General features: G+C 52.0%; 50 protein-coding genes, 1 tRNA gene, 3 rRNA genes and 1 other annotated feature (2 of these 55 running past the window's edge). Of the genes, 21 read left to right on the top strand and 33 right to left on the bottom strand.

What is annotated here, in order from left to right; genetic code table 11:
• The 5 genes in view from ACMYSL_RS07685 to ACMYSL_RS07665 are tightly spaced (at most 42 nt apart) and all read left to right on the top strand, a layout consistent with a single transcriptional unit that may run on beyond the window.
• Positions 1-196, top strand: partial view of an ureidoglycolate lyase gene (locus tag ACMYSL_RS07685; RefSeq protein WP_434662060.1) — the final stretch only. The gene continues 311 nt to the left of window position 1, outside the view; the window shows 196 of its 507 coding nt (coding positions 312-507); its start codon lies off the left edge, out of view; the stop codon is at positions 194-196.
• Entirely contained in the window at positions 183-1,094 is a 912-nt protein-coding gene (locus ACMYSL_RS07680) for a PfkB family carbohydrate kinase (protein WP_434662059.1), read from the top strand. Before ACMYSL_RS07685 ends, ACMYSL_RS07680 begins: the two co-directional genes overlap by 14 nt.
• Positions 1,094-2,410 (top strand): MFS transporter, encoded by a 1,317-nt coding sequence (locus ACMYSL_RS07675; protein WP_182207667.1) that lies wholly within the window; start codon positions 1,094-1,096, stop codon positions 2,408-2,410. The genes ACMYSL_RS07680 and ACMYSL_RS07675 overlap by 1 nt, the downstream gene beginning before the upstream one ends.
• A 42-nt stretch (positions 2,411-2,452) precedes the next feature.
• Positions 2,453-3,118 (top strand): transaldolase family protein, encoded by a 666-nt coding sequence (locus ACMYSL_RS07670; protein ID WP_181485309.1) that lies wholly within the window; start codon positions 2,453-2,455, stop codon positions 3,116-3,118.
• Positions 3,119-3,144: 26 nt separating this feature from the next.
• A complete protein-coding gene (locus ACMYSL_RS07665) occupies positions 3,145-4,251 on the top strand; it encodes a glycerol dehydrogenase (protein ID WP_434662057.1) in 1,107 nt (368 codons plus the stop codon).
• A 77-nt stretch (positions 4,252-4,328) separates the two neighbouring features.
• On the opposite strand, the gene glnB is transcribed toward ACMYSL_RS07665, so the two are convergent.
• The 5 genes from glnB to purL form a co-directional block, all read right to left on the bottom strand.
• Positions 4,329-4,667, bottom strand: a complete 339-nt coding sequence (gene glnB, locus ACMYSL_RS07660; RefSeq protein ID WP_041146740.1) for a nitrogen regulatory protein P-II — start codon at positions 4,665-4,667, stop codon at positions 4,329-4,331.
• Positions 4,668-4,732: 65 nt separating this feature from the next.
• Complete coding sequence (gene glrR / locus ACMYSL_RS07655) at positions 4,733-6,070, bottom strand: two-component system response regulator GlrR (protein WP_181485307.1); 1,338 nt, start codon at positions 6,068-6,070, stop codon at positions 4,733-4,735.
• Positions 6,057-6,761: a two-component system QseEF-associated lipoprotein QseG gene (qseG, locus tag ACMYSL_RS07650; protein ID WP_182207569.1), complete on the bottom strand. Its 705-nt coding sequence runs from the start codon at positions 6,759-6,761 to the stop codon at positions 6,057-6,059. The genes glrR and qseG overlap by 14 nt, the downstream gene beginning before the upstream one ends.
• A 17-nt stretch (positions 6,762-6,778) precedes the next feature.
• Entirely contained in the window at positions 6,779-8,215 is a 1,437-nt protein-coding gene (locus ACMYSL_RS07645) for a sensor histidine kinase (protein WP_434662055.1), read from the bottom strand.
• A gap of 563 nt (positions 8,216-8,778) precedes the next feature.
• Positions 8,779-12,666 (bottom strand): phosphoribosylformylglycinamidine synthase, encoded by a 3,888-nt coding sequence (purL, locus tag ACMYSL_RS07640; RefSeq protein ID WP_434662053.1) that lies wholly within the window; start codon positions 12,664-12,666, stop codon positions 8,779-8,781.
• Positions 12,667-12,838: 172 nt separating this feature from the next.
• Here purL and mltF point away from each other — a divergent pair, with 172 nt between their 5' ends.
• Positions 12,839-14,455: a membrane-bound lytic murein transglycosylase MltF gene (mltF, locus tag ACMYSL_RS07635; RefSeq protein WP_182240887.1), complete on the top strand. Its 1,617-nt coding sequence runs from the start codon at positions 12,839-12,841 to the stop codon at positions 14,453-14,455.
• Here mltF and tadA read toward each other — a convergent pair.
• The gene (gene tadA / locus ACMYSL_RS07630; RefSeq protein ID WP_434662051.1) at positions 14,452-14,958 is read right to left on the bottom strand and encodes a tRNA adenosine(34) deaminase TadA; all 507 of its coding nucleotides are present in this window, start codon (positions 14,956-14,958) and stop codon (positions 14,452-14,454) included. The two genes, mltF and tadA, sit on opposite strands and share 4 nt — an antisense overlap.
• Positions 14,959-15,017: 59 nt before the next feature.
• A complete protein-coding gene (gene yfhb / locus ACMYSL_RS07625) occupies positions 15,018-15,641 on the bottom strand; it encodes a phosphatidylglycerophosphatase C (RefSeq protein ID WP_167492856.1) in 624 nt (207 codons plus the stop codon).
• Positions 15,642-15,866: 225 nt separating this feature from the next.
• Between yfhb and ACMYSL_RS07620 the strand changes: the two genes are divergently transcribed.
• On the top strand, positions 15,867-16,715 hold the full coding sequence (locus ACMYSL_RS07620; protein WP_304252848.1) for a MurR/RpiR family transcriptional regulator: 849 nt from the start codon (positions 15,867-15,869) through the stop codon (positions 16,713-16,715).
• 39 nt (positions 16,716-16,754) lie between these two features.
• Here ACMYSL_RS07620 and ACMYSL_RS07615 read toward each other — a convergent pair whose 3' ends face one another.
• Both ACMYSL_RS07615 and ACMYSL_RS07610 read right to left on the bottom strand, forming a co-directional pair.
• Positions 16,755-17,672, bottom strand: a complete 918-nt coding sequence (locus ACMYSL_RS07615; protein WP_182207575.1) for an oxidoreductase — start codon at positions 17,670-17,672, stop codon at positions 16,755-16,757.
• 21 nt (positions 17,673-17,693) lie between these two features.
• Positions 17,694-18,890 carry an L-lactate MFS transporter gene (locus tag ACMYSL_RS07610; RefSeq protein ID WP_434662049.1) on the bottom strand — a complete coding sequence of 399 codons (1,197 nt, stop codon included), beginning with the start codon at positions 18,888-18,890 and terminating at the stop codon, positions 17,694-17,696.
• 116 nt (positions 18,891-19,006) lie between these two features.
• Between ACMYSL_RS07610 and ACMYSL_RS07605 the strand changes: the two genes are divergently transcribed.
• Entirely contained in the window at positions 19,007-19,933 is a 927-nt protein-coding gene (locus ACMYSL_RS07605) for a LysR family transcriptional regulator (protein ID WP_434662047.1), read from the top strand.
• A gap of 37 nt (positions 19,934-19,970) precedes the next feature.
• Positions 19,971-20,231, top strand: a complete 261-nt coding sequence (locus tag ACMYSL_RS07600) for a YfhL family 4Fe-4S dicluster ferredoxin (RefSeq protein WP_110272062.1) — start codon at positions 19,971-19,973, stop codon at positions 20,229-20,231.
• Here ACMYSL_RS07600 and acpS read toward each other — a convergent pair.
• The 12 genes from acpS to rseD form a co-directional block, all read right to left on the bottom strand.
• Positions 20,228-20,608 (bottom strand): holo-ACP synthase, encoded by a 381-nt coding sequence (acpS, locus tag ACMYSL_RS07595; RefSeq protein WP_182207578.1) that lies wholly within the window; start codon positions 20,606-20,608, stop codon positions 20,228-20,230. The genes ACMYSL_RS07600 and acpS overlap by 4 nt on opposite strands.
• A complete protein-coding gene (gene pdxJ, locus ACMYSL_RS07590) occupies positions 20,608-21,339 on the bottom strand; it encodes a pyridoxine 5'-phosphate synthase (RefSeq protein ID WP_434662045.1) in 732 nt (243 codons plus the stop codon). The genes acpS and pdxJ overlap by 1 nt, the downstream gene beginning before the upstream one ends.
• An 11-nt stretch (positions 21,340-21,350) precedes the next feature.
• Positions 21,351-22,088, bottom strand: a complete 738-nt coding sequence (recO, locus tag ACMYSL_RS07585) for a DNA repair protein RecO (RefSeq protein ID WP_434663978.1) — start codon at positions 22,086-22,088, stop codon at positions 21,351-21,353.
• Between the two features lie 131 nt (positions 22,089-22,219).
• Complete coding sequence (era, locus tag ACMYSL_RS07580; protein WP_112215426.1) at positions 22,220-23,125, bottom strand: GTPase Era; 906 nt, start codon at positions 23,123-23,125, stop codon at positions 22,220-22,222.
• The gene (gene rnc / locus ACMYSL_RS07575; protein WP_110272057.1) at positions 23,122-23,802 is read right to left on the bottom strand and encodes a ribonuclease III; all 681 of its coding nucleotides are present in this window, start codon (positions 23,800-23,802) and stop codon (positions 23,122-23,124) included. Before rnc ends, era begins: the two co-directional genes overlap by 4 nt.
• A gap of 225 nt (positions 23,803-24,027) precedes the next feature.
• Entirely contained in the window at positions 24,028-25,002 is a 975-nt protein-coding gene (gene lepB, locus ACMYSL_RS07570; protein WP_434662042.1) for a signal peptidase I, read from the bottom strand.
• Between the two features lie 15 nt (positions 25,003-25,017).
• The gene (lepA, locus tag ACMYSL_RS07565) at positions 25,018-26,817 is read right to left on the bottom strand and encodes a translation elongation factor 4 (protein ID WP_110272054.1); all 1,800 of its coding nucleotides are present in this window, start codon (positions 26,815-26,817) and stop codon (positions 25,018-25,020) included.
• A gap of 186 nt (positions 26,818-27,003) precedes the next feature.
• Entirely contained in the window at positions 27,004-27,483 is a 480-nt protein-coding gene (gene rseC, locus ACMYSL_RS07560) for a SoxR-reducing system protein RseC (RefSeq protein WP_182240453.1), read from the bottom strand.
• The gene (gene rseB, locus ACMYSL_RS07555) at positions 27,480-28,436 is read right to left on the bottom strand and encodes a sigma-E factor regulatory protein RseB (RefSeq protein WP_182207624.1); all 957 of its coding nucleotides are present in this window, start codon (positions 28,434-28,436) and stop codon (positions 27,480-27,482) included. Before rseB ends, rseC begins: the two co-directional genes overlap by 4 nt.
• Complete coding sequence (rseA, locus tag ACMYSL_RS07550; protein ID WP_434662039.1) at positions 28,436-29,086, bottom strand: anti-sigma-E factor RseA; 651 nt, start codon at positions 29,084-29,086, stop codon at positions 28,436-28,438. Before rseA ends, rseB begins: the two co-directional genes overlap by 1 nt.
• Positions 29,087-29,118: 32 nt before the next feature.
• Positions 29,119-29,694 (bottom strand): RNA polymerase sigma factor RpoE, encoded by a 576-nt coding sequence (gene rpoE, locus ACMYSL_RS07545; RefSeq protein WP_110272050.1) that lies wholly within the window; start codon positions 29,692-29,694, stop codon positions 29,119-29,121.
• Positions 29,691-29,831, bottom strand: a complete 141-nt coding sequence (rseD, locus tag ACMYSL_RS07540) for a rpoE leader peptide RseD (protein WP_434662037.1) — start codon at positions 29,829-29,831, stop codon at positions 29,691-29,693. The genes rpoE and rseD overlap by 4 nt, the downstream gene beginning before the upstream one ends.
• Positions 29,832-30,116: 285 nt before the next feature.
• Here rseD and nadB point away from each other — a divergent pair, with 285 nt between their 5' ends.
• Positions 30,117-31,736: an L-aspartate oxidase gene (gene nadB / locus ACMYSL_RS07535; RefSeq protein WP_434662036.1), complete on the top strand. Its 1,620-nt coding sequence runs from the start codon at positions 30,117-30,119 to the stop codon at positions 31,734-31,736.
• Here the strand turns inward: nadB and trmN are convergent.
• The gene (gene trmN, locus ACMYSL_RS07530; protein ID WP_434662034.1) at positions 31,721-32,458 is read right to left on the bottom strand and encodes a tRNA(1)(Val) (adenine(37)-N(6))-methyltransferase TrmN; all 738 of its coding nucleotides are present in this window, start codon (positions 32,456-32,458) and stop codon (positions 31,721-31,723) included. The genes nadB and trmN overlap by 16 nt on opposite strands.
• A 132-nt stretch (positions 32,459-32,590) precedes the next feature.
• Here trmN and srmB point away from each other — a divergent pair, with 132 nt between their 5' ends.
• The gene (gene srmB / locus ACMYSL_RS07525; protein ID WP_181485286.1) at positions 32,591-33,922 is read left to right on the top strand and encodes an ATP-dependent RNA helicase SrmB; all 1,332 of its coding nucleotides are present in this window, start codon (positions 32,591-32,593) and stop codon (positions 33,920-33,922) included.
• A gap of 45 nt (positions 33,923-33,967) precedes the next feature.
• On the opposite strand, the gene grcA is transcribed toward srmB, so the two are convergent.
• Positions 33,968-34,351, bottom strand: a complete 384-nt coding sequence (grcA, locus tag ACMYSL_RS07520) for an autonomous glycyl radical cofactor GrcA (RefSeq protein WP_110272046.1) — start codon at positions 34,349-34,351, stop codon at positions 33,968-33,970.
• Between the two features lie 311 nt (positions 34,352-34,662).
• Between grcA and ung the strand changes: the two genes are divergently transcribed.
• On the top strand, positions 34,663-35,352 hold the full coding sequence (gene ung / locus ACMYSL_RS07515) for a uracil-DNA glycosylase (protein ID WP_182207627.1): 690 nt from the start codon (positions 34,663-34,665) through the stop codon (positions 35,350-35,352).
• Between the two features lie 109 nt (positions 35,353-35,461).
• Here ung and ACMYSL_RS07510 read toward each other — a convergent pair whose 3' ends face one another.
• Positions 35,462-36,532, bottom strand: coding sequence for a tRNA/rRNA methyltransferase (locus ACMYSL_RS07510; protein ID WP_434662031.1), 1,071 nt, complete (start codon positions 36,530-36,532; stop codon positions 35,462-35,464).
• A gap of 203 nt (positions 36,533-36,735) precedes the next feature.
• On the opposite strand from ACMYSL_RS07510, the gene trxC reads away from it, so the two are divergent.
• The 5 genes from trxC (at position 36,736) to ACMYSL_RS07485 (ending at position 42,460) form a co-directional block, all read left to right on the top strand.
• Positions 36,736-37,161 (top strand): thioredoxin TrxC, encoded by a 426-nt coding sequence (gene trxC, locus ACMYSL_RS07505; RefSeq protein ID WP_004104599.1) that lies wholly within the window; start codon positions 36,736-36,738, stop codon positions 37,159-37,161.
• A 69-nt stretch (positions 37,162-37,230) separates the two neighbouring features.
• Positions 37,231-37,929: a tRNA-uridine aminocarboxypropyltransferase gene (locus tag ACMYSL_RS07500; protein ID WP_182207629.1), complete on the top strand. Its 699-nt coding sequence runs from the start codon at positions 37,231-37,233 to the stop codon at positions 37,927-37,929.
• 35 nt (positions 37,930-37,964) lie between these two features.
• Positions 37,965-40,622: a bifunctional acetate--CoA ligase family protein/GNAT family N-acetyltransferase gene (locus tag ACMYSL_RS07495; protein ID WP_434662028.1), complete on the top strand. Its 2,658-nt coding sequence runs from the start codon at positions 37,965-37,967 to the stop codon at positions 40,620-40,622.
• A gap of 114 nt (positions 40,623-40,736) precedes the next feature.
• Complete coding sequence (gene pssA / locus ACMYSL_RS07490; protein WP_304261093.1) at positions 40,737-42,092, top strand: CDP-diacylglycerol--serine O-phosphatidyltransferase; 1,356 nt, start codon at positions 40,737-40,739, stop codon at positions 42,090-42,092.
• 41 nt (positions 42,093-42,133) lie between these two features.
• Positions 42,134-42,460, top strand: coding sequence for a YfiM family lipoprotein (locus tag ACMYSL_RS07485; RefSeq protein ID WP_181485281.1), 327 nt, complete (start codon positions 42,134-42,136; stop codon positions 42,458-42,460).
• Position 42,461: 1 nt separating this feature from the next.
• Here ACMYSL_RS07485 and ACMYSL_RS07480 read toward each other — a convergent pair whose 3' ends face one another.
• From ACMYSL_RS07480 to rluD, 8 genes are all read right to left on the bottom strand, one after another.
• Positions 42,462-43,760, bottom strand: coding sequence for an MFS transporter (locus tag ACMYSL_RS07480; RefSeq protein WP_182240469.1), 1,299 nt, complete (start codon positions 43,758-43,760; stop codon positions 42,462-42,464).
• A 318-nt stretch (positions 43,761-44,078) separates the two neighbouring features.
• A 5S ribosomal RNA gene (rrf, locus tag ACMYSL_RS07475) occupies positions 44,079-44,194 on the bottom strand.
• Between the two features lie 66 nt (positions 44,195-44,260).
• Positions 44,261-47,166 (bottom strand): 23S ribosomal RNA (locus ACMYSL_RS07470).
• Between the two features lie 218 nt (positions 47,167-47,384).
• Positions 47,385-47,460, bottom strand: a tRNA-Glu gene (locus ACMYSL_RS07465).
• Between the two features lie 85 nt (positions 47,461-47,545).
• Positions 47,546-49,085, bottom strand: a 16S ribosomal RNA gene (locus tag ACMYSL_RS07460).
• The 16S, 23S and 5S rRNA genes sit together here with 1 tRNA gene alongside, the layout of an rRNA operon.
• A gap of 441 nt (positions 49,086-49,526) precedes the next feature.
• Positions 49,527-52,100, bottom strand: coding sequence for an ATP-dependent chaperone ClpB (clpB, locus tag ACMYSL_RS07455; RefSeq protein WP_434662026.1), 2,574 nt, complete (start codon positions 52,098-52,100; stop codon positions 49,527-49,529).
• A gap of 128 nt (positions 52,101-52,228) precedes the next feature.
• On the bottom strand, positions 52,229-52,960 hold the full coding sequence (gene yfiH, locus ACMYSL_RS07450; protein WP_304252880.1) for a purine nucleoside phosphorylase YfiH: 732 nt from the start codon (positions 52,958-52,960) through the stop codon (positions 52,229-52,231).
• Positions 52,957-53,937 carry a 23S rRNA pseudouridine(1911/1915/1917) synthase RluD gene (rluD, locus tag ACMYSL_RS07445; protein WP_110277470.1) on the bottom strand — a complete coding sequence of 327 codons (981 nt, stop codon included), beginning with the start codon at positions 53,935-53,937 and terminating at the stop codon, positions 52,957-52,959. Before rluD ends, yfiH begins: the two co-directional genes overlap by 4 nt.
• A 131-nt stretch (positions 53,938-54,068) precedes the next feature.
• Here rluD and bamD point away from each other — a divergent pair, with 131 nt between their 5' ends.
• The 4 genes from bamD (at position 54,069) to pheA (ending at position 56,837) form a co-directional block, all read left to right on the top strand.
• The gene (bamD, locus tag ACMYSL_RS07440) at positions 54,069-54,806 is read left to right on the top strand and encodes an outer membrane protein assembly factor BamD (RefSeq protein WP_112217082.1); all 738 of its coding nucleotides are present in this window, start codon (positions 54,069-54,071) and stop codon (positions 54,804-54,806) included.
• A 273-nt stretch (positions 54,807-55,079) separates the two neighbouring features.
• Entirely contained in the window at positions 55,080-55,415 is a 336-nt protein-coding gene (raiA, locus tag ACMYSL_RS07435) for a ribosome-associated translation inhibitor RaiA (protein ID WP_110277468.1), read from the top strand.
• A 106-nt stretch (positions 55,416-55,521) separates the two neighbouring features.
• Positions 55,522-55,646 (top strand) — a sequence feature (Phe leader region).
• The gene (gene pheL, locus ACMYSL_RS07430) at positions 55,523-55,570 is read left to right on the top strand and encodes a pheA operon leader peptide PheL (RefSeq protein WP_101706155.1); all 48 of its coding nucleotides are present in this window, start codon (positions 55,523-55,525) and stop codon (positions 55,568-55,570) included. (Overlaps the previous feature by 48 nt.)
• 30 nt (positions 55,647-55,676) lie before the next feature.
• Positions 55,677-56,837, top strand: a complete 1,161-nt coding sequence (gene pheA / locus ACMYSL_RS07425; RefSeq protein ID WP_182240475.1) for a bifunctional chorismate mutase/prephenate dehydratase — start codon at positions 55,677-55,679, stop codon at positions 56,835-56,837.
• Here pheA and ACMYSL_RS07420 read toward each other — a convergent pair.
• A protein-coding gene (locus ACMYSL_RS07420; RefSeq protein WP_434662022.1) for an SMP-30/gluconolactonase/LRE family protein crosses the window boundary here: on the bottom strand, positions 56,834-57,671 show its 3' portion. Its footprint extends 35 nt past the window's final position; only the last 838 of its 873 coding nucleotides appear in the window; its start codon lies beyond the right edge, outside the window; its stop codon occupies positions 56,834-56,836. The two genes, pheA and ACMYSL_RS07420, sit on opposite strands and share 4 nt — an antisense overlap.

The following is a 57,671-nucleotide window of genomic DNA, read 5'->3' as shown; positions in this document are numbered from 1 at the left end:
CCACCTTGATGGCTCTTACGGCATTATCATGCGCCGCAACGCCTGGCACTTTGCCCCGTATCCCCTACATGGAGAAAACGCTACTTATATGCTGCTGTCCGGCCGCCACACGCCTGACGATATCGAAGTGCTGGATATTGAGACGGTGATTGTGCCCGAGGTGAAAAAGGGGGAGTACACCAATGCTCCATGCTAAACCTTCATGCCTGTTAGCCTGTGAAATCCTCTGGGACTGCGTTGAAGGCCACCCTCCTCAACAGGGTGGAGCAACCCTTAACGTGGCTTATCATCTGCAAAAATTAGGCTGCAGAACGGTCCCTGTATCCAGCGTGGGTAGCGACAAGCTCGGCAACCAGTCGCTCAGCATCATTAAAAATGACTGGCGCTGCGACGTCAGCGAAATCAAGGTCCTTAAGGATGTGGGAACGGGGATTGTGGATGTCAAAATTGATGCAGCAGGCGATGCCTCCTATGACATTCATACTCCCGCCGCCTGGGACTACATTAGCATCAGCCACAATGCGGAAAACCTCGCCAGCAGCGCCTTTGTTTACGGGTCTGTCGCTTTGCGTAGCACGTTCAACCAGAAATCCTTTGCTGATTTTCTGCAAATATATCAGGGACTAAAGTGTTTTGACGTTAACTTACGCGAAGGACAAAACGATATTCAGATTGTCGGTGAGTTTTTACAGCGAGCGGATTTCATTAAGTTAAACGAAAGTGAACTGGACAAGATTGCCCGCCATTTCAATATTGTGGCTGAAAAAATCGAAGAGCTGATATACGCGCTGGTGGACATTATTGGCGACAAAATTATCTGTATCACCCGAGGGGATAAACACCCAGTTCTCTACCGGGAAGGACATATTTATTCAGGACAAGCTATCCGGGTAAACGTTAAAAACACTATCGGTGCCGGCGACGCATTCTTCGCAGCGATGATCAATGCCTTAATTAATCCGCAATTTGAACCCATCGCGGCGCTATATAAGGCATCAGCATTGGGATCATGGGTTGCCACTAAAGAAGGCGCGCAGCCGGAATATGATAACGACATTATAGAAAAACTTTTTAACGACCAGGCGGTGCTGTGATGAAAAAAACAGGATTGTTCGTTTCTCCAGATGGTAATAACCAATTCAAGATATTTTGCATCATCTCTATGCTGTTTCTTGTTCTTGGATTCAGCACCGGCATGATCGATATCCTTAATAAACACTTTCAAAACACGCTAGAGATCACCAAAGCGAAGTCGGCGCTTATTCAGTTCGCGAACTATATTAGCTATTTCTTCGTCGCTATTCCTGCGGGGATCCTGGCACAGCGCTATGGGTATAAATCCGGCATTATTATCGGACTCGTGCTGATTATGTGCGGTACCAGTACGTTTATGCTGGCGACAGTGCATGGTGAGTATATGTTCTTTCTTACCGGTATTTTCATCCTCGCGGCTGGGCTGACCTTTATCGAAACCATTGCCAACCCTTACGTCATTGTCCTCGGGAATAAAGACGGCGGAGCGGCAAGGCTGAACATATCGCAATCCATCGCCGGTCTGGGCCTAATCTTTGGCCCACTGATTGGCGGCCATTTTGTCCTTTCCGCGACCGGGGAAGTTTCTAAGACTAACGACGGGTTATTCATACCCTATCTGGGGATTTTCCTCGCGGTGACCCTGATTCTATTGGTCTTCTTCAGAACCAAAGTCCCCGAAGTTGTACCTGAAGCAGATGAGCGAATCAACGCGAGCGAGAAACCCTTTTGGCAGCTACCGCATTTTATTTTCGCCGTCATCGCCCAGTTCTTATATGTCGCGGGGCAGACGGGCATCTTCAGTTTCTTTATCAACTACGTTGTCGAACACTCACCGGCCATGACGCTGAGTCTCGCTAGCATGCTGCCTTCGACATGGACCTGGAACGCGGGAAGTTTCTACCAAATAACCGAACGCGGCGCGTCGCAGATCCTGGCCTTCGGCGGATTCGGGCTCTTTATGATTGGTCGCCTGACCGGAGGAATGCTGCTGAGTAAAATTAAAACTCAGGTTGTTCTTTCAACGTTTGCCCTAATCAACTCCGTGCTGATGGTCATTATCATTTACTCAGATGGTTATCTGGCGACCATTTCTTTAGTACTTAGTTTTTATTTTATGTCGATCATGTTCCCGGCTATTTTCTCACTCGGCATTGCGGGCCTTGGCGGACAAACCAAAAAAGCCTCTTCAATTATTGTTATGTCTATCGTAGGTGGTGCCGTTATGCCGATGATCATGGGGGCTATTGCCGACCATTACGATATGGCTACCGGATTTATTATGCCGCTAATCTGCTTTGTGTTCATTTTATTTTATGCCTTAACCTGGACCAGGTTATATCGTGGACAACATGTTGAAATCGCGACCACTCACTAATTAGTAAAATAAAATTCATTTTAATTAATCAGGAATAACTCTATGAAAATCTATATTGATACTGCCGATCTTAATGAAATAAAGCTGCTTGAGGAGAATTTACCGCTGGCTGGCGTAACCATGAATCCCAGCATCACGGCGAAATCAGGTATTGCGCTATCGGTGCTTATTCCGCAAATTCGCGCCGTACTGGGTAAGGACAGAATGATATTCGCCCAGGTTATTGCCTCCGATTGCGCAGGTATGGTGGAAGAAGCTCGCCGCCTGAGCGCAATGGATGAGAATATTGTCATCAAAATTCCCGTCACATCTGAAGGTTTGAAAGCGATAAAAAAACTGAAAGCCCATCAGGTCAGAACGCTGGGAACCGCCGTCTATACCACCACCCAGGGATTGTTAGCCGCGCTGGCTGGTGCAGAATATGTCGCACCCTATTTCAACCGCATTGAAGCGCTATCTGGCAACGGCATTGAAATTGTCAGCGCTCTGGTTAAGGCGCTTGCCTTACATGCCCCGCACTGCAAAGTGTTCGGTGCCAGCTACAAAAACAATCAACAGTTCCTTGATTGCCTGCTGGCAGGCTGCGAGTGCATCACGCTGCCCACTGATCTTGCAAAAAATCTCCTGCAAAACCCGGCTGTCGATGCTGCCGTCGCCCAGTTTCAGCATGACTGGCAATCCGCTTACGGAAGCCTTGCCATTAAATAGTCAGCGTTTCAATCAAGGAGAAGATCATGAGCGCAAAAATCATTCAGTCGCCGGGTAAATATATTCAGGGGGCCGGGCTTTTAAGTTCGGTTGCAACTTATGTAAAACACCTTAACGCTAAATTTTTAATTCTTGGCGATGCTTTCGTATTGGGATTAACGCAAGACCGGCTTAGCACCAGTTTTGAAGAGGCAAAGATCGCCTGCCAATTTTCGACGTTTAACGGTGAGTGTTCGCGCAATGCCATCACAGCCATTCAGTCTGAAGCCGAAGAAAATCAGTGCACGGCGATTATCGGTATTGGCGGTGGGAAAACGATCGATGCGGCAAAAGCAGTAGCGTACTACCTGAATTTGCCGCTGGTCATTATCCCGACGATTGCTTCTACCGATGCGCCGTGCAGTTCCTGGTCCGTGCTCTATACCGATGATGGTGAATTCGACGCTTACCTCGACCTGCCTTTCAACCCAACGCTGGTACTGGTGGATACGCAGGTAGTCGCCAATGCGCCTGCACGGCTACTGGCAGCAGGTATCGGGGATGCGCTGGCGACCTGGTTCGAAGCCCGCGCCTGTTTGCAAAGCTCGGCCACAACGATGGCTGGCGGACACCCCACCGTCGCCGCAACGGGTATTGCCAGACAGTGTTATGAGACGCTGCTTGCTGATGCCAAAAAAGCCTTGCTCGCCGTCGAGCGCAACGTGGTAACCGAAGCCGTAGAGCACATTGTCGAAGCGAATACTTATTTAAGCGGCGTAGGTTTTGAGAGCGGCGGCCTGGCGGCAGCCCACGCTATCCACAATGGTTTTACCGTATTAGAAGAAACGCATGCGATGTATCACGGTGAAAAAGTGGCGTTCGGCACGTTAACCCAGCTGATCCTGGAAAATGCGCCGACTGAAGAACTCAATACCGTTCTACAGCTGTGCATTGATGTCGGTCTGCCGGTAACGCTCAGGCAGTTGAACGTCACTGAAGATGTCGAAAATAAGATGCGTAAAGTTGCCGAGCTGGCCTGCGTGAAAGGAGAGACGATTCACAATATGCCGTTTAAAATCACTGAGGATAGCGTTTATGCGGCCCTGCTCGCCGCTGACAGCTATGGATCTGCGTTTATCAAAGCAAAAGCATAACTGAACGCCATTGACAGAGACAAACAGCCCCGGTCGCATGATACGACCGGGGCTGTTTGATAACTTAGTTTGAAAACTCAAATCGCTTCGTCGTCTTCTTCACCGGTACGAATACGAATCACGCGCGCAACGTCGAAGACAAAGATTTTGCCATCGCCAATTTTGCCCGTCTGTGCCGTGCGGATAATAGTATCGACGCAGGTATCGACGATGTCATCAGTAACGACAATTTCGATTTTCACTTTCGGCAGAAAATCCACCATGTACTCCGCGCCGCGATACAGCTCGGTGTGCCCCTTCTGACGGCCAAAGCCTTTCACTTCCGTTACCGTCATCCCGGTGATGCCGACTTCGGCCAGCGCTTCACGCACGTCATCCAGTTTGAATGGTTTAATAATCGCATCAATCTTTTTCATGGTGTTCCTGTCTTAGTCGCGTAACCGGTTGCTAACCGTATCATAACTTGCGTCATCTTGCGGAGCTACTCTTTAAAGTCGTTGGCTTCAAGCTCGTGGCGCGACAGCAGCTTATAAAACTCCGTGCGGTTACGCCCTGCCATCCGCGCCGCATGCGTGACATTACCCTTGGTAATTTGCAGCAGCTTACGCAGGTAATTCAGCTCAAACTGATTACGCGCCTCAACAAACGTCGGCAGAGCGGTATTTTCCCCCTCCAGCGCCTGCTCCACCAGCGCATCGCTGATCACCGGCGAGGAAGTCAGCGCCACGCACTGCTCAATCACGTTCACCAGTTGGCGTACGTTCCCCGGCCATTTGGCGGCCATCAGCCGCTTCATTGCATCCGTGGAGAAAGCGCGAACAAACGGTTTATGGCGATCGGCGGACTGGCGCAGCAGATGGTTAGCCAGTAGCGGGATATCTTCTGTGCGATCGGCCAGCGGGGGAATTTTCAGATTCACCACGTTCAGGCGATAAAACAGATCTTCACGAAACTCACCGCGGGCCATCGCTTTCGGCAGATCGCGGTGGGTAGCGGAGATAATCCGCACGTCAATATCAATATCGCGATTGCTGCCCAGCGGGCGTACTTTGCGCTCCTGCAGGACGCGCAACAGTTTCACCTGTAGCGCCACCGGCATATCGCCTATCTCATCAAGAAACAGCGTGCCGCCTTCGGCTGCCTGAAACAATCCTTCACGGCTGCTGACCGCGCCGGTAAAAGCACCGCGCGCGTGACCAAATAGTTCCGATTCCAGCAGTTGTTCGGGTAGCGCTCCACAGTTAATAGCGATAAAAGGTTTATCGTGGCGCGGGCTGGCGTTATGAATGGCCTGGGCGACAATCTCTTTGCCGGTGCCGCTTTGGCCGTTAATCAGCACGCTCACGTCCGATTGCGCCACCATCCCGGCCTGCTCAAGCAAGCGCTGCATCAGCGGGCTGCGGGTGACAATCGCCTGACGCCAGCGCTCGTCGGTGGTCGGCGCGCTCTGCTCCAGCGCATCGTCGATAGCTTTATACAGCGCGTCTTTGTCCACCGGCTTGGTCAGGAAACTGAATACTCCCTGCTGAGTCGCTGCGACGGCATCAGGAATGGAACCGTGCGCGGTCAGGATAATCACCGGCATCCCCGGCTGGACCTTCTGAATTTCACTGAACAGCTGTAGGCCGTCCATCTCGTCCATCCGCAGGTCGCTGACGACCAGATCCACTTTCTCGCGACCCAAAATACGCAACGCCTCCGGGCCGCTTTCGGCAGTGACCACACGATATCCTTCGCTGATAAGACGCATCCCCAGCAGCTTCAACAAGCCCGGATCGTCGTCTACGAGCAGCAGATGGGCGGGTTTACGGATCGTCATGAATCACCTCCGGGACTTTCTCGCTGCCGTGCCCGGCATCAGAACTGAAATTGCCTCCAGGCTTACGGCTGGAGAGCTGGCGCTCAATATCGGTGAGGTTTTCCAGCTTACGGGTGGTGAGCTCAAGCTGGCTGCGTAACTCCAGCTCCTGCTGGCGCAGCGCCTCAAGCTCGGCATCGCTGGATTGCTGCAATTTGGCGTAGCGCGAACGCTCATCAACCAATTGAAGTTGTCGGCCCTGCCCTTCGCGCCAGAGCTGGTAAAGCGGGCGTACCTGCGCGGCGATTTGCGGGCTGAAAGTATCCAGACGATTCACCAGCGCCCGGCGTTCATCTGGCGTAATTTTGGCATCCGCCAGCAAAATACCGCGCTTAAAAGCATCCTGCCAGCTGTCATCATTATGCAGCTTAGCTTCCGCACGCGCCTGCGCCGGGGCCAGACGATCTGCGCAATCGATCCCCCGCAACCAGTAGAGCGGGTTTTTATCGCTGGCCTCATTTTTCAGATTCCAGATGTCGGCGCACTCTACCGAGAGAAAATCGGCGACCTGATGCTGCGGCAGCGCGGAGAGCGTTTTACCATCCGCGGCCTGTGGTGATGTGGAGGCGGAACATCCCGCCAGCGCCAGGCAAGAAATACCTGACAGCAGCCATCCCCTAAGAGGACGGACAAATGCGAAGAAGTGGGACATATTCACCCAATATTAATTTATGCGTTGTTTTTTCCAGGCTCAGCGGCGGGCAGCGTGATACGAAAACAGATAAGCCCGGATTTATCATCCACCAGGCTCAGCTCGCCCTGCATTTGCCGTACACAGTCACGAGCGATGCTTAGCCCCAGACCGCTGCCTTTTACCGCCCCTTTACGCTGGTGGCTTCCCTGATAAAAAGGCTCGAAAATCATCTGTTTTTCCGCAGGCGGGATCGGCTCGCCATTATTGATAACGTCAATGCGCACTTGCTCGCCGTGCCGGTAGCTATGAATACGGATGTTACCGGATTCAGCACCATAGTGCACCGCATTGGAATAGAGATTATCCAGTACGCTCACCAGAAGTTCGGGCTCCGCCAGGCAGAAGCGCTCGGTGAGCGTCAATTCGGTTTGCATCATTTTAGCTCTTGCCGGCAGGCTATGGGCGGAAACCACATTGTCCACCAGCTCAGCGAGATTGACCGTCTCACGTGCAACCGGGCCATCGGCCTGCTGCCGGTTGTAATCCAGCAGTTGTTCGATCAGCTTTTGTAGATTGCGGCTGCTACTATCCAGAATCTCCACGATCTCCTGCTGTTCGGGCGTGAGCGGCCCGGCCACGCGGTCAGCGAGCAGTTCCGTCCCTTCACGCATGCTGGCCAGCGGCGTTTTCAGCTCATGGGAAAGATGGCGCAAAAACTGATGACGCTGGGATTCCAGCCAGGCAAGACGTTCGCTCAGCCAAATAATGCGTTTGCCGACGGATCTCAGCTCTCGCGGGCCGGTAAACATCGCGGCATCATCCAGCGATTTTCCTTCACCCAGCCGATTAATCATTCTCTGAATACCTTTCACCGGGCCGATAATCATGCGGGTGAAAAGCAGCACCAGGGCCAGGCTGAGCAGAAACAGAACCAGCGCCTGCCAGCCGAAAAACTGGCCGCGTTCGGCAATCTCCTGTTGTAGCTGCTGCCCGCGAGAGTAGATCACCGTTCGGGTCGCCTGGACCATATCGCTGTTGGCAGCGGCAAAAGCTTCCAGGCTGGCGGCAGATTTCGCCGTCGGACCGCTATTTTTGCACTGGAGCTCCGCCAGATCGTCGAGCTCCTGACGTAGCGCCTGCCAGATTTTTTCATCCGGCAGGACACCCGCGTGAGCATCAAGCATTTCATTGTAGCGCTTACGCTGATTTTGATAGACCCGCGCCAGGGTTGGATCATCCAGCACGCAATACTGCCGGTAGCTGCGCTCCATCTCCAGCGCAGCATTGATCATCGCCTCGCTGCGCCGGGCGTCGATAAGAGTAGTGCGATTGATATGCGCCGCCTGCGCGCTCAGCGCGTTAAGGCTTTGCCACGCCTGCCAGGCCAGAACCAATAGCGGGAGCAGGATCAGCACAAAGGAGAGCGTGACCAGTTGGCGCAGTGAACGGGGGAACAGGGAGAGTCGCTTCAAGGATATCGTCTCAATCATTAGCTCACTACGATGCTAACTGAGGACGCAATAAACATCTACGCCAGAAATAATAAAGCCAGGCTACAAGAGCCTGGCTTTATTAAGCAATGAGGCGGTGCCTTACTCGACGTTTCGCCCGATGACTGATAAAGCAGAGCTGTTATCAGGAGTTGGACGGCAGGCACCTGTTTGTGCGTCATTCGAGGTTTATGTAGCGCTTCCCGAGGGGGCTGACATAAGAAGGTGAATGAGCCACTGGTTATAATTATGCACGAACTATGCCACATCACAAAACATTTTATTAACACAATGAAAAATAATGTCTTTTTACTACTTTATCACTGTAATGATGATGGTTGCTATTTGTGCAAAGTGTCGCTAATTAGCAACACCGAATAAGTGATTTATTAACACCATTTTAAATCAATGAGTTAAGTGTCACCTTTTGACGACACGGCTATTACACGTTTGTCGGCGATCCCCGACACCTTTTTCCCACGCTCATCACAAACAAAAAAGCCCCCTGCGATTACAGGAGGCTTAATGAGGTGTGCGAAGAAGACTTAGCCCAGCTGTTTACGCGCGTTGCGGAAAATACGCATCCACGGGCTGTCCTCGCCCCAGTTTTCCGGATGCCAGGAGTTCGACACGGTACGGAATACGCGCTCCGGGTGCGGCATCATGATAGTCGCGCGTCCACTTTCGCTGGTTACGGCGGTGATGCCGTTCGCCGAGCCGTTCGGGTTGGCCGGATAGTTTTCCGTCACCTTACCGAAGTTATCAACGAAGCGCAGCGCTACCAGGCCTTTGCTCTCCAGCTGCGCCAGATGCGCGCCATCGCGGACTTCAACCTGCCCTTCACCGTGAGATACGGCAATTGGCATCATTGAACCGACCATCCCCTGCAACAGCAGCGACGGGCTTTGGGTCACTTCAACCAGGCTGAAACGAGCTTCAAAACGGTCAGAGTGGTTGCGCACAAAGCGCGGCCACAGGTCGCTGCCGGGGATGAGCTCACGCAGGTTTGACATCATCTGACAGCCGTTGCACACACCCAGCGCCAATGTCTGTGGGCGATGGAAGAAAGTGGCAAACTCGTCGCGTACGCGGTCATTGAACAGAATAGATTTCGCCCAGCCTTCACCCGCGCCTAAAACATCACCGTAGGAGAAACCGCCGCAGGCGACCAGCGCCTGGAAATCAGCAAGACCGGTACGGCCCGCCAGCAGGTCGCTCATATGCACGTCGATAGCATCAAAGCCCGCACGATGGAACGCTGCCGCCATTTCTACATGGGAGTTCACGCCCTGCTCGCGCAGCACAGCGACCTTCGGACGCGCGCCGCTAGCGATATAAGGTGCCGCGATGTCCTCGTTGATATCGAAGGAAAGCTTCACGTTGAGGCCTGGATCGTTGTCGTTAGCCTTCGCGTCATGTTCCTGGTCGGCACATTCCGGGTTATCGCGCAGACGCTGCATTTGCCAGGTCGTCTCAGCCCACCACATACGCAGCGTGGTGCGGCTTTCGCTAAATACCGGATGACTATCGGCGGCGATAACAAAGCGGTCGCCCGCCGTCGCCTGTCCGAGGTAGTGAACGCAATCTGCCAGGCCATTCGCCGCCAGCAGCGCTTCGACCGCCTGACGATCGGCGGCACGAACCTGAATCACGCCCCCCAGCTCTTCGTTAAACAGCGCAGCCAGATGGTCATTGCCGAGCGCGGCGATATCCACATTGACGCCACAGTGACCAGCAAAGGCCATTTCAGCCAGGGTCACCAGTAGGCCGCCATCGGAACGGTCATGCCAGGCCAGCAGCTTATCTTCAGCCACCAGCGTCTGCATCGACTCCCAGAAACCTTTCAACTGAGCAACATCGCGCACGTCCGCGGTAACATCGCCTAGCTGACGGTAAACCTGCGCCAGCGCGGTGGCGCCCAGCGCATTTTTGCCTTTGCCCAAATCAATCAGCAGCAGGGCGTTATCAACGGTCGCGAGCTGCGGGGTCACGGTGCGGCGCACATCTTCCACGCGAGCAAAGGCAGAAATCACCAGCGACAGCGGGGAGGTCATTTCGCGCTGCTCGTTGCCTTCCTGCCAGCGGGTTTTCATCGACATAGAGTCTTTACCCACTGGAATCGTCAGTCCCAGAGCCGGGCACAGCTCTTCACCAACTGCTTTAACGGCTTCATATAAACCAGCGTCTTCACCCGGGTGACCGGCCGCGGCCATCCAGTTTGCCGACAGCTTCACGCGATTGAGCGCGCCAATCTGCGTCGCGGCAATATTCGTTAGCGCTTCGCCAACCGCCAGGCGGGCAGAAGCGGCAAAGTCCAGCAGCGCAACCGGAGCACGTTCACCAATTGACATGGCTTCACCGTAATAGCTATCGAGGCTGGCGGTGGTTACCGCGCAGTTAGCGACCGGGATCTGCCACGGGCCGACCATCTGATCGCGGGCGACCATGCCGGTCACGGTGCGGTCACCGATGGTGACAAGGAAGGTTTTCTCCGCCACGGTCGGCAGATGCAGCACGCGGTTCACCGCGTCGGCAATAGTTATGCCCTGGCGATCCAGACTCTGACCCTGCGCTTTCAGCGTCTGCACATCGCGGGTCATTTTCGGCGTTTTACCCAGCAGCACGTCGAGCGGCAGATCAATCGGTCGATCGTCAAAATGGGTATCGTCAAGGCTCAGGTGCATCGCTTCAGTCGCTTCGCCAATAACCGCGTACGGCGCACGCTCACGTCGGCATAGTTCATCAAACAGCGGCAACTGCTCCGGTGCAACGGCCATGACGTAACGTTCCTGCGATTCGTTACACCAGATTTCCAGCGGGCTCATGCCCGGCTCGTCGCTGAGGATGTCGCGCAGCTGGAATTTACCGCCGCGGCCACCATCGCTCACCAGCTCCGGCATGGCATTGGACAAACCGCCAGCGCCGACATCATGGATAAACAGAATCGGGTTGGCATCACCCAACTGCCAACAGCGGTCGATAACTTCCTGGCAGCGACGTTCCATTTCCGGGTTGTCGCGCTGTACGGAGGCAAAATCCAGGTCTGCGTCAGACTGTCCCGACGCCATTGAAGAAGCAGCGCCGCCGCCGAGGCCAATGTTCATCGCCGGGCCGCCAAGAACAATCAGCTTCGCGCCAACAACAATCTCCCCCTTCTGCACGTGTTCGCCGCGAATGTTGCCGATACCGCCCGCCAGCATGATGGGCTTGTGATAACCGCGCAGCTCTTCGCCGTTGTGGCTGGTCACTTTCTCTTCATAGGTGCGGAAATAACCGTTCAGCGCCGGGCGACCAAATTCGTTGTTAAACGCCGCACCGCCCAGAGGGCCATCGGTCATGATATCCAGCGCGGTCACAATACGATCCGGCTTGCCGAAATCTTCTTCCCACGGCTGCTCAAAGCCCGGAATACGCAGGTTAGAGACGGAGAAACCCACCAGCCCCGCTTTCGGCTTAGCGCCACGACCGGTCGCGCCTTCGTCACGGATTTCACCGCCGGAACCGGTCGCCGCGCCCGGCCACGGAGAGATCGCCGTCGGGTGGTTGTGGGTTTCGACCTTCATCAAAATATGCGCGTCTTCCTGGTGGAAGTCGTAGCGACCCGTTTCGTGGTCAGCAAAGTAACGTCCCACCGCCGAACCTTCCATTACCGCGGCGTTATCTTTATAGGCCGACAGCACGTAGTCCGGAGTTTTCTCAAAGGTGTTTTTGATCATCTTGAACAGCGACTTCGGCTGCTGCTCGCCATCAATGACCCAATCGGCGTTAAAAATCTTGTGTCGGCAGTGCTCGGAGTTGGCCTGCGCGAACATATAGAGTTCGATATCGTTCGGGTTACGGCCCAGCTTATGGAAGGCATCCTGCAGATAGTCGATTTCGTCATCCGCCAGCGCCAGCCCCAGACGGAGGTTGGCGTCAATCAGCGCCTGACGACCCTGTCCCAGCAGGTCAACGCTGGTTACCGGGGTCGGCTGATGGTGAGCAAACAGCTTTTCGCCCTCTTCCAGCGCATCAAATACGCTTTCCATCATTCGATCGTGCAGTTCAGCCGCCACCAGCGCCCACTGCTCTTCAGTCAGGCTGCTCGCTTCAACGTAGTACACAACGCCGCGCTCCAGGCGTACAACCTGAGACAGGCCGCAGTTATGGGCGATGTCGGTAGCTTTTGAAGACCAGGGAGAGATAGTGCCAGGACGGGGGGTAACGAGCAGTAGCTTGCCGGTTGGGGTATGGCTGCTTAAGTTCGGGCCATATTTTAGCAACCTCGCCAGATTCTCACGATCGTCGCCGCTTAGCGGGGCGCTGAGATCGGCAAAATGAACATACTCGGCATATATAGTGCTTACCGGAAGGTTGGCCGCCTGGAAACGTGCCAGCAGTTTATTGATACGGAATGCCGACAGTGCAGGTGAACCACGCAAAATTTCCATCATAAGTCTCTCGTCTTCGAAGCTTTCAGGGTGAGCCGGGGGAAACGGGCGCCATTATAGTGAATCCTGCGTCCCGACGAAACCGTTTGCGTAGAAATAAAATGGTTGCCAGGGTTTATCAATAAATGTGACCCGACTCGCGAATAAGTTGCCAACTGGCGCATTCTTAAGCAAAATGCCGCTCATTCGACGACAACCTTTTACTTTTTCTGGTCATAGTCTGCTGAGGAACGCAAAGCTGCAGAAGATTAACTATCTGAAAAAACTAAAGATTAATTATCTGCTCATCGGCATTGTAACCCTCTTGCTGGCGGCTGCCCTGTGGCCGTCTCTCCCGTGGATGGGGAAACCAGAGAACCGTGTGGCGGGGATTATGGCGCGCGGAGAACTGCGCATCAGCACCATTAATTCGCCAATGACCTTCGCGACCATCAATGACAAAACCTACGGTTTCGATTATGAGCTGGCACAGCAGTTTGCCAACTACCTTGGGGTCGAGCTGAAGGTGACCGTCCGACAAAATATCAGCCAGTTATTCGACGATCTTGATGAGGGAAAAGCCGACATGCTGGCGGCGGGTCTGGTCTACAACTCTGAACGGATAAAGAACTATCAGGCCGGGCCAACCTACTATTCCGTTTCGCAACAACTGGTGTATCGCAAAGGCAGCCTGCGCCCGCGCAGCCTCGCTAATCTTACCGCTGAGCAGTTGGCTATCGCCCCCGGGCACGTGGCGATTAATGACCTGCAGGCATTAAAAGAACAAAAATATCCGGACCTCGACTGGCGCGTGGATGATAAACGCGGCACCACGGCGCTGATGCAGGCGGTGATCGACGGTAAGCTCGATTACACCATCGCGGATTCGGTCGCCGTCAGTCTGTTCCAGCGCGTCCACCCGGAACTGGCCGTCGCGCTGGATATCAGCGATGAGCAGCCGGTGACCTGGTTTAGTGAAAAAGGCGAAGACAACTCGCTGTCGGCAGCGATGCTCGATTTCTTCAATAACATTAATGAAGACGGCATCCTTGCACGACTGGAAGAGAAATACCTCGGCCACGGTAACGATTTTGACTATGTTGATACGCGCACCTTCCTGCGCGCCGTGGAGAACGTCCTCCCTGACCTACAGCCGATGTTTGAAAAATATGCCCGGCAGATAGACTGGCGCCTGCTGGCGGCCATCTCATGGCAGGAGTCGCATTGGGACCCTCAGGCTACCTCTCCGACCGGCGTACGCGGAATAATGATGCTCACCCGCAATACCGCCCAGAGCCTGGGACTGACCGACCGTACCGACGCAGACCAAAGCCTCGACGGCGGCATGCGTTATCTACAGGATATGATGAGTAAGGTGCCCGACTCCGTTCCCAAAGACGAACGTATCTGGTTTGCGCTGGCGGCTTACAATATGGGCTACGCGCATATGCTTGACGCGATGGCGCTAACCAAAAAGCAGAAAGGTAATCCCAATAGCTGGGCCGATGTGAAGCAGCGTCTGCCGCTGCTGAGCCAGAAAAACTATTACAGTCGGCTGAAGTACGGCTTTGCGCGCGGTCATGAGGCCTACGCCTACGTCGAGAATATCCGCAAATACCATATCAGCCTTGTGGGCTACCTCTCTGAGAAAGAGAGAAAAGAGGCGCAGATTGCGGCGCTTGGCGAACACTATCCGGCGGTCATGCCGGATGAGTTAAATAAAGAAGAACAGTACGCCATGTCCTTTTTCAGCTTTCGCGCCGAAACGCTGGTCGATAACGCAAAATTTAAAATCCCAGGACTGGGCCATTAATCTTCCGTTTGCTGACGCGCCTTTTTAAGCATTTTTTTCTCTTCGCGCCGCCAGCGGAAAAAATCGCTCAGCATACCAGAGCACTGTTCTGCCAGGAGTCCTTCGGTTATCTCTACCCGATGATTCATCCCCGGATGATGCAGCACGTCGATAAGCGATCCGGCAGCGCCGGTTTTCGCATCCCTGGCACCGAATACCAGCCGTGAAATGCGGCTATGTACCATCGCCCCGGCGCACATTACACAAGGCTCCAGGGTGACGTACAGCGTCGCGTCAACCAGACGGTAGTTTTGCAGCACCATCCCACCCTGGCGCAACGCCATAATCTCAGCATGCGCAGTAGGATCGTGACGGCCAATTGGCCGGTTCCAGCCTTCACCGATGACCTGATGATTGTGCACCAGCACCGCGCCGACCGGCACCTCGCCCTCTTCCCAGGCGCGTTTCGCCAGCGTCAAAGCATGACGCATCCAGTATTCATCATTTAATTCATGGTCAGACAAAGCGGGCACTCCTGCGGAAAAAGCGGGGCGCATTATACATGGGCGCTATGTATTACACACTATTCTAACTGCTGAAGATCGCCCTGTGGGGTTACTCGCCAGCGGTGCTGGCAAAAATAGAGCAGCGGATTGTCCTGTTCGCTGTCGCTATAACCACTATACAAGCGCAGCGGAGCACCGATTTTTTGCTCCAGTTGCGCGACTTTTTCGTTACCCAGACAGCGCAGCGTTAAAACCCAGCCGCCGCAACGGCGCTCCATCCGACTGGCAATCAGATTCACCCGTGGCAACCATGCAGTATCAAAATAGACCTGCTCCACCAGCGACTGCGGCGACCCGGTAATCAACCAAACGTCCGCATCGGTACTGGTCAGATAATCCGTCAACCGTGACTGAACGACGGGAAAAGCCGTGACATGCTGCCGGAACCAGTGAACAAAACTCGCCTCAAGACGTTTCAGATGCCTCTCACTGCGCCCGAAAGTCGTAGCCCACAGCAGCAGGCTCATCGGCCAGCGTGCGGCCCGACCGTTTAGCAACAGTCCGGCAAGAATAACGGGCAACAGAGGAAGAACCAGCAGCGTATTCAACGGCTGATGACGTAACACATAGCGCAAGAAACTGCCGAACATATCCTGCTGATGCAAGGTGCCATCCAGATCAAAGAAAACCACTCGCCGCATGCTACTATTCAAAACCGACTCCTCTGGATTAACACCTCGATAACCAATAGCTTAACAGCCTTACGCATTGAATAGCGAAAACATCCGCCATCGTTGAGCCGGGATTAAGGTAAAACCTGCTTGCAGAGAAATCTGAACGGTTGAATTTTTAATTCGCACTATTCCCCTTATAATTGAATACAAAATTCTTTCAGCCGAGGGTGAAAGCTGTCCTCCGGAGCCGCTATGAACTGTTTGACCCGAATCCGCCAACGCTACCCCACGCTGGCCGCAAGTGATAAAAAACTGGCCGATTTTATTCTGGCCCAACCGGATCAAACCCGCCACCTCAGCTCTCAGCAGCTGGCGGGCGAAGCCGGAGTCAGCCAGTCGAGCGTGGTAAAATTCGCGCAGAAGATGGGTTTTAAAGGTTTCCCGGCGTTGAAACTGGCATTAAGCGAAGCATTGGCTAGCGCCCCCTCTCCGCAATCCGTACCGGTGCATAACCAGATTCGCGGAGATGATCCTCTCCGACTGGTGGGCGAAAAGCTGATTAAAGATAATATTGCAGCAATGCATGCCTCTCTGGACGTCAACAGCGAAGAAAAGCTACTGGAAGCCGTTGCGCTACTGCGTAATGCCCGGCGGGTCATTATTACCGGTATTGGCGCATCGGGCCTGGTGGCGAGGAACTTTAGCTGGAAGCTGATGAAAATCGGTATTAACGCCGTTTCTGAGCAGGATATGCACGCCCTTCTGGCAACAGTACAGGCGATGGCGGCAGACGATCTGCTGCTGGCCATCTCCTACTCTGGTGAGCGACGCGAAATTAATATGGCGGCAGGTGAAGCATTGCGAGTGGGGAGCCAGATCCTGGCGATCACCGGTTTTAACCCCAACGCCCTTCAACAGCAGGCAACTCTGTGCCTGTATACCATCGCTGAAGAGCAGGCTACGCGCAGCGCCGCGATCTCCTCCACCAGCGCGCAAATGATGCTGGCCGACCTGCTGTTTATGGGGCTGGTCCAGCAGGATCTCGAGCGCGCCCCGGATCGCATTCGTCACAGTGAAGCGCTGGTGAAAAAACTGGTCTGAAAGCGGGCTCTTCTGCATTTCGCAAAAGAGCCCCTGGATTTATTGCGCTTCTTTGGCGTGAATCAGCTGAGTCAGAAGCTTGTTAACCGGTACGGCAATATTGTTCTGCATCCCAATACGCGCAATCGCCCCATTTAAATAGTCAATTTCAGTGAGCCGCCCTTTATGTAAATCCTGATACATAGAAGGATAATGATGGCCGCTTTCGCGCGGGTCGAATACTTTTTTGACCGTATTCATCACCATTTCCTGAGTCAACGGAATATTCTGACTGGCTGCTACCAGTACAAACTCATCCACCACTGCCTGCGCTAAATCTAATGCTCCAGGTCGACTGCCAAAACCACCAACATTACAATCCAGCAGTGCGCAATAGGTATTCATTACGCTATTAAAAGCCGCTTTCTTCCAGATTGATAATAATACGTCAGGGCTAATTTCCGCATTCAGCCCGGCGCTATTGAGGGCGGCAATGACTCTGGATTCCTGGTCAGCATCCTGGCTGGCAATAGGCTGCAGCTCAATCGTCCCCGTGCCGGTGGCCATAATATGTCCGGCACCTTCCAGTTCGCTCGACCATAACGTGACACCAGCATAAATTTTTTCCCGATCAACATAGTTTGCCAGCGTTTCAATATTTCCCAGACCATTAGATAAAATCATCACGACTTTCGCAGTGGGTAGCAGCGGCTTAATCCTCTGTAGCATGCTGTCCAGTTGCATGGCTTTGGTAAACAGAATAACCAGTTCAAATTCCCCCTGCGCCTTATCGGCCATAACTGCGGGTATCGGATAATACTGTTGAGTCGTTTCCGTTTCGACAAACAATCCCTTACTGCAAATAGCATCAACATGTTCCTGCCAGCTATCGATAAGCGTCACGTCATGTCCGGCAGCCAGTAGCATATAGCCAAAACGACACCCCATAGCCCCTGCACCTGCGATTGCAATTTTCATCTTTATTTCCTTATGATTTGATCAATGTATTTTGGCTAAAACCGTTCCAACATAACGTTTCGTCACCAGCGTGAGCACAACCCCAATAAGCAATAAGACTGTGGTGAGAATAAATACCGTATTGTAGCTCCCCGTATATTTTGCTATAGCTGATGTAACATACGGTGCAATAACCGCACCAACGGCAAAACCAAAATACATAAATCCATAGTTTAATCCCTGATTACGCATGCCAAAGTTCTGACTGGTCAGTCCGGGGAAGATAACTAATATCCCGGCATAAGCAAAGCCAACGCCCAGCGCGCTGAAATAGAACACCGAAGTATTACCATTAAAAAAGAGCAACAGCAGCATACAAAGGCAGGTAAAGAGATAAACAATCACCAGCGTATTATACCCGCCTAACTTATCGGTCAAACCGCCCCAGAACAAGCGACCAATAGAGTTAAATATCGATACCAGACTGACAATCAAGGCCCCGGAGATTAAACCATATTGCGTCATACCAATTTGTGCAGAACTCGAACTGATCACCATTCCGGAGAATACACCCAGCGCCAGAATCATAAAGAGTAGCCAAAAACGCAGGTCCTTAAGCATACGTCGATAGTCTTTATCCATTGGCGATGCTTTAATTCCACCACTATCTTTTGCGGGCGCACTTCGAATAAAGAATTGCACAATAAAAATGACAACCAAATATACGATACCAAGATATAATAGCGCCCGACTGACATCGTGGGTTTGCGCCATAAAATATTCAGCCAGGCGGGTGCAAAGTAGCGTCCCTACTCCAACGCCGGCCAGGACGATGCCGCTGGCAAGCCCTCGACGGTCAGGGAAAAACTTGAGAATATTATTAAGATTCCCCGTAAAGGCCAATCCCGATCCCAGCCCAGCGATGACCCCATAGGTTAAGAACAACATCGGCAAATTATCCACGAACCCGGACAAGATAAAACCTAAAGAAAACAGGATGCCACCGATGACAATCGCCTGTTTTCCTTTGCCGTTATCGATCATTCTCCCGCCCCAAATCATCGGTAAAGGAATGATCCCCATATTGATAGAAAATGCCAACGCCAGGGTCGCAGGGTCCCAGTGATATTGCTCCATTAATGGTGTTTTAAAATAGCTAAATGCATAGACGCCCCCGAGTACAAAATTTATGCACACGTGGGCGGCAAGCATTCCCCAGCGGTTGATTGATACCGACATAATTTTTCCTTTTTTAAAATGCACTGATCACAGTTTAAAAAAAGCAAAATAGGCAAACAATTTGGTATTTTTTATAATCGTTATAACAAAACCCAATCGATTGGCGTTCCATTTCAATGAATATCAAACAACTGCATTCTTTCCTGATTTTGTGTGATGAACTACATTATGGTCGGGCAGCCAGTCGACTTTTTATCACCCAACCATCATTAAGTCAGCAAATCAAACAACTTAAGTCATCACTTAAGACAATATTATTTAAACGAAGAGGCAGAGGTATTGAATTAACAAAACCCGGCATTATTTTGCAACAGCATGCTAACAAAATAATGTTGGATTTGAAAAATGCGGAAAACGATCTCCTTCCCTATAAATATCAGCAACGCGATACGATATCGATTGGCGTCTCAGGCAGCTATCTGGTCTTGCCAGCCTTTCGCAGCTTTATGACGCATCATCCTGAAATTTCCTTGAATGTTAAGGAATTTTCCACGGAACAAACCATCAAAAAACTCACCGATAGTACCGTCGATATTGGTATCGTTTACCGGACCACGCTGCCCGCTCAGCTTAGCTCTACCATGTTGTTTGAAGATGAGATTATCGCCGCTATCCCGCTTTCACATCCCCTGGCGAAGCATGAGCGCCTACGCCCTGAAGATCTGAACGACCAACCCATTATCGTGCTTAATGACTCTCTATTATTAAGAGGAATTATCGCGACAGAATTCAATAACCGTAAGATAGCGCCGAATATCATCTGCGAGCTGGATAACCACTACTCATGCCTTGAGTATGCTGAAGCACAAATTGGCATCGCATTTATTACCCGCTCACTAACGCGTTTATCCACGCCCAAAAATGTCCGTCTGGTTTCGCTTGGTATTCCGGCTTTTTTCATCCCAGTGATGCTCGTACATAGCAATGACCTTTCGCTGGACAACGCAACTATCTGCCTGCTCAAGCAGATCAAAAATTTTTACACTACGGATAACGAATTGACGCCAGAAAAGAGCTGGCCTGAGCAGAAAATGGGCGTATAATGCCCGCCCTATTTGTATTGTTTCTGAGAATTTCCTGATGGCGCTGTTAATCACCAAAAAATGCATCAACTGCGATATGTGCGAGCCAGAATGCCCGAATGAGGCGATATCAATGGGTGATAGCATTTATGAAATTAACAGCGACCGCTGCACCGAGTGCGTGGGTCATTATGAAACGCCGACCTGCCAGAAAGTGTGTCCAATCCCGAACACTATTCTGAAAGATCCGGCGCATAGTGAAAACGAAGAGCAGTTGTGGGATAAATTCGTCCTGCTGCACCACGCCGAAAAAATCTAGCTTTCGACGATGACCGTAGCGCAGGCATAGTGGCGCTCATCGGCCAGCGTCACATGAATGCTGCTGACTCCTAAACGTGCCGCCAGATTTTTCGCCTCTCCCCACAAACGCAGCTTTGGCTTACCCAGCTCGTCGTTGTAAACCTCAAACTGATTAAAGGCCAGACCGTTGCGAATGCCGGTCCCAAGCGCCTTGGCAGCGGCTTCTTTTACCGCGAAACGCTTAGCCAAAAAACGGACCGGTTGCTGATGCTGTTCCCATATCGCCCACTCATGGTCGCTAAGTACGCGGCGGGCCAGGCGATCGCCGCTGCGGGCGATCACCGCTTCAATACGGGCAATTTCAACAATATCAGTGCCCAGTCCCAGGATAGCCATTACGCGCGAGCTTCCTGCATCAGACGCTTCATTTCCGCAACCGCCTCTTTCAAGCCGCTCATTACCGCACGACCAATAATCGCATGACCGATATTCAGCTCGTGCATTTCCGGCAGTGCCGCAATGGCTTTAACGTTATGGTAGGTTAGACCGTGACCGGCATTGACCTTCAGCCCAAGGCTGGCGGCGTAAGTTGCCGCTTTAGCAATACGCTCCAGCTCTTTTGCCTGCTCTGCATCAGTTGCAGCATCGGCGTAGCAACCGGTGTGAATTTCGATATAGGGTGCTCCCACGTCCGCCGCGGCCTTAATTTGCGCATTATCAGCATCGATAAACAGGGAAACCAGAATACCGGCATCGGCAAGGCGCTTACAGGCATCGCGCATTTTGTCGAGCTGGCCCGCAACGTCCAGACCACCCTCGGTGGTCACTTCCTGACGTTTTTCCGGCACCAGGCAGCAGAAATGGGGTTTAGTCTCGCAGGCGATATTCAGCATCTCTTCCGTCACCGCCATCTCAAGATTCATGCGAGTATCGAGAGTCTGGCGCAGGATATGCACATCGCGATCGGTGATGTGTCGGCGGTCTTCGCGCAGATGGACGGTAATACCGTCAGCACCGGCCTGCTCGGCGATAAAGGCCGCCTGCACCGGGTCAGGATAAGCGGTGCCGCGAGCGTTGCGTAATGTCGCAATGTGGTCAATATTGACCCCTAACAGTAATTCAGCCATGACAATCCTCGTTAATCGTTATTGGTTTTATTGGCCCGCGCCGCCCGCGCGGGCATAAACTGGCGAAAAAGCTCCCGGCTTTTCAGCGGTTTCCCACCAAGATACGGCTTCAGGGCGATACGAGTGAAACGTTTTGCCGCACGCAGCGCATCGCTGTCCGGAAATTCGCGGTTCGCCAACGCCTTAAGATGGTGCCCGGTAAAGGTGCTGTTATCAATAACCACGCTGGCGATAAAGCCTTTTTCTTCACGGTAGCGATAGGTCATGGCGTCGTCAACCGCGTCACCACTCCCGGCACAGTGGAGGAAATCGACGCCGTAACCAAGATGCCCCAGCAGCGCCAGTTCAAAGCGACGCAGTGCCGGTTCAGGAGAACCGCTTGCGCCAGCCAGAGACTGGATGCAGTGCAAATAATCGAAGAAAAGTTCGGAGAAGCGCGTTTCATGCTCAAGCACGCGGGCAAGTAGTTCGTTAACGTAAAGACCGCTATAGAGCGTGATACCGCTGAGAGGGAGCGCCAACGAGACGGCTTCCGCGCTGCGTAGCGTTTTGACTTCGCCACGCCCGCCAAAGCGAAGCAGCAAGGGGGTAAAGGGCTGAAGAGCGCCTTTGAGATTAGAACGTTTGGAACGTGCGCCTTTTGCAACAAGGCGCACGCGGCCTGACTCTTCCGTGAAGACGTCCAGCATCAGGCTGGTTTCGCTCCAGGGACGACTATGCAGGACAAAAGCGCGCTGCCAGCCTTCCATCATACTCGTCGTCTTTCAAGTTGCAGGTGCGTTGGCTGCGCCCGTTCACCCCAGTCACTTACCTGAGTAAGCTCCCGGGGATTCGCGGTCTTGCCGCCTTCCTGCACCTCGAAAGCCATAGAGTATGAAAACTACTGGTCTTCGCCGTAACCGAGACTGCGCAACGCACGTTCGTCATCGGCCCAGCCGGATTTCACTTTCACCCACAGCTCCAGGTGAACCGGCGCTTCAAACATATCCTGCATGTCTTTACGCGCTTCAATGCCGATGGTTTTGATTTTGGCCCCTTTGTTGCCAATCACCATCTTCTTCTGCCCTTCACGCTCAACCAGAATCAGACCATTGATATCGTAGCCACCGCGTTCGTTAGTCTGGAAACGTTCGATTTCGACGGTCACGGAATACGGCAGCTCAGCGCCCAGGAAACGCATCAGTTTTTCGCGGATGATCTCAGAAGCCATAAAACGCTGAGAACGATCGGTAATATAATCTTCCGGGAAGTGATGAATTGCTTCCGGCAGATGCTTACGCACGATACCGGCGATGGTATCCACGTTCAGCCCGGTTTCCGCGGAAATCGGCACGATATCGAGGAAATTCATCTGGCTGCCGAGGAACTGCAGGTGCGGCAGCAGATCGCCCTTTTCCTGCACGTTATCAACTTTGTTCACCGCAAGGATAACCGGTGCTCTGGCGTCACGCAGCTTACCCAGAACCATTTCATCATCTGCCGTCCAGCGGGTACCTTCAACGACAAAAATCACCAGTTCAACGTCGCCAATCGAGCTACTGGCCGCTTTGTTCATCAGACGGTTAATAGCGCGCTTCTCTTCCATATGCAGGCCCGGGGTATCAACATAAATTGCCTGATACGGACCTTCAGTATGAATACCGACGATACGGTGACGTGTGGTCTGCGCTTTACGTGAAGTAATAGAAATCTTCTGCCCAAGCAGCTTGTTCAACAGCGTTGATTTACCGACGTTAGGACGACCAACGATGGCAACAAACCCACAATAATTTTTTTCTTCGCTCATTCCAGCTCCAGCTTTTTCAACGCCTGTTCGGCGGCAGCCTGTTCCGCCTTGCGACGGCTAGAACCTGTGCCAACCACCGGTTCACTCAGGCCGCTAACCTGGCAGTGGATAGTAAATTCCTGGTCATGCGCTTCACCGCGAACCTGAACCACCAGGTAGGATGGAAGCGGCAGGTGACGCCCCTGCAGATACTCCTGCAAACGGGTCTTAGGATCTTTTTGCTTATCGCCAGGGCTAATTTCGTCCAGGCGACTTTGGTACCAGGAGAGAATCAGGCGCTCGATGTTCTGAATATCACTGTCGAGGAAAATCCCGCCGATTAATGCTTCAACGGTATCCGCCAGAATGGATTCACGGCGAAAACCTCCACTTTTCAATTCACCCGGCCCAAGACGCAAACATTCACCCAACTCAAACTCGCGGGCCATTTCTGCCAGCGTGTTGCCCCGCACCAACGTCGCGCGCATGCGGCTCATATCACCTTCGTCGACCCGTGGGAAGCGATGGTAGAGCGCATTTGCGATGACGAAACTCAATATAGAGTCACCTAAAAACTCCAGGCGCTCATTGTGTTTGCTGCTGGCACTGCGGTGAGTTAATGCCTGTTGCAACAGCTCCTGATGATGAAAAGTGTAGCCCAGCTTCCGTTGAAGCCGATTAATTACGATGGGATTCATGCGTTACCAATAAATGAATGCGTCAAAAATGCAGCACACGAAACCGACCTGAGTAAAAGCCAACGCGGTTTCGTGTGCTGTGTCAATCTTACGAGAGACAACCTAAAACTTCGGGGGGATATTCTATACGCAACGACAAGGGATGTCGTTAGTTTGAATAGATTTAAATCTTAAATAATTCACGCTGCCGTTATTGTAACGGCAGCGTGAATGAAGGCAGGAAAATTACTGAATACCACCGATACGTGATAAACGTACTCCGGTAGGCCACTCGCCTTCCTGTTTTTCAAAACTCATCCAGATTGCGGTTGCTTTACCAACCAGATTTGCTTCCGGTACAAAACCCCAATAACGGCTGTCGGCGCTGTTATCGCGGTTGTCACCCATCATGAAATACTGCCCCGGCGGCACAATCCAGGTCGCCAATGGCAGACCAGACTGCTGGTAATACATCCCCACCTGATCCTGAGCAATCGGCACGGTCAGAATACGATGCGTTACCTCACCCAGCGTCTCTTTGCGCTCGGTCAGACGAATGCCGTCAGCTTTGGTTTCACCTTTCGGCAACTGCCAGAAACCGCTGCTTGCTTCACCACCGTTACTACGGGAGAAGGTTTGCACGAAATCGCTCGGCTCGACGTTGGAGTAAGTTACCGGCAGGGCATTGCCGCACGCCTGGCCTGAACTGCAGCCCGGCAGGATGGTGACCTGCTTGCTAATCGGATCGTATGTAACTTTATCACCCGGTAAACCAACTGCACGTTTGATGTAGTCCAGGCGCGGATCTTCAGGATATTTGAAAACCACGACATCACCCCGTTTCGGATGACCCGTTTCAATTAGCGTTTTCTGGTAGATAGGGTCTTTAATCCCATAAGCAAACTTCTCAACCAGAATAAAATCGCCGATCAACAACGTAGGCATCATCGAACCCGAAGGGATCTGGAAAGGTTCGTAAATAAACGAACGCACTACCAGAACAATCGCCAGGACCGGGAATACCGAAGCACCGGTTTCCAGCCAGCCCGGTTTAGGGCTGACTTTCTTCAGTGTTTTTTTGTCCAACTGGTCGCCGGTCGCTGCCTGAGCGGCGGCCTGACGTTCACGACGTTTTGGCGCGAAAATAAATTTATCCAGGCACCACAATAGACCCGTCACCAGGGTAGCGATGACCAGGATCAGGGCAAACATGTTCGCCATGCCAACTCCTTAGGGTTATTTGCCGTCTTTACCAACGTGCAGAATGGCGAGGAACGCTTCCTGCGGCAGCTCAACGTTACCGACCTGCTTCATGCGTTTCTTACCGTCTTTCTGCTTCTGCAGCAGCTTTTTCTTACGACTGACGTCGCCGCCATAGCATTTCGCCAGGACGTTTTTACGCAGCTGTTTCACCGTTGAACGGGCAATAATGTGGTTGCCGATAGCGGCCTGAATAGCGATGTCGAATTGCTGACGTGGGATCAGCTCTTTCATCTTCTCTACCAGTTCGCGACCGCGGTATGGCGCATTATCATTGTGCGTAATCAGCGCCAGCGCATCCACTCGCTCGCTGTTGATCAACACATCCACGCGTACCATGTTGGAAGCCTGGAAACGTTTGAAGTTATAGTCCAGCGATGCATAACCACGGGAAGTAGATTTCAGGCGGTCAAAGAAATCGAGCACCACTTCCGCCATCGGAATTTCATAGGTCAGCGCAACCTGATTACCGTGGTAGACCATATTGGTCTGAACACCACGTTTTTCTATGCACAGGGTAATGACGTTGCCCAAAAATTCCTGCGGCAGCAGCATATGGCACTCAGCGATCGGCTCACGAAGTTCCTGAATATTGTTCAGCGGCGGGAGTTTAGACGGGCTGTCGACGTAGATAACTTCTTTCGAAGTCGTCTCTACTTCATAGACTACCGTCGGCGCCGTGGTGATCAGATCCAGATCGTATTCGCGCTCCAGACGTTCCTGAATGATCTCCATGTGCAGAAGACCCAGGAAGCCGCAGCGGAAACCAAAGCCCAGCGCAGTAGAGCTTTCCGGCTCATAGAACAAAGAGGCATCGTTGAGGCTCAGTTTGCCCAGCGCATCGCGGAAGTTCTCATAATCATCAGAACTTACCGGGAACAAGCCAGCATAAACCTGCGGTTTGACCTTTTTAAAACCTGGCAGAGCTTTATCTGCTGGGTTACGGGACAGAGTCAGCGTATCGCCAACCGGTGCGCCGAGGATGTCTTTAATCGCGCAAACCAACCAGCCAACTTCGCCGCATTTCAGCTCGGTGCGATCAACCTGTTTAGGCGTGAAAATACCGAGACGATCGGCGTTGTAGACCTGACCGGTGCTCATTACCTTGATTTTGTCGCCTTTGCGCATGGTGCCGTTTTTAATACGCACCAGCGAGACAACACCAAGGTAGTTATCAAACCATGAGTCGATGATCAGTGCCTGTAACGGCGCTTCCGGGTCGCCTTCCGGCGGCGGAATATCGCGTACCAGACGCTCCAGGACATCGGGCACACCAACGCCGGTTTTCGCCGAACAGCGCACTGCATCGGTAGCATCAATACCGACGATGTCTTCAATTTCTTCCGCTACGCGTTCAGGATCGGCCGCAGGCAGGTCGATTTTATTCAGGACCGGCACTACTTCCAGGTCCATCTCCATCGCCGTATAGCAGTTAGCCAGCGTCTGAGCTTCTACGCCCTGACCCGCATCAACCACCAGCAGGGCCCCTTCACACGCCGCCAGTGAACGAGAAACTTCATAGGAGAAGTCCACATGCCCCGGGGTGTCGATAAAGTTCAGCTGATAGATTTCGCCATTGGTCGCTTTGTAATCCAGCGTGACGCTCTGTGCCTTGATGGTAATCCCGCGCTCGCGTTCAAGATCCATGGAATCCAGGACCTGGGCTTCCATTTCACGATCGGAAAGGCCACCGCAAATCTGGATAATTCGGTCAGACAGCGTCGACTTACCGTGGTCAATGTGAGCGATGATTGAAAAGTTACGTATATTCTTCATATTTAGAGTTAGTTATGCCTTACGCGTATCATGAGGCCGCTATTCTGTGCCTGACGTTTTTTTGATCCGAAAACGCCGCATTCTACACTACATCCACGAAACCAGGAAATGCTCTTACGGCTAGCATAGTCGGAGTAAATGACGAGATCTTGCGGGAGTTGTAAATAAAGATTAGGGCCAGTGAAATCACTGACCCAATGGTGCGGAAGGCGTCTCGATGCGAACTAAATCTGGCGGTAAACCGACGCTAATAATCACCGGTTGCCACGACTGACGAGCCGCTAAACCAGGAGAAAGACCACGAGCCACCAAAAACCCGCCAACGCCGCCAAGTATTGCCCCACACAGCGAAGCAAAATCATTCGCGAACAGAACCTGGAAGATAGACGCCATTAAAAACAATCCAACTAACGGTGCCATATAGACCAATACGGCAGAGCCAAGCAAACTGCTTTCGGCAATCCCCAATTCTACTTTTTGCCCGGCAGCCAGCGGCTGTTCACAAGGCACGCTAATTGTATGGCTGGTTTGCGGCCCGAGCTTATTCAACACCCGACTACCGCAACCGGCACGGGAAGCGCAACTACTACAGGATGCTTTAACATCGCAATGCACCTGCGCAATTCCGTTATTCCAGGAAACGACCGTTGCCCACTCTTTGATCATTGTACGGCCTTGAATTTAATGCTGTCAGAAATACGCTTCGCGGTTTGCGGGGGCAGTTCGCCAACAATGGTTATCTCTGCATTATCGCGCACAATGGTAGCCACGGTGCGACGCCCGGTACGCAACAACTGATCGCTGCTATTTGCTGCGGCGCGATTAATATTGATGGAGAAACTAAATAGCCCATCAGAGTAGAGACGGGACTCTACCGGACCATCAAACGTTGGTAGACGACGCTGGCTGCTGGAGACTTCCGCAACCCCCTGCGGCAGCCAGGTTGGCGCCCAGTTGAAATTAGCCTTATCACCGCCTTCCGGTACGGAAAGCTGCGGCGGCAGGCTCGCCTTTGCCAGAGTTTCCATACTGGCGCTAACATTGTCGCCAACGCTGAAAGAAACGACCCGGAACTGCTCAAGGGTTTCCCCATCGCGATCGAGTAAATCAACACGCAGCGGCAGCTTTGTTTCAGCATCTAGCCAGGCGATGTAGCTATAGCGCGTACCGTCACGGGCCACGACTCGCACCACATCGCATAAACGATCGGCAATACGCGTACGCCCAACAGAGATGAAATCATAATACGACGCCAGCCGTTTGAAGTCGCTGTACACCAATGAAGGCAGCGAATCGACGATATAGTCACCATTCAACGTGAACGGATCGAGGCCAGGTTCAAAATAGCTAATTTCAGTGCCGCGCAGTACGACTTCCCTGCGAGGGCCGTCGAGCTGTAATAGCTGAGCGAGGGGGCGGTTATTCAGTTTCGCGTGACGATAGCGCAGCGACTCAACGCCCTGCTTGTTGATGCTGACGAAAGACAGCTCGTAATTGAGGGACTGGCTAGCCAGGTTCATCTGCTGCAACAACGCCCCGGACGATGTATCAGCCGAGGCGTTGGCGGAGAAGAACAAGCTGCCTGCCATGAGCGACATGGCACACAAAAGTTGCTTCATTACTGCGATTGCGTTCCTAAAGTTTGATAGCCCGGCACCTGAACAGCGGCTTGCTGAGTCTGGGCCTGACCAAACTGAAGCTGTTCAGCATGCAGGCGACGCTGCAATTCATAATCCTGCAGCATAGCATTAATTCTGCGGCGCTGTTCCTGCACTTGCGCCTGCTGACCGCTGCCTGCTGAAGCATCCGCTGGCACGCCCAGACTAACCGGGCTGGCTTTCCCCATCATCGGCATGGTGTTAAACACCGGCGCTTCAGGCTGCTGAGATGCATCAGACTGCCCATTATACTGCTGGACGCCGACGATAACAGCAAGGGAAACGCACGCAGCAACCCCCATTTGGGTTAATGAACTTGCCCATGGGCGCAATTTTTGCCAGAAAGGCATCTGGCGCCACTGATGCGGGGCAGGCTGAGATTCAGGAATTAGAGGAACCGTCTGACGAACGGGCTCATTTTCAATGGCGGCCATGACGCGAGCAGAGATATCAAAATGGAGCATCTCACTGGTATCGCCTCGCAGCGTATCGCGGATGAGATGATAGCTCTCCCAGGTTTTTTGCATTTCAGATGAACGACCTAGCTCATTGAGCAGTTCGTTATCCAGCGTTTCACCATCCATTAAGGCCGAAAGTTTTTCTTTCTGCATGCCTGATACCCTTTTCCAGTATTCCGCTATCGTCAACGCCGGATTAGCGGTTGAACTTTATTATCAATAGCTTCTCGTGCCCGGAAGATACGCGAACGCACTGTGCCCACCGGACAATCCATGATGGCGGCTATTTCTTCATAGCTCATGCCATCCAACTCCCGCAAGGTAATTGCCATGCGTAAATCTTCCGGAAGCGATTCGATGGTACGAAAAACTATTTGTCTCAGCTCTTCTGACAACATTAAGTTCTCAGGGTTCGAAATTTCTTTCAATGCCCCGCCACTTTCGAAATTTTCTGCCTCATTGGCATCAACATCGCTGGATGGCGGACGGCGCCCCTGAGCAACCAGATAATTCTTCGCCGTATTGACGGCGATACGATATAACCAGGTGTAAAAAGCACTATCCCCCCGGAAAGAATCCAGCGCACGCCATGCTTTTACGAACGACTCCTGAACAACGTCAGCGATATCGCCCGGTGGCACGTAGCGGGAGACCAGGCTTGCAACCTTATGCTGATAGCGTACCACCAGCAGGTTAAATGCTTTCTGATCTCCTTTCTGGACCCGTTCAACAAGGACCTGATCCGTTAACTGCTCGCTCATCCGAGGTAATGTCTCCCCAAACCCAATTCCCATGCGTATTCAAAACACCACCCAATGACTGCATAAATGAGCAAGCTGAGGGTTCGAGTGTCTGAAAACAATAAAGTTCCGTTACGCCTTTTTTTTTCGTCTGGCACCGGCTGACGGGTCGTTATCTCTCATTATATGCCCCGGTAGCTAAACGATATGTAAGATAATAAGAAAAAGCGCAAAGCCCGCCAGAAGGGTAACGTAACCCGACTTTTATTTCACTATAAAATCTGAAGCTAACGAGTTGCTTCGCAAAACTTTTCTTACATTTACAGCCCACCCCATCAAAGCGTTATGTTTAGCCGCCACAACATTGAGTAAAAAAAATGTACGATTCAGCGCAGGCTGGTGCTATTGTGCTGCAATCCTGTTTAGTAAATTAAACAAAGCTCATGAAAACAACTTCTGATTCCTCTTGTGATGTACTGATTGTTGGCAGCGGTGCTGCCGGATTGTCCCTTGCTTTGCGGCTGGCGGAACACTGCACAGTCACGGTACTGAGCAAAGGCCCTATCAGTGAAGGGTCAACTTTCTATGCTCAAGGCGGGATCGCCGCCGTCTTCGATGAAACCGACAGCATTGAATCCCATGTAGAAGATACGTTGGTTGCCGGAGCCGGCCTTTGCGATCGCCATGCCGTTTCTTTTGTCGCCAGCAACGCTAAACCCTGCGTTCAGTGGCTTATTGATCAGGGCGTCCTGTTTGATACTCAGGTTCAGGCTAACGGGGCTGAAAGCTATCACTTGACCCGAGAAGGGGGGCATAGCCACCGCCGAATTCTCCACTCAGCCGACGCGACGGGTAAAGCCGTAGAGACAACGCTGGTCAGCAAAGCGCTTTCTCATCCCAACATCCGCGTGCTGGAACGCAGCAACGCCGTTGACCTGATTATCTCAGATAAAATCGGCCTGCCGGGAACGCGTCGCGTAGTAGGAGCCTGGGTCTGGAATCGAAATAAAGAAACGGTTGAAACTTGTAGCGCAAAAGCGGTGGTACTGGCTACCGGAGGCGCGGCTAAGGTATACCAATATACGACAAATCCAGACGTCTCTTCTGGTGATGGGATCGCCATGGCCTGGCGTGCAGGTTGCCGTGTCGCCAACCTTGAGTTCAATCAGTTTCACCCCACCGCCTTATACCATCCGCAAGCACGCAATTTCCTGCTGACAGAAGCCTTGCGCGGTGAAGGCGCACTGTTGAAGCGCCCGGACGGCACACGATTTATGCCGGACTTTGACGAACGCGGTGAACTGGCCCCCCGCGATGTGGTTGCCCGAGCCATCGACCATGAAATGAAGCGCCTTGGCGTCGACTGCATGTATCTCGACATCAGCCATAAACCCGCAGAATTTATTCGCCACCATTTCCCGATGATTTACGAGAAGTTACTGGGTCTGGGAATCGATCTGACAAAAGAGCCGGTGCCTATTGTTCCGGCTGCTCACTATACCTGCGGCGGTGTGATGGTTGACGATAACGGACGTACTGATGTCGACGGCCTGTATGCCATCGGCGAAGTCAGCTATACCGGATTACATGGCGCTAACCGCATGGCTTCAAACTCGCTGCTGGAGTGTCTTGTTTACGGTTGGTCCGCAGCCGAAGATATCGTTAAGCGCATGCCTTTCGCGCAGAGAGTCAATGAACTTCCTTTATGGGACGAAAGCCAGGTCGAAATCCCCGACGAACTTGTTGTTATCCAACATAACTGGCATGAACTGCGCTTATTAATGTGGGATTATGTTGGCATTGTGCGCACCACCCGCCGACTTGAGCGCGCCCTGAGACGCATTACTATGCTGCAGCAGGAACTGGACGAATATTACACCCGCTTCCGCGTCTCCAATAATTTGCTGGAGCTGCGCAACCTGGTCCTGGTTGCCGAGTTGATTGTGCGCTGCGCCATGCTACGTAAAGAGAGCCGTGGTCTGCACTATACGCTGGACTATCCGGAACAGTTGCCGACTAGCGGGCCGTCAGTGCTGTCGCCACTGGTTCACATAAAAAGATAGAAATCCTCGGTCAGAGCGGTAAATCCTTCGGAATACTGCTGCTCTGGCCCGCGGATAACCAACCTGTCGCTAAAGCACTCACCCGCTGTCGGCGAAAAAGCCAACAGAACCCGATGCGGTGGACGCATTTCCGTTTCCGCCACGTCGGTACGTAAACGTAGATGCCAACCCATGTTCTGCGCCCGCTGAACAAATGCATTGCCGATATCAACCGGCAACACAACGCAAAAAAATCCCTCTTCCGTAATGGATTCAGCGGCACAGGTTAACAGCGTTGTATGATCGAGCGTGGTGGTATAGCGGGCCTGCTCACGCTGCGAGGTCGCGCAGGGGACACCTTCAGCAAAAAAAGGCGGATTGCTGACAATCAGTTCGTAGCGTCGGGTTTGCGGCGACTGCCATTGCTGAATATCAGCCTGGTGGATCTGGATACGTCCGGACCACGGGGATTCTTCAGCGTTTTCCCGCGCCTGTTCTGCCGCATCTTCGTCCAGTTCAACAGCGTCAACAGTGACCGCTTCCACGGTTCGCTGCGCTATCATTAGCGCAAGCAGGCCGCTGCCAGTACCGATATCCAGTACGTGCTTAACCTGCGCTATCGGAGCCCATGCGCCAAGTAAAATGCCGTCAGTGCCCACCTTCATCGCACAGCGATCGTGGGCGATAAAAAATTGTTTAAATGTAAAACCATTGCGCGGCAGCGCAAACTTCGACTGAGACATCCTCGATAACCTTGCGGGCAAAAAACTCCTGGGCTTAAGGCTATGCACAATACCGGAGAACAGATAGCCTTACAAACAGATGAACATTGCGTCCGTAACGTCTATAATCGGCGGTCCACTCAGAGGTAGATCATGACTGTAACGACTTTTTCCGAACTTGAACTCGACGAAAACCTACTGGAAGCGCTCCAGGATAAAGGTTTCACACGCCCGACAGCCATTCAGGCCGCCGCTATTCCGCCTGCGCTTGATGGCCGTGACATTCTCGGTTCAGCCCCGACCGGCACCGGTAAAACAGCGGCGTATTTGCTGCCAGCGTTGCAGCACCTGCTCGATTTTCCACGCAAGAAGTCCGGTCCACCGCGCATTCTCATCTTGACGCCGACTCGCGAGCTGGCGATGCAGGTTGCTGACCATGCGCGTGAACTGGCAAAACATACTCATCTGGATATCGCCACTATCACCGGCGGCGTAGCGTATATGAACCACGCGGAAGTGTTCAGTGAAAACCAGGATATCGTGGTTGCGACCACCGGACGCCTGCTGCAATACATTAAAGAAGAAAACTTCGACTGCCGCGCCGTTGAAACTCTGATTCTTGATGAAGCAGATCGCATGGTCGACATGGGCTTCGCCCAGGATATTGAACACATAGCTGGTGAAACTCGCTGGCGTAAGCAGACCATGCTGTTTTCCGCAACTCTTGAAGGCGACGCGATTAAGGACTTTGCTGAACGTCTGCTGGAAGATCCGGTTGAAGTCTCAGCCACCCCTTCCACTCGCGAGCGTAAGAAAATTCATCAGTGGTACTACCGTGCTGATGACATCAAACACAAAACCGCGCTGCTCGTCAATTTACTGAAGCAACCAGATGCCACACGTTCTATCGTCTTTGTGCGTAAACGCGAGCGTGTTCATGAACTGGCGGGTTGGCTGCGTGAAGCGGGTATCAATACCTGCTGGCTTGAAGGTGAGATGGTTCAGGCGAAGCGCAACGAAGCAATTAAACGAATGACAGACGGTCGTATGAATGTGCTGATTGCGACTGACGTCGCTGCACGTGGTATCGATATTCCGGATGTGAGTCACGTAATCAACTTCGACATGCCGCGTACCGCCGACACCTATCTACACCGCATTGGTCGAACGGGTCGCGCAGGGAAAAAAGGCGTCGCCATTTCTCTGGTTGAGGCTCATGACCACCTGCTGTTGGGCAAAATTGGCCGTTATATTGAAGAGCCGTTAAAAGCCCGAGTCATCGATGAGTTGCGCCCAACGACTCGCGCACCGAGCGAGAAGCAGACTGGTAAGCCGTCTAAGAAAGTATTAGCGAAGCGTGCAGAGAAAAAAGAGAAAGATAAAGAGAAGCCGCGCGTGAAGAAACGTCACCGTGATACCAAGAACATTGGTAAGCGTCGCAAGGCAAGCGGGAGCGATACGCCACAGCAGCCAAACGAAAAGTAAAAAAAACGCCGGGATATCCCGGCGTTTTCACATCAAAACTTAATCTTACAGGCTTTCGGTAAAAGTACGGGCGATAACATCGCGCTGCTGTTCCGGAGTCAGAGAGTTAAAACGTACCGCGTAACCAGATACGCGAATAGTCAGCTGCGGATATTTTTCCGGATGTTCAACCGCATCCATCAACGTTTCGCGACGCAGTACGTTTACGTTCAGGTGCTGACCACCCTCAACGCGAACTTCCGGTTTCACGTCTACCGGAATTTCACGGTATTCGATCTCGCCCAGTTTGCTTACCGCAACCACGTCATCTTCAGCATAACCGGCTTTGGCGCACAGGCAGCGTGCTTCGCCTTTTTCGCTATCCAGCAGCCAGAAAGAGTTCAGCAGGTCGTCGTTTGCAGCTTTAGTAATTTGGATACCAGTAATCATTTGATGCCTCCCAGGCAGTGTTTATTCGATTATTGGCCTTCGCGGCCAATTGGTAAAACCATTGTTGTATGAGTGTATATATAACAGCCGGGCACCCGGCATTCATTGATTTAAATCAACAAAAACCACTCAGTGAAAGTGGGTATGAGTGGATATTATTGTTTTACATCAAGTTACGCCACATCCAACACTAAATAAATTTGTAAAATTTCAATTTTTTTTGCATGAAGAACGTCAATCGCGTGGCGCAAATTTTGTGTTGTAGAAAGATGCAGTTAAGCTATGGCGATGACACTTTGCAGGAGAGCAAAATGACCACCCCATTAACCTGGCACGATGTACTGGCAGAAGAGAAGCAGCAACCCTGGTTTGTTAACACCCTGAAAACCGTTGCTGAAGAACGCCAATCTGGCATCACCATCTACCCACCGCAAAAAGATGTCTTTAATGCGTTTCGTTACACCGAATTAAGCGATGTCAAAGTGGTGATCCTGGGCCAGGATCCCTACCACGGACCCGGGCAGGCTCACGGCCTTGCCTTCTCTGTTCTACCAGGAATTGCGACACCACCATCACTGCTTAATATGTACAAGGAACTGGAAGGGACGATACCTGGATTTCAGCGCCCGACTCACGGTTATCTCGAAAGCTGGGCGCGTCAGGGCGTGCTGCTGCTCAATACCGTATTAACGGTACGTGCGGGGCAAGCACACTCTCACGCCAGCCTCGGATGGGAAACCTTTACCGATAAAGTGATTTCATTGATCAACCAGCATCGGGAAGGTGTGGTGTTCCTGCTGTGGGGGTCTCATGCGCAAAAGAAAGGGGCGATTATCGATCGTCAGCGCCATTGTGTACTGAAAGCGCCGCATCCATCACCGCTTTCCGCCCATCGCGGGTTCTTTGGCAGCAACCATTTTGTCCAGGCCAATCAGTGGCTGGCCGAACGCGGTGAAGCACCGATTGACTGGGTACCGGTGCTACCGACTGAAAGCGAGTAAATGACCGTCCGTATGAATCTACGGACTAGTCATCACTCAGAATCAGGACAAAAAAATGCCAGCATTAGCATTACAGCTATGCTGGCATTTTTTACTTTGAATTAAGGTATCAAGCCTTATTCTGACGCCACCACTCTGCCAGCAATACGCCGGTAGCAACGGAAACGTTCAGGCTCTCCACATTACCTGTCCCTTCGATAGCCACATTCAGATCGGCACTGGAGATCGCCGCATCGGACAGACCATCACTCTCTTGCCCTAACACCAGCACCATTTTCTTCGGCAGCTCGGCTTTAAACAGTGGAGTACCATTATGGCTGGAAGTAGAAACAATAGCGTAACCCGCGCTACGGAATCTCTCGAGCGTATCAATGAAGCTGTCGCCAGTGATCGGCTCAACGTGCTCTGCGCCACCTTCTGCTGTACGGATTGCGGCACCTGACTCCAGTACTCCGGCATCCTGCACAACAACGCCTTTAACGCCGAAATGCGCGCAGCTACGCATGATCGCGCCGAGGTTATGGGGATTACCCACATCTTCCAGCGCCAGAACACAATCTTCAGCATCCGCTTTAGCAACCCACTGTTCAACCGATGTGCCATGACGCTTTTTAATCAGGAAGCAAACGCCGCCATGATGGTCAGTACCTGAAGCTTTAGCCAGTTCAGCTTCATCAACAACGTGATAGGCTTTGCGATTTGCCGCCATCCAGCGAAGAGCTTCTTTAAAGCGAGGCGTTACGCTCTGGATAAACCAGGCACGCACAATGGCATCCGGACGGCTCTGGAATAAGGCCTGGCAGGCATTTTCACCATAAACGCGGGTCTCTTCCGCACGCTGACGACGCAGCACTTCCGGATCGATAAAGCTTTTACCGCTGATCCCACCGTGATCGGCTTTTACCGGAGTTTCTTCTCCAGGCGCACGAGACACGGTACGCCACGGAGAGGAGCCTTCACCACCGAAATCATCACGCTTGCGATCGTCACGTTTACGGTCACCACCGCGGTTACTTCTTTCATCGCGCGCAGGGCGGTTGCGGCCGTCAACGCGTGATTTTCCTGGACGACCTCCCCCTTTCCCGGTACGCGGGTTTTGGGTGCGTTTCTCAGAATCATCATCACTGCGGACATACATCACTTTGACCTTGCCGCTTTTATTTTTCAGTTCGTCGCTCATCAATTTTCTCCACCTGCGCTGCGCGAAGCGCGCAGATTACCCGATGTGTCACCACTTAGCCATTATTTCATTTAAAAGCCTGGGTCTATCGTATTCATCGAACAAAACACATTGTCCTTTAATAGCTACTCATCGATAATATGTAACATTACAGAAACAAATCGGCCACGTGCCGCGCTGCAACCCATAACCAGAGGTTAGTTATGAATACCGTTTGTGCCAGTTGTCAGGCTCTGAACCGCATCCCCGACGATCGTAGCGCCGATGGCGCGAAATGCGGACGCTGCGGTCACGATCTTTTTGACGGCGACGTAATCAACGCGACCGGGGCAACGCTGGATAAACTACTGAAGGACGATCTCCCCGTCGTTGTCGATTTCTGGGCGCCGTGGTGCGGCCCCTGCCGGAACTTCGCGCCGATCTTTGAAGATGTGGCTGAAGAACGCAGTGGCGAAATGCGTTTCGTGAAAGTGAATACCGAAATGGAACGGGAACTCAGCGCCCGCTTTCGCATTCGTAGCATCCCGACCATTATGATGTTTAAAAATGGCGAAGTCATCGACATGCTGAACGGTGCCGTCCCTAAAGCGCCTTTCGATAGCTGGCTAAACGAAGCCGGCCAGCAGTAAACCTGACGGGGCACCGCTTGTGCCCCGTTTTCACCTCTGCGACAATGGCGTTTTTTCTTAGCGATCTCCATGACTGATAACGCCGTCCTTCGCCTTCGCGCCGAACGCCTCGCTCGCGCCACCCGGCCTTTCCTTGCTCGCGGCAACCGTATTCACCGCTGCCAGCGTTGCCTGCTACCGTTGAAACAGTGCCTTTGCGAGACCCTCAACCCGGTTGCCGCTTCCAGTCGTTTTTGTCTGGTAATGTTCGATACCGAGCCGATGAAGCCCAGCAATACCGGGCGCCTTATTGCCGATACCCTCCCGGATACCGAAGCGTTCCAGTGGTCCCGTACTGAACCACCACAGGCATTGCTCGATTTAGTTGCCGACCCTCATTATCAGCCAATGGTGGTTTTTCCTGCGTCTTATGCCGGCACCGAACGTCAGGTACTTGATGCACCGCCTGTGGGCAAACCGCCGCTATTTATTATGCTCGATGGAACCTGGCCCGAAGCGCGAAAAATGTTCCGTAAAAGCCCCTGGCTTGATGCACTGCCGGTTATTTCCGTCGACCTGTCCCGCATCTCTGCTTACCACCTGCGGGAAGCCCATGCGCAAGGGCAATACTGCACTGCCGAAGTGGCGATTGCGTTGCTGGATCTCGCGGGAGATAAACCCGCGGCTGCGGCGCTTGGCGATCACTTTAGCTTGTTCAAAGCACGCTATCTGGCAGGAAAAACGCAGCATAAGGGCAGCATCACAGCACACCCGACAGAAAACGTTTAAAATCATTCGGTCACTGGAGATTTAAGGAGACCGGTATGAGCCAACGAGGCCTGGAAGCATTACTGCGGCCAAAATCGATCGCCGTTATTGGCGCATCAATGAAACCGCAGCGCGCCGGTTATCTGATGATGCGCAACCTGCTGGCTGGCGGGTTTAATGGCCCCGTTCTTCCTGTGACGCCAGCGTGGAAAGCGGTTCAGGGCGTGCTGGCCTGGCCGACTATCGACAGTCTGCCCTTTACGCCCGATCTTGCTGTACTGTGCACTAATGCCCGGAGAAACCTTGAGTTGCTGGAAGCTTTGGGGCAAAAAGGGTGTAAAACCTGCATCATTCTGTCTTCAATACCCGACCAATACCCTGCGCTGCTTAAGTGTGCCGCCCGCTATCAAATGCGCCTGCTCGGGCCAAACAGTCTCGGCCTGCTTGCGCCATGGCAGGGGCTTAATGCCAGCTTTTCTCCGGTTCCAATTCATCGCGGTAAACTGGCGTTTATTTCCCAGTCAGCAGCGGTCTCTAACACTATCCTCGACTGGGCGCAGCAGCGAGAGATGGGTTTTTCTTACTTTATAGCACTGGGTGACAGCCTGGATATCGACGTCGATGATTTACTCGACTTTCTTGCTCGCGATAGCAAGACTAGCGCCATTCTGCTCTATCTTGAGCATATTAGTGATGCCCGCCGTTTTGTTTCAGCGGCGCGTAGCGCCTCGCGTAATAAACCTATCCTGGTGATTAAAAGCGGGCGTAGTCCGGCGGCGCAGAAACTGCTGCACGTTAATTCAGGAATGGATCCTGCGTGGGATGCTGCCATTCAGCGTGCGGGTTTATTGCGGGTACAGGACACTCATGAGCTGTTCTCCGCTGTCGAAACCCTCAGCCATATGCGTCCACTGCGCGGCGAGAAACTGATGATTATCAGCAACGGAGCAGCTCCTGCTGCGTTGGCGCTGGATGAGCTCTGGCTGCGAAATGGCAAACTTGCTGCTCTCAGCGAAGAGACCAGCGACAAACTGCGCCAGGCATTACCTGCTGGCATCGGTATCGCCAACCCGCTGGACCTCCGCGATGACGCCAGTAGCGAGCATTACCTCAAAGCCTTGAACGTACTGTTGGATAGTCATGACTACGACGCTCTGTTGGTGATTCATGCCCCAAGCGCCGCCGCACCGGGAACGGAAAGCGCACTGGCGCTAATTGATGCCCTGAAACGCCACCCACGCGGTAAGTACGTTACCGTTCTCACCAACTGGTGTGGTGAATTCTCTTCTCAAGAAGCACGGCGTCTGTTTAGCGATGCGGGTCTACCGACTTATCGGACTCCCGAGGGCACTATTACCGCCTTTATGCACATGGTGGAATACAGACGTAACCAAAAACAGCTCCGTGAAACACCGGTCCTCTCAGACTCGTTAACCACCAACACAGCTGAAGCCCGAGACTTGCTGCAGCGCGCAATCAATGAAGGCGCTACATCGCTGGATACCCATGAAGTAAGCCCCGTTCTGCGCGCTTATGGCATCCATACTCTGCCGACATGGATTGCTGCAGATAGTGCCGAAGCAGTACATATCGCCGAGCAGATTGGTTATCCGGTGGCGCTGAAGCTACGCTCGCCGGATATCCCCCATAAGTCAGAAGTTCAGGGGGTTATGCTTTATCTACGTACTGCCATCGAAGTACAGCAGGCGGCGGATGCCATTATCGATCGCGTGAAAATGACCTGGCCGCAGGCGCGTATTCACGGACTGCTGGTACAAAGTATGGCCAACCGCGCCGGGGCACAGGAGCTTCGAGTGGTAGTAGAGCACGATCCGGTCTTCGGGCCACTGATCATGCTGGGTGAAGGCGGCGTCGAGTGGCGTGCAGAAGATCAGGCTGCCGTCGCGCTACCGCCGTTGAATATGAACCTGGCGCGCTATCTGGTCATTCAGGCAATCAAGAGTAAAAAAATGCGCGGTCGCAGCGCGCTACGACCATTAGACATTCCTGGCCTGAGTCAATTGCTGGTACAGGTATCTAATTTAATTGTCGACTGCCCGGAGATTCAGCGCCTGGACATCCATCCTTTACTCGCTTCCGGTCACGAGTTTACTGCGCTTGATGTCACGTTAAGTCTTGCCCCTTTTACCGGCGATAGCGAAAGTCGCCTGGCTGTGCGTCCCTATCCGCAACAGCAGGAAGAGTGGGTGGTAATGAAAAATGGCGAACGTTGCCTGTTTCGCCCCATTCTTCCAGAAGATGAGCCGCAGTTGCTGGCCTTTATCGGGCAGGTTACTAAGGAAGATCTTTACTATCGTTACTTCAGCGAAATCAATGAATTTACGCATGACGATTTAGCCAATATGACGCAGATCGACTACGATCGAGAAATGGCTTTTGTTGCCGTGCGTGCAACGGCAGAGGGAAATGAGATCCTCGGGGTAACTCGCGCGATCTCCGACCCGGATAATATCGATGCCGAGTTTGCCGTGCTGGTACGCTCTGACCTGAAAGGTCTGGGTTTAGGCCGTAGGCTACTAGAAAAATTAATTGTTTATACGCAAAGCCACGGTCTGCAACGACTTAACGGCATCACAATGCCTAACAATAAAGGCATGATCGGCCTCGCCAGAAAGCTGGGATTCACGGTTGATATCCAGTTGGAAGATGGAATTGTCAGTTTGTCTCTACAACTTGCACCAGCGCAATCATAAACGGGTGAGCGCAATTGTTGACTACTTTAACGGGTAGTAATGGTATTATTGCCCGCTTACGTCGTCTGCATGGTACAGAAGACCCTTCAATAAACAGAGAAGAAACGCACTGTGATGTTGTCAAAATTTAAACGTAATAAACATCAACAACACCTTGCCCAACTCCCTAAGCTTTCTCAGTCAGTTGATGATATCGAGTTCTTTTACGCTCCCGCAGATTTTCGGCAAGCGTTACTGGCAAAGATAGCTCAAGCCACTCAGCGTATTTGCATTATTGCGCTCTATCTGGAACAGGATGATGGCGGCAAAGGAATTTTGCAGGCACTGTATGACGCTAAACGTCAGCGTCCAGAATTAGATGTTCGGGTACTGGTCGACTGGCATCGAGCCCAGCGTGGTCGTATAGGTGCCGCTGCCTCAAACACCAATGCCGATTGGTATTGCCGTATGGCGCAGGAAAATCCCGGCGTCGATATTCCGGTTTATGGCGTTCCGGTAAATACCCGGGAGGCACTCGGCGTTCTCCATTTCAAAGGTTTTATCGTTGATGATTGCGTTCTCTACAGCGGCGCGAGTCTGAATGATGTTTACCTGCATCAACACGATAAGTATCGCTATGACCGCTACCAGTGCATTCGCAACGGTAAAATGGCCGATGTTATGTTCGATTGGGTTGAGAATAACCTGGTGCAAGGTCGTGGGGTTAATCGCCTGGACAAAGCCGATCGACCGAAAAGTCCGGAAATCAAAAATGATATCCGTCAGTATCGCCAGGAACTTCGCGATAGCAGCTACCATTTTCTCGGCGACGCCGATGAAGATCAGTTATCAGTAACACCACTGGTTGGCTTAGGCAAATCAAGCCTGCTGAATAAAACTATCTTCCATTTGATGCCCTGTGCAGAGCACAAGTTGACCATCTGCACACCTTATTTCAACCTACCCGCTCTACTAGTGCGTAATATCATTCAGCTACTACGTAGCGGAAAGAAAGTTGAAATTATTGTCGGCGATAAAACGGCCAACGATTTCTATATCCCAGAAGATCAGCCGTTTAAAATCATCGGCGCACTTCCCTATCTCTATGAAATTAATCTGCGTCGCTTCCTGAGTCGGCTGCAGTATTATGTCAACACTGACCAACTGATTGTCCGTTTATGGAAAGATGACGATAACAGCTACCACCTGAAAGGCATGTGGGTTGATGACGAATGGATGTTGCTGACGGGAAATAACCTGAACCCTCGCGCATGGCGACTTGATCTGGAAAATGCCATTCTTATCCACGATCCGAAACATCAACTTGGCGCAATGCGTGAAAAAGAGCTTAATCTCATTCGCAAGCATACGACAATCGTCCAACACTATCGTGATTTGCAAAGCATTGCTGATTACCCGGTAAAAGTTCGCAAGCTAATTCGACGCTTGAGACGTATCCGAATCGACCGTCTTATTAGCCGTATCCTTTGAATTTCCGCCCCACTATATGTGGGGCTTTTTGTGGATTTTATATGCGCATTATCGTGATTATCGCTCTGCTATTATTGCTAACCGGTTGTAGTCATATGGCTAATGACTCCTGGAAAGGCCAGGATAAAGCACAGCATTTCCTCGCCTCAGCAATGCTCTCTGCAGCAGGTAATGAATATGCCCAGCACCAGGGCTATAGCCGCGATCGTAGTGCCGCTATCGGTTTTATGTTTTCCGTGAGTTTAGGTGCATCTAAAGAGTTGTGGGACAGCCGTCCCGCAGGAAGCGGCTGGAGTTGGAAAGATTTCGCCTGGGATGTGGCTGGTGCGACTACGGGCTTCGCCGTATGGCAGTTAGCACACCAATAGCCTATAAACGCAGGCCCTTACCTTTACGGTGTAATGCCAGAGAAACCAAGAGAGCAATAACCCCCATCACAGTGACATACCAGTAAAAAGCGTGCTCGATCCCGGCCGACTTTAGTGACAGGGCGACATATTCCGCCGAGCCGCCAAACAGCGCGTTGGCAACTGCATAAGATAACCCTACCCCTAACGCGCGCACCTGAGCCGGAAACATTTCTGCCTTCAGAATCCCGCTGATTGAGGTATAGAAACTAATGATGAGCAGTGCACATATTACCAGGGCAAATGCCGCATACGGCGAACTCACATTTTGCAGTGCATTCAAAATAGGTACAGTGAAGATTGTTACCAGCACACCAAAACAAAGCATCGAACTACGGCGGCCAATTTTATCTGAAAGTGCACCAAAAAGGGGCTGAACCAGCATATATACGAATAACGCAGCGGTCATAATCATACTGGCAGTGTTGGCCGTCATGCCCGCCGTATTCACTAGATACTTCTGCATATAGGTTGTAAAGGTATAAAAACTCAGCGAGCCGGCAGCGGTGAAACCCAGCACCATCATAAAAGCCTTGCGGTTACGCCATAACCCTTTAAACGATCCCGCCTCTTTTAACGCACGATTTTCCTGCTTTGAGGTTTCATCCAGTTGACGACGAAGCCACAGGGCCACGATGGCCAGCACCGCACCGAGGGCAAAAGGTATACGCCATCCCCAGGCATGAAGGTCCTCATCACTCAGTATCTGCTGCAAAGCAACAACGACAAGTACTGCCAGTAGTTGGCCACCAATCAGAGTGACATATTGAAATGAGGCATAGAAGCCTTTCTTTCCCTCAATAGCGACCTCACTCATATAAGTTGCACTAGTGCCATATTCCCCCCCAACAGAAAGCCCCTGGAATAAACGAGCCAGCAACAGCAACGCCGGTGCCCATGTGCCTATCGTTGCATAGCCAGGCAAACAGGCGATCACCAGTGAACCAAAACACATCATACAAACTGAAATAAGCATGGAGGTTTTACGTCCACGGCGATCGGCAATGCGGCCAAACAACCATCCTCCTATCGGACGCATCAGAAAACCGGCAGCAAACACACCTGCCGTTTGTAACAATTGAGTTGTTGTGTTTCCAGAGGGGAAGAAGATGTGCGCAAAATAAAGTGAGCAGAATGAGTAGACATAAAAATCAAACCATTCGACCAGGTTCCCTGAAGATGCACCTACTATTGCCCATATACGACGCCGTGTATCCCCTTGTTCAAGTGAACCACGTGCATTAATGCTACCTTCTGTCATTATAATTCTGCTCCAGCAAAGACGGCAATCTGCCTTGTCGAGCGTGTCACAGCACTCCGGCAAATCAATTAGTGAATAAAATGTTATATAATTGTTATTATTTTATATGTGATTATAGTCACACTTTTCCGGTGAAGTATTTTTTCAAAATTAACGCCAGAACGTAGGCAAGGAAAAAGTGAAATATGGCGGCGAGTAAAGCTGAGCAGGTTTTAATGTTGCAAAAGAGGAATGTAAATACTGCCGTTGAGATCGATTTCTTATACAGCAAAAACGCAAAAAGCCCATCCGTCAGGATGGGCTCTTCACTTAATTAATGCCTGGCAGTTCCCTACTCTCACATGGGGAGACCCCACACTACCATCGGCGCTACGGCGTTTCACTTCTGAGTTCGGCATGGGGTCAGGTGGGACCACCGCGCTGTCGCCGCCAGGCAAATTCTGTTTAATCTGTATCAAGCTGAAATTCTCTCAAATCCGCCAAAACATCTTCGGCGTTGTAAGGTTAAGCCTCACGGTTCATTAGTACCGGTTAGCTCAACGTATCGCTACGCTTACACACCCGGCCTATCAACGTCGTCGTCTTCAACGTTCCTTCAGGACTCTCAAGGAGTCAGGGAGAACTCATCTCGGGGCAAGTTTCGTGCTTAGATGCTTTCAGCACTTATCTCTTCCGCATTTAGCTACCGGGCAATGCCATTGGCATGACAACCCGAACACCAGTGATGCGTCCACTCCGGTCCTCTCGTACTAGGAGCAGCCCCCTCAATTCTCCAGCGCCCACGGCAGATAGGGACCGAACTGTCTCACGACGTTCTAAACCCAGCTCGCGTACCACTTTAAATGGCGAACAGCCATACCCTTGGGACCTACTTCAGCCCCAGGATGTGATGAGCCGACATCGAGGTGCCAAACACCGCCGTCGATATGAACTCTTGGGCGGTATCAGCCTGTTATCCCCGGAGTACCTTTTATCCGTTGAGCGATGGCCCTTCCATTCAGAACCACCGGATCACTATGACCTGCTTTCGCACCTGCTCGCGCCGTCACGCTCGCAGTCAAGCTAGCTTATGCCATTGCACTAACCTCCTGATGTCCGACCAGGATTAGCTAACCTTCGTGCTCCTCCGTTACTCTTTAGGAGGAGACCGCCCCAGTCAAACTACCCACCAGACACTGTCCGCAACCCGGATTACGGGTCCACGTTAGAACACCAGCCATTAAAGGGTGGTATTTCAAGGATGGCTCCATGCAGACTGGCGTCCACACTTCAAAGCCTCCCACCTATCCTACACATCAAGGACCAGTGTTCAGTGTCAAGCTATAGTAAAGGTTCACGGGGTCTTTCCGTCTTGCCGCGGGTACACTGCATCTTCACAGCGAGTTCAATTTCACTGAGTCTCGGGTGGAGACAGCCTGGCCATCATTACGCCATTCGTGCAGGTCGGAACTTACCCGACAAGGAATTTCGCTACCTTAGGACCGTTATAGTTACGGCCGCCGTTTACCGGGGCTTCGATCAAGAGCTTCTCCGCGAGGATAACCCCATCAATTAACCTTCCGGCACCGGGCAGGCGTCACACCGTATACGTCCACTTTCGTGTTTGCACAGTGCTGTGTTTTTAATAAACAGTTGCAGCCAGCTGGTATCTTCGACTGATTTCAGCTCCGTGAGCAAGTCACTTCACCTACCATCAGCGTGCCTTCTCCCGAAGTTACGGCACCATTTTGCCTAGTTCCTTCACCCGAGTTCTCTCAAGCGCCTTGGTATTCTCTACCTGACCACCTGTGTCGGTTTGGGGTACGATTTGATGTTACCTGATGCTTAGAGGCTTTTCCTGGAAGCAGGGCATTTGTTACTTCAGCACCGTAGTGCCTCGTCATCACACCTCAGCGTTGAATAACGTTCCGGATTTACCTGGAACATCCGCCTACATGCTTAAACCGGGACAACCGTCGCCCGGCTAACATAGCCTTCTCCGTCCCCCCTTCGCAGTAACACCGAGTACAGGAATATTAACCTGTTTCCCATCGACTACGCCTTTCGGCCTCGCCTTAGGGGTCGACTCACCCTGCCCCGATTAACGTTGGACAGGAACCCTTGGTCTTCCGGCGAGCGGGCTTTTCACCCGCTTTATCGTTACTTATGTCAGCATTCGCACTTCTGATACCTCCAGCAACCCTCACAGGCCACCTTCAACGGCTTACAGAACGCTCCCCTACCCAACAACACATAGTGTCGCTGCCGCAGCTTCGGTGCATGGTTTAGCCCCGTTACATCTTCCGCGCAGGCCGACTCGACCAGTGAGCTATTACGCTTTCTTTAAATGATGGCTGCTTCTAAGCCAACATCCTGGCTGTCTGTGCCTTCCCACATCGTTTCCCACTTAACCATGACTTTGGGACCTTAGCTGGCGGTCTGGGTTGTTTCCCTCTTCACGACGGACGTTAGCACCCGCCGTGTGTCTCCCGTGATAACATTCTTCGGTATTCGTAGTTTGCATCGGGTTGGTAAGTCGGGATGACCCCCTAGCCGAAACAGTGCTCTACCCCCGAAGATGAGTTCACGAGGCGCTACCTAAATAGCTTTCGGGGAGAACCAGCTATCTCCCGGTTTGATTGGCCTTTCACCCCCAGCCACAAGTCATCCGCTAATTTTTCAACATTAGTCGGTTCGGTCCTCCAGTTAGTGTTACCCAACCTTCAACCTGCCCATGGCTAGATCACCGGGTTTCGGGTCTATACCCTGCAACTTAACGCCCAGTTAAGACTCGGTTTCCCTGCGGCTCCCCTATACGGTTAACCTTGCTACAGAATATAAGTCGCTGACCCATTATACAAAAGGTACGCAGTCACCCAACAAGTGGGCTCCTACTGCTTGTACGTACACGGTTTCAGGTTCTGTTTCACTCCCCTCGCCGGGGTTCTTTTCGCCTTTCCCTCACGGTACTGGTTCACTATCGGTCAGTCAGGAGTATTTAGCCTTGGAGGATGGTCCCCCCATATTCAGACAGGATACCACGTGTCCCGCCCTACTCTTCGAGTTCACAGCCTGTGTGCTTTTGTGTACGGGAGTATCACCCTGTACCCTGCGACTTTCCAGACGCTTCCACTAACACACAAACTGATTCAGACTCTGGGCTCCTCCCCGTTCGCTCGCCGCTACTGGGGGAATCTCGGTTGATTTCTTTTCCTCGGGGTACTTAGATGTTTCAGTTCCCCCGGTTCGCTTCGTTAAGCTATGTATTCACTTAACGATAGTGTGACGAATCACACTGGGTTTCCCCATTCGGAAATCGTCGGTTATAACGGTTCATATCACCTTACCGACGCTTATCGCAGATTAGCACGTCCTTCATCGCCTCTGACTGCCAGGGCATCCACCGTGTACGCTTAGTCGCTTAACCTCACAACCCGAAGATGTTTCGTAAAACACTTCATGATTGCGAAAATTTGAGAGACTCGAACACACCGTCATGCTGTTCTTATTACGGAGAACAGACGCAGCGTGTCGTTTCAATTTTCAGCTTGATCCAGATTTTTAAAGAGCAAATATCTCAAACGTAACTCACTGAGTTAGTTTTGAGATATAGAGGTCGGCGACTTTCACTCACAAACCAGCAAGTGGCGTCCCCTAGGGGATTCGAACCCCTGTTACCGCCGTGAAAGGGCGGTGTCCTGGGCCTCTAGACGAAGGGGACACTGAAGTCTCAATCGCAAGACGCCTTGCTATTTACTATTCATCAGACAATCTGTGTGGACACTACAAAGGCAGGTTCTTTAAGGTAAGGAGGTGATCCAACCGCAGGTTCCCCTACGGTTACCTTGTTACGACTTCACCCCAGTCATGAATCACAAAGTGGTAAGCGCCCTCCCGAAGGTTAAGCTACCTACTTCTTTTGCAACCCACTCCCATGGTGTGACGGGCGGTGTGTACAAGGCCCGGGAACGTATTCACCGTGGCATTCTGATCCACGATTACTAGCGATTCCGACTTCACGGAGTCGAGTTGCAGACTCCGATCCGGACTACGACATACTTTATGAGGTCCGCTTGCTCTCGCGAGATCGCTTCTCTTTGTATATGCCATTGTAGCACGTGTGTAGCCCTACTCGTAAGGGCCATGATGACTTGACGTCATCCCCACCTTCCTCCAGTTTATCACTGGCAGTCTCCTTTGAGTTCCCGGCCGAACCGCTGGCAACAAAGGATAAGGGTTGCGCTCGTTGCGGGACTTAACCCAACATTTCACAACACGAGCTGACGACAGCCATGCAGCACCTGTCTCAGAGTTCCCGAAGGCACCAAAGCATCTCTGCTAAGTTCTCTGGATGTCAAGAGTAGGTAAGGTTCTTCGCGTTGCATCGAATTAAACCACATGCTCCACCGCTTGTGCGGGCCCCCGTCAATTCATTTGAGTTTTAACCTTGCGGCCGTACTCCCCAGGCGGTCGACTTAACGCGTTAGCTCCGGAAGCCACTCCTCAAGGGAACAACCTCCAAGTCGACATCGTTTACAGCGTGGACTACCAGGGTATCTAATCCTGTTTGCTCCCCACGCTTTCGCACCTGAGCGTCAGTCTTTGTCCAGGGGGCCGCCTTCGCCACCGGTATTCCTCCAGATCTCTACGCATTTCACCGCTACACCTGGAATTCTACCCCCCTCTACAAGACTCTAGCCTGCCAGTTTCGAATGCAGTTCCCAGGTTGAGCCCGGGGATTTCACATCCGACTTGACAGACCGCCTGCGTGCGCTTTACGCCCAGTAATTCCGATTAACGCTTGCACCCTCCGTATTACCGCGGCTGCTGGCACGGAGTTAGCCGGTGCTTCTTCTGCGAGTAACGTCAATGAATGCGGTTATTAACCACATCCCCTTCCTCCTCGCTGAAAGTACTTTACAACCCGAAGGCCTTCTTCATACACGCGGCATGGCTGCATCAGGCTTGCGCCCATTGTGCAATATTCCCCACTGCTGCCTCCCGTAGGAGTCTGGACCGTGTCTCAGTTCCAGTGTGGCTGGTCATCCTCTCAGACCAGCTAGGGATCGTCGCCTTGGTGAGCCGTTACCTCACCAACAAGCTAATCCCATCTGGGCACATCTGATGGCATGAGGCCCGAAGGTCCCCCACTTTGGTCTTACGACGTTATGCGGTATTAGCTACCGTTTCCAGTAGTTATCCCCCTCCATCAGGCAGTTTCCCAGACATTACTCACCCGTCCGCCACTCGTCACCCGAGAGCAAGCTCTCTGTGCTACCGTTCGACTTGCATGTGTTAGGCCTGCCGCCAGCGTTCAATCTGAGCCATGATCAAACTCTTCAATTTAAGTTTGATGCTCGTGAATTAAACTTCGTAATGAATTACGTATGTTCACTCAGAGACTTGGTATTCATTTTTCGTCTTGCGACGTTAAGAATCCATGTCACTTTGAGTGCCCACACAGATTGTCTGATAAATTGTTAAAGAGCAATGCAACGCGGCTTTCGCTCACCGTTGCGAGGTGGCGTATAATACGCTTTCCTCTTTCAGAGTCAACCTTATTTTCAGGCTTTTCTCTTCAACCGACCCGGCTGTTTGTGTGAAGTGATTCACATCTGCCGTGTCAGTGGGAGCGCATTATAGGGAGTAATTCCGAAGTGACAAGGGGAATTTCAAAAAAAAGATCCACCCGATTACTTTTCGAGCAAAAATCTTGTCCGGTCTAAATTATCGCCTGGTTTTTAAACAAAAACGAGCCCGATGGGCTCGTTTTTGTTGTTTTGTGATTTACTGCACTGCCACAATCCGATCGTCTTTCACGATTAATTGCACTTCTTTCCCTGGAATCAGCTCACCAGAAAGAATCTGCTGTGCCAGCGGGTTTTCGATCTGTTGCTGGATAGCCCGTTTCAGTGGACGTGCACCATAAACAGGATCATAACCATTTTCGCTCAGTAACTTCAGCGCATCATCAGATATGCGGACTTCATAACCACGCTCCTCCAGACGTTTGTACAACCGCTGCAGTTGAATCTGCGCAATTGAAGCAATGTGTTTTTCACCCAGCGGGTGGAATACAACGACTTCATCAATACGGTTGATAAATTCCGGGCGGAAACTTTGGCTAACAACTCCCAGAACAATGTCTTTCATATGGCCATAATCCAACGCCCCGAAACGTTCCTGAATAAGATCCGAACCGAGGTTAGAAGTCATAATGACGACCGTATTACGGAAGTCGACCGTTCTCCCCTGCCCGTCAGTCAAACGTCCATCGTCCAGAACCTGCAACAGAATGTTAAAGACATCTGGATGCGCTTTTTCCACTTCATCCAACAGGATGACGGAATAAGGACGACGGCGAACCGCTTCAGTCAGATAGCCACCTTCTTCATAACCGACATATCCCGGAGGCGCCCCCACCAAACGCGAAACGGAATGTTTCTCCATAAACTCGGACATATCGATACGAACCATCGCATCGTCGCTATCAAACATGAAGTTAGCCAGAGCTTTACAAAGTTCCGTTTTACCAACACCGGTTGGCCCAAGAAACAGGAATGAGCCAATCGGTCGGTTCGGATCGGACAGGCCAGCACGGCTACGACGAATCGCATTCGATACCGCTTCAACTGCCTCATTCTGACCAATCACGCGATGGTGCAGGTCCTGTTCCATACGCAACAGCTTTTCGCGCTCACCTTCCAGCATTCTGGCGACAGGGATGCCGGTCCAGCGAGCCAGCACTTCCGCAATTTCTGCATCCGTTACTTTATTACGCAACAGGCGCATGGTCTTGCCTTCAGACTGAGTTGCAGCCGCCAGCTGTTTTTCCAGCTCAGGAATTTTGCCATATTGCAGTTCAGACATCCGCGCCAGATCACCGACGCGACGCGCCTGTTCAATGGCTATTTTTGCCTGCTCCAGCTCAGCCTTAATCGTCTGGGTTCCAGAGAGTGACGCTTTTTCAGCCTTCCACTCTTCTTCTAATACTGAATATTGACGCTCTTTATCCGCCAGCTCTTCATTCAGCATATCCAGCCGCTTGATACTGGCTTCATCCGACTCTTTCTTTAACGCCTGCTGCTCCAGCTTGAGCTGGATAATACGGCGGTCGAGGCGATCGAGCTCTTCCGGCTTCGAGTCAATCTGCATACGGATGCTGGATGCGGCTTCATCAATCAGGTCGATGGCTTTATCCGGCAACTGCCGATCAGCGATGTAGCGATGCGATAAAGTAGCCGCTGCAACAATCGCCGGATCGGTTATCTGAACGTGGTGGTGCAGTTCATAACGTTCTTTAAGGCCTCGCAAAATTGCGATGGTATCTTCTACCGTCGGTTCAGCAACGAACACCTTCTGGAAACGACGTTCCAGCGCCGCATCTTTTTCGATGTACTGACGATATTCGTCCAGCGTCGTGGCGCCTACGCAGTGCAGTTCACCACGAGCCAGTGCCGGTTTCAGCATGTTCCCGGCATCCATGGCGCCATCAGCCTTACCAGCCCCCACCATAGTGTGCAGCTCGTCGATAAACAGGATAACGTTACCTTCCTGTTTCGCTAGATCGCTAAGCACACCTTTTAGACGCTCTTCAAACTCGCCACGATATTTAGCCCCAGCCACCAGCGAGCCCATGTCCAGTGACAGTACCCGACGGCCTTTCAGGCCTTCCGGAACCTCACCATTCACAATTCGCTGCGCCAGTCCTTCAACAATGGCCGTTTTACCGACGCCAGGCTCACCAATGAGCACAGGGTTGTTTTTGGTACGACGCTGCAGTACCTGAATAGTACGGCGGATCTCTTCATCACGGCCGATCACCGGGTCAAGCTTGCCCTGCTCGGCTCGCTCGGTCAGATCGACGGTAAATTTTTTCAATGCCTGACGTTGGTCTTCGGCACCCTGATCGTTCACGCTTTCACCTCCACGCATTTGTTCAATCGCCTGACTCACGTTGGCGGTTGTTGCTCCGGCGGATCTCAAAAGGTCGGTCAGCGTACCGCGTGATTCAAGCGCCGCCAGAACGAACAGTTCCGACGAAATAAAGTTGTCCTTTCTCTTTTGCGCCAGCTTGTCGCAAAGGTTCAGAATACGCACCAAATCCTGAGATGGTTGAACATCACCACCGGTACCTTCCACCTGGGGTAAACGGCTCAGTGCTTGTTCAATATTGGTGCGTAACTCTCCGGCGTTGATGCCGGCTGAAGTTAATAAAGGACGTACCGATCCCCCTTCCTGATTCAGCAAGGCGCTCATTAAATGAAGAGGTTCGATGAATTGGTTGTCGTGCCCAAGTGCAAGCGACTGGGCATCGGCAAGAGCAAGCTGGAATTTATTGGTAAGACGATCCAGACGCATAACTCCTCCCATAACAGGTCAAATTTGCTACTGGAGATTAAATGAGGTCATCCCTCAATTATTCAAGGTTAAAGACCTGAACTATGCAAAAAATAAGTCTGCCTTCTGGATCGTCTTAGTCCGGCAGGTTATATCAGCCAGATGAAACTTGCCATACGCCCTGTCGTCTTGTCGCGACGATAAGAGAAAAAATCATCCTTTTCACTTAGAGTACAGCGGTCGCCACCGAAAACCAGCCCCACGCCGGCATTCGCCAGGCGCTGACGAGCCAGTTGATAGATGTTAGCAAGATATTTCTCGCCCGTAGGACGAAATGCGCTCTCCGCTTGGGCATCCTTTTGCATAAAGGCTTCACGTACTTCCGCACCAACCTCAAATGCTTCCGGCCCAATAGCCGGGCCAAGCCAGGCCATGATATTTTCTGGTTGATCGGCAAAACAGGAGACCGTTTCTTCCAGTACGCCTTCGCATAGCCCACGCCAGCCGGCATGAGCTGCCGCGATCTCAGTGCCTGCGCGGTTACAAAAAAGCACCGGCAGGCAGTCAGCTGTCATTACCGCACATACCGTACCCGGCACATTGCAGTACGAAGCATCCGCGCGTTTTGATTCATACGGCCCGCCGTCAAGTTTCAGTACCGCCGTGCCGTGAACTTGCTCCAGCCACACCGGATATGACGGCAGGCCGCCTGCGGCAAACATCCGCCGACGATTCTCTTCTACGTGCTGTAGATTGTCGCCACAATGAGCACCAAGGTTGAGTGAATCATAAGGAAACTGACTCACCCCACCAATACGAGTTGAACTACAGGCAGCCACGCCTTCTGGTGCAGCCCATTGCGGAACAATCAATTTAGTCATAACCAGTCGATATCGTCCTTGTGGTCTTCAAAATCAGCACGCATGGCATCAATCAAATCAACCATATCTTGTGGAATCGGCGCATGCCATTCCATCTCAATCCCGCTAACCGGATGGTATAAACGCAGCATAGTGGCATGCAGAGCCTGGCGATCAAACTTACGCAGCGCTGAAATGAACTCTTCCGAAGCCCCTTTCGGCGGACGCGGGCGACCACCGTAAACCTGATCGCCCACCAACGGATGGGTGATATGCGCCATATGCACACGAATCTGGTGCGTACGGCCGGTTTCCAGGCGCAAACGCAGACGAGTATGAATGCGGAAATGCTCCATTATGCGATAATGCGTCACCGCCGGTTTCCCCATTGGGTGCACCGCCATATGCGTACGTTTGGTAGGATGGCGACTGATCGGTTCTTCAACCATTCCCCCAGCCGTCATGTGACCAATCGCTACCGCTTCATACTCACGAGTGATTTCACGCAGTTGCAGAGATTCCACTAGTCGGGTTTGAGCCGGGATAGTTTTCGCCACCACCATCAAACCGGTGGTGTCTTTATCCAGACGGTGCACGATACCCGCACGCGGTACATTGGCGATGAGCGGATAGTGATGCAGCAGCGCATTCAGCACAGTACCGTCAGGATTGCCCGCGCCGGGGTGTACAACTAAACCGCGCGGTTTGTTAATTACGAGGATGTCATCATCTTCATAAACGATATTGAGCGGAATATCCTGCGGTTGAAAACGGACTTCTTCTTCGATTTCAACATCGACAGAAATCGTCTCTCCCCCCAGCACCTTCTCTTTCGGCTTATCGCTGACATTGCCGTTTACCAGCACTCTCTGGTTGAGGATCCATTCTTTTATGCGTGAACGCGAATAATCCGGGAACAATTCGGCCAAAGCCTGATCTAAGCGTTGACCGAGTTGTTTTTCGGTCACCGTTGCGTTGAGTTGTACTCGTTGTGCCATATACAGCTTCTTCGTTTAACGTTGGGTTTTACGGCTTTGCCGTTTAATATAGTGTGCTATTGTAGCTGGTCTTAATCGGGAGCAGGAACAGAGATTCTCCCGCATAAACATTTTGAGGAAGTCAAAACGTCATGACGCGCATGAAATACCTGGTGGCAGCAGCCACACTGAGCCTGGCTTTGGTGGGTTGCTCTGGCTCAAAGGAAGAGGTGCCCGATAACCCGCCGAATGAGATCTACGCAACCGCTCAGCAAAAGCTGCAGGACGGTAACTGGAAACAGGCAATAACGCAACTGGAAGCGTTGGATAACCGTTATCCCTTCGGCCCCTATTCCCAACAGGTACAGTTGGATCTAATTTATGCGTACTACAAAAACGCGGACCTTCCGCTGGCTCAAGCAGCCATCGATCGCTTTGTGCGCCTGAACCCTACGCATCCTAACATTGATTACGTCATTTATATGCGTGGTCTGACAAATATGGCGTTGGACGACAGTGCGCTGCAAGGTTTCTTCGGTGTTGATCGCTCTGATCGCGATCCGCAACACGCGCGCGATGCCTTTAATGACTTCTCCAAACTGGTTCGTGGTTATCCGAACAGCCAGTACTCGACCGATGCCTACAAACGTATGGTGTTCTTGAAGGATCGTCTGGCGAAGTATGAACTGTCGGTTGTTGATTATTACACCGATCGCGGTGCGTGGGTTGCAGTTGTAAACCGCGTAGATGGCATGCTGCGTAACTATCCAGATACCCAGGCCACTCGCGATGCACTGCCGAAGATGGAAAACGCTTACCGCCAAATGCAGATGAGTGCTCAGGCTGACAAAGTCGCGAAAATCATTGCGGCAAACAGCAAAAACACCTGATCGCCTTTAGATAAGCAAAACGGCAGTCAAAATGGCTGCCGTTTTTTTATTCATTGAAGACCCTTAGCTGAAGCGGTTTAGCGCCGGGTTAACTCATCAAATATGGCTCTCTTTCTTCCATTCGACAAGTAAAATCTCATCTGTTCCTGTCCTGCCTCACAAAATGAATTTGTTGACAAAAAGTGACAATAAAATGTGATTTAAATCACGTATTTTGACATTGGGCGAGGTATGCTGAATTCACCAAGACGGGAAAGACAAGAGGTAAAATTTATGACAATGAACATTACCAGTAAACAAATGGAAATTACTCCGGCAATTCGCCAGCACGTCGCAGACCGTCTCGCCAAATTGGAAAAATGGCAAACTCACTTAATTAACCCGCACATCATCCTCTCTAAGGAGCCGCAGGGTTTTGTCGCTGATGCAACTATCAATACGCCAAACGGCCACTTAGTTGCCAGCGCACGGCACGAAGATATGTATGCCGCAATCAACGAATTGATCAACAAGCTGGAACGGCAGCTGAACAAAGTGCAACACAAAGGGGAAGCCCGCCGCGCCGCAACATCGGTGAAAGAGGCAGGCTTTGTGGAAGAAGAAGAGTAATCCTTAACTTAAGCTTGTGTCATGCCACGCGCCTTCGGGCGCGTTTTTTATTGACAGAATGAAAACAGTACAGGTACTGTAATCCCCACTAACTCAAGGAATTCATCGTGAAACTGATCCCGTTCTTCTTCGCATTCTTTTTTACCTTCCCCTGAATGGGAGGCAATTCGTCGTGTGATAAAGAATGCGAAGACGAACTACAAGGCCTCCCAAACGGGAGGCCTTTTTTATTGATAATCAATAACAAGAAAGGCAACACATATGACCGAGGAAAACCCATTACTGGCCCTACGCGATAAGATAAGCGCTCTGGATGAGAAACTGCTTGCGCTGCTGGCGGAGCGCCGCGGCCTGGCCGTTGAGGTTGGGAAAGCTAAGCTAGCCTCACACCGCCCGGTACGCGATATCGACCGTGAGCGCGACCTGCTGGAACGCCTGATGACAATAGGGAAGAACCACCATCTTGATGCTCATTACATTACGCGCCTGTTCCAGTTGATCATTGAAGACTCGGTCCTCACTCAGCAAACGCTATTGCAGCAGCACCTGAATAAAATTAACCCGCACTCCGCGCGCGTGGCGTTTCTCGGGCCTAAAGGCTCATACTCGCACCTTGCTTCTCGTCAGTATGCCGCCCGCCACTTCGAACAGTTTATCGAAAGCGGCTGTGCTAAATTCGCCGATATTTTTGAGCAGGTGGAAACCGGTCAGGCTGACTATGCCGTCGTCCCGATTGAAAATACCAGCTCCGGCGGTATCAATGATGTTTACGACCTTCTGCAACACACCAGCTTGTCTATCGTTGGCGAGCTGACTCTGCCTATCGATCACTGCGTGCTGGTGTCGACATCAACCGATGCGCAGCAAATTACAACCGTCTACAGTCACCCGCAGCCGTTCCAGCAGTGCAGTCAGTATCTTAGCCGCTATCCGCACTGGAACATTGAATATACTGACAGCACGTCCTCAGCAATGGAAAAAGTGGCGCAGGCTAACTCACCGACTGTTGCCGCATTGGGTAGCGAAGCTGGCGGCGCGCTGCATGGTTTACAGGTTCTGGAACACTGCCTGGCTAACCAGACGCAAAACATCACCCGTTTCCTGATTTTGGCCCGCAAAGCGGTAGACGTTTCCGATCAGGTTCCGGCGAAAACAACCTTGCTGATGGCCACCGGTCAACAAGCAGGTGCTCTGGTAGAGGCGCTACTGGTACTGCGCAACCACAATCTGATCATGACTAAGCTGGAATCGCGCCCAATTCACGGCAATCCGTGGGAAGAGATGTTTTATCTGGATATCCAGGCCAATCTGGAATCGCTGTCCATGCGTAAGGCACTGAAAGAACTGGCCGAGATTACCCGTTCGATGAAAGTGCTGGGCTGCTACCCCAGCGAAAACGTGGTGCCGGTCGATCCAGTTTAACACTCGATAAATGGCAATTTCTTCATCCCTGCCACCGCTACCGGCAGGGTGAAGATCGCACCGGAGAGCGGATACTTCGCCACTTCATCGGCATCCATATTCTCCCGCGTGGTAGTGATGTAGAGAGTCTTCATATCCGCACCGCCAAAACAGACCATCGTCGGGCAACGTACTGGTAAACAATATTCTTCCAACTGCTCACCCGCTGGTGAAAAGCGTGCAATACGCCAGCCGTCAAACATCGCACTCCAGTAGCATCCTTCAATATCGACAGCAGCACCATCCGGGATCCCTTCCCCCGATTGAAAGCGACGAAAGACCTCGCGCTTACCCGGCTCACCCTGTTCATCCAGCGGCGTACGATAAATAACTGCATTTGGCGTATCCGAAGTATACATCCAGCACTTATCTTCGCTAAATGCCAGACCGTTGGCGCCGTGGATATCGCACTGAATAACCTGCGCAGAGAGATCGTTATCAATACGCATCAAAAGCGCACCGTTAAAGTCACCCGGCCCCCAAAAGGTCCCCGCGTAAAAGCGACCATCGCGATCGGTTCCACCATCATTAAAACGAGCTAACTGCGGATTACCAGGGTTATCGCACACTTTTCGCTGCAGTAGGCCGTGAGCATCAGTAAGCCAGATGGCGCTACGTAAAGCGACAATGAAACCGCCCTTCTCCCGCAACGAAAAACAACCCACCTCTTCGGGAAATTGCAGAACCTGATGTTCACCGGTCTGCACATCGTAGCGGTGAATCTCACACTCCATAATATCGGCCCAATACAATGCCTGTTCGGCCTCGCTCCAGGTCGGACATTCCGGCAAATGT

It is taken from the genome of Klebsiella sp. MISC125, from assembly GCF_051131775.1.
Taxonomy (GTDB): Bacteria; Pseudomonadota; Gammaproteobacteria; order Enterobacterales; family Enterobacteriaceae; genus Klebsiella.
The sequence above is the reverse complement of the archived record's forward strand: the minus strand, read 5'-3'. Positions and strand labels throughout refer to the sequence as shown.

What these genes read in the sequence shown, in the direction of transcription:
- ACMYSL_RS07620 (WP_304252848.1), top strand. Translation starts at nt 15,867, where the DNA reads ATGAACTGTTTGACCCGAATCCGCCAACGCTACCCCACGCTGGCCGCA.
- pheA (WP_182240475.1), top strand. Translation starts at nt 55,677, where the DNA reads ATGACCGAGGAAAACCCATTACTGGCCCTACGCGATAAGATAAGCGCT.
- ACMYSL_RS07600 (WP_110272062.1), top strand. Translation starts at nt 19,971, where the DNA reads ATGGCGCTGTTAATCACCAAAAAATGCATCAACTGCGATATGTGCGAG.
- ACMYSL_RS07605 (WP_434662047.1), top strand. Translation starts at nt 19,007, where the DNA reads ATGAATATCAAACAACTGCATTCTTTCCTGATTTTGTGTGATGAACTA.
- clpB (WP_434662026.1), bottom strand. Translation starts at nt 52,100, where the DNA reads ATGCGTCTGGATCGTCTTACCAATAAATTCCAGCTTGCTCTTGCCGAT.
- trxC (WP_004104599.1), top strand. Translation starts at nt 36,736, where the DNA reads ATGAATACCGTTTGTGCCAGTTGTCAGGCTCTGAACCGCATCCCCGAC.
- ACMYSL_RS07500 (WP_182207629.1), top strand. Translation starts at nt 37,231, where the DNA reads ATGACTGATAACGCCGTCCTTCGCCTTCGCGCCGAACGCCTCGCTCGC.
- ACMYSL_RS07680 (WP_434662059.1), top strand. Translation starts at nt 183, where the DNA reads ATGCTCCATGCTAAACCTTCATGCCTGTTAGCCTGTGAAATCCTCTGG.
- recO (WP_434663978.1), bottom strand. Translation starts at nt 22,088, where the DNA reads ATGGAAGGCTGGCAGCGCGCTTTTGTCCTGCATAGTCGTCCCTGGAGC.
- trmN (WP_434662034.1), bottom strand. Translation starts at nt 32,458, where the DNA reads ATGTCTCAGTCGAAGTTTGCGCTGCCGCGCAATGGTTTTACATTTAAA.
- lepA (WP_110272054.1), bottom strand. Translation starts at nt 26,817, where the DNA reads ATGAAGAATATACGTAACTTTTCAATCATCGCTCACATTGACCACGGT.
- rnc (WP_110272057.1), bottom strand. Translation starts at nt 23,802, where the DNA reads ATGAATCCCATCGTAATTAATCGGCTTCAACGGAAGCTGGGCTACACT.
- rluD (WP_110277470.1), bottom strand. Translation starts at nt 53,937, where the DNA reads ATGGCACAACGAGTACAACTCAACGCAACGGTGACCGAAAAACAACTC.
- ACMYSL_RS07495 (WP_434662028.1), top strand. Translation starts at nt 37,965, where the DNA reads ATGAGCCAACGAGGCCTGGAAGCATTACTGCGGCCAAAATCGATCGCC.
- qseG (WP_182207569.1), bottom strand. Translation starts at nt 6,761, where the DNA reads ATGTCCCACTTCTTCGCATTTGTCCGTCCTCTTAGGGGATGGCTGCTG.
- rpoE (WP_110272050.1), bottom strand. Translation starts at nt 29,694, where the DNA reads ATGAGCGAGCAGTTAACGGATCAGGTCCTTGTTGAACGGGTCCAGAAA.
- ACMYSL_RS07510 (WP_434662031.1), bottom strand. Translation starts at nt 36,532, where the DNA reads ATGAGCGACGAACTGAAAAATAAAAGCGGCAAGGTCAAAGTGATGTAT.
- ung (WP_182207627.1), top strand. Translation starts at nt 34,663, where the DNA reads ATGACCACCCCATTAACCTGGCACGATGTACTGGCAGAAGAGAAGCAG.
- pdxJ (WP_434662045.1), bottom strand. Translation starts at nt 21,339, where the DNA reads ATGGCTGAATTACTGTTAGGGGTCAATATTGACCACATTGCGACATTA.
- glnB (WP_041146740.1), bottom strand. Translation starts at nt 4,667, where the DNA reads ATGAAAAAGATTGATGCGATTATTAAACCATTCAAACTGGATGACGTG.
- yfiH (WP_304252880.1), bottom strand. Translation starts at nt 52,960, where the DNA reads ATGACTAAATTGATTGTTCCGCAATGGGCTGCACCAGAAGGCGTGGCT.
- ACMYSL_RS07610 (WP_434662049.1), bottom strand. Translation starts at nt 18,890, where the DNA reads ATGTCGGTATCAATCAACCGCTGGGGAATGCTTGCCGCCCACGTGTGC.
- bamD (WP_112217082.1), top strand. Translation starts at nt 54,069, where the DNA reads ATGACGCGCATGAAATACCTGGTGGCAGCAGCCACACTGAGCCTGGCT.
- srmB (WP_181485286.1), top strand. Translation starts at nt 32,591, where the DNA reads ATGACTGTAACGACTTTTTCCGAACTTGAACTCGACGAAAACCTACTG.
- raiA (WP_110277468.1), top strand. Translation starts at nt 55,080, where the DNA reads ATGACAATGAACATTACCAGTAAACAAATGGAAATTACTCCGGCAATT.
- rseC (WP_182240453.1), bottom strand. Translation starts at nt 27,483, where the DNA reads ATGATCAAAGAGTGGGCAACGGTCGTTTCCTGGAATAACGGAATTGCG.
- ACMYSL_RS07615 (WP_182207575.1), bottom strand. Translation starts at nt 17,672, where the DNA reads ATGAAAATTGCAATCGCAGGTGCAGGGGCTATGGGGTGTCGTTTTGGC.
- mltF (WP_182240887.1), top strand. Translation starts at nt 12,839, where the DNA reads ATGCCGCTCATTCGACGACAACCTTTTACTTTTTCTGGTCATAGTCTG.
- rseA (WP_434662039.1), bottom strand. Translation starts at nt 29,086, where the DNA reads ATGCAGAAAGAAAAACTTTCGGCCTTAATGGATGGTGAAACGCTGGAT.
- purL (WP_434662053.1), bottom strand. Translation starts at nt 12,666, where the DNA reads ATGATGGAAATTTTGCGTGGTTCACCTGCACTGTCGGCATTCCGTATC.
- yfhb (WP_167492856.1), bottom strand. Translation starts at nt 15,641, where the DNA reads ATGCGGCGAGTGGTTTTCTTTGATCTGGATGGCACCTTGCATCAGCAG.
- nadB (WP_434662036.1), top strand. Translation starts at nt 30,117, where the DNA reads ATGAAAACAACTTCTGATTCCTCTTGTGATGTACTGATTGTTGGCAGC.
- ACMYSL_RS07670 (WP_181485309.1), top strand. Translation starts at nt 2,453, where the DNA reads ATGAAAATCTATATTGATACTGCCGATCTTAATGAAATAAAGCTGCTT.
- ACMYSL_RS07485 (WP_181485281.1), top strand. Translation starts at nt 42,134, where the DNA reads ATGCGCATTATCGTGATTATCGCTCTGCTATTATTGCTAACCGGTTGT.
- pssA (WP_304261093.1), top strand. Translation starts at nt 40,737, where the DNA reads ATGTTGTCAAAATTTAAACGTAATAAACATCAACAACACCTTGCCCAA.
- ACMYSL_RS07665 (WP_434662057.1), top strand. Translation starts at nt 3,145, where the DNA reads ATGAGCGCAAAAATCATTCAGTCGCCGGGTAAATATATTCAGGGGGCC.
- era (WP_112215426.1), bottom strand. Translation starts at nt 23,125, where the DNA reads ATGAGCGAAGAAAAAAATTATTGTGGGTTTGTTGCCATCGTTGGTCGT.
- ACMYSL_RS07480 (WP_182240469.1), bottom strand. Translation starts at nt 43,760, where the DNA reads ATGACAGAAGGTAGCATTAATGCACGTGGTTCACTTGAACAAGGGGAT.
- glrR (WP_181485307.1), bottom strand. Translation starts at nt 6,070, where the DNA reads ATGACGATCCGTAAACCCGCCCATCTGCTGCTCGTAGACGACGATCCG.
- acpS (WP_182207578.1), bottom strand. Translation starts at nt 20,608, where the DNA reads ATGGCTATCCTGGGACTGGGCACTGATATTGTTGAAATTGCCCGTATT.
- rseB (WP_182207624.1), bottom strand. Translation starts at nt 28,436, where the DNA reads ATGAAGCAACTTTTGTGTGCCATGTCGCTCATGGCAGGCAGCTTGTTC.
- lepB (WP_434662042.1), bottom strand. Translation starts at nt 25,002, where the DNA reads ATGGCGAACATGTTTGCCCTGATCCTGGTCATCGCTACCCTGGTGACG.
- grcA (WP_110272046.1), bottom strand. Translation starts at nt 34,351, where the DNA reads ATGATTACTGGTATCCAAATTACTAAAGCTGCAAACGACGACCTGCTG.
- ACMYSL_RS07675 (WP_182207667.1), top strand. Translation starts at nt 1,094, where the DNA reads ATGAAAAAAACAGGATTGTTCGTTTCTCCAGATGGTAATAACCAATTC.